Here is a 55673-nt window from a genome sequence, read left to right as displayed (position 1 = left end):
AATGTGCGCACGCTGTCGCTGCTGGCGACAAGCGGCTCGTAGAATTGCCGGACCGTCATCAGCCTTAGCCAGAGTTCCGGAAGCCATCGCATGACCCTCGACCTTACCGGCCGCGTCGCGGTCGTCACCGGCGCCTCGCGCGGCATCGGCTATTTCATCGCCAGGGAATTGGCTGCGGCCGGCGCGCATGTCATTGCGGTTGCCCGCACCGTCGGCGGGCTGGAAGAACTCGACGACCAGATCAAGGCGGCCGGCGGCCAGGCGACATTGGTGCCGCTCGATCTCGCCGACATGGCCGGTATCGACCGGCTGGGCGGCGCCATCCACGAGCGCTGGGGCAAGCTCGACATCCTCGTCGCCAATGCCGGCGTGCTTGGCGTCATCTCGCCGATCGGCCATGTCGAGGCCAAGACCTTCGAAAAGGTGATGACCATCAACGTCACCTCGACCTGGCGGCTGATCCGCTCGGTCGACCCGCTGCTGCGGCTTTCGGATGCCGGCCGGGCGATTATCCTGTCGTCCAACGCGGCGCATTCGGCGCGCGCCTTCTGGGCGCCTTACGCGGCATCGAAGGCGGCGGTGGAGACCATGATGCGCTCCTGGGCGCATGAGACGCAAAGTCTGCCGCTGCGCGTCAATGCAGCCGACCCCGGCGCCACCCGCACCGCGATGCGCGCACAAGCCGTGCCCGGTGAGGATCCCGAGACATTGCCGCACCCCTCCGAGATCGCCAAACGCATCGTGCCGCTGGCCAGCCCGGATCTCAAAGAGACCGGCCTGATCTTCCAGGCCAAGCACAACCGCTTCGTCGCCTACCGGCAACCGGAATAAAACGCGGGTTCGAAACGGATTAAAACAGCCTTCGGCTACGTTCTTCTGACGTAGGACATTCGAAACCGGAGGACCGACATGCCAAGACTCGCCACCGTTGCCGCCACCGCCCTTGCCGCCGCTCTTGGAGCTACGGTCGGCGTGGCCGTTTCCCAAGATACCAAGATGAGTTTCTTCGTCACCAGCGTCGGCTCCGGCAAGGGGGGCGATCTCGGCGGCCTGAAGGGCGCGGATGCCCATTGCGCGTCGCTGGCGGAAGCCGCCGGCGTCACCGGCAAGACCTGGCACGCATATCTCTCGACCAGCGCGGAGGATGCGCGCGATCGCATCGGCAAGGGGCCCTGGTTCAACGCCAAGGGCGCCAAGATCGCCGATGATGTCGCCTCGCTGCACAGCGACGCCAACGGCATCACCAAGCAGACCGCGCTGAACGAGAAGGGTGAGACGGTCAACGGCCGCGGCGATACGCCCAACCGACACGACATGCTGACCGGCTCCAAGCCCGACGGCACCAGGATCGCCGACCAGACCTGCGGCGACTGGACGATGAGCGGCTCCGAAGGGGCGGCGATGATGGGCCATCACGACCGCACCGGTCTCGACGATTCGGCGGCGGCGAAGTCGTGGAATTCTTCGCATGCCTCGCGTGGCGGCTGCAGCCAGGAGGCGCTGAAAGGCACAGGCGGCGACGGCCTGTTCTATTGCTTTGCGACCGACTGAACCACGGCGGAGGGCAATACCGCAGCTAGGAACCCGACGGATCATCACGCGGCTGTGATCTGAGGGGAGAAGCCGCTGGGCGGTCATGCTTTCGTCATTTCCGAGGAGTTGTTAGGATCGAGCGAATCCCGCAACGAGAGCCCGATCTGGGCAGAACAAGGAAAACTCCATGGCTACGACCGCAGCATTGGTCTGGTATCTGGTAATCGCCGGCCCGCAGGGCGGCATGGTCGTGCTGCCCAGCACCTTCGACAAGCGCGAACAGTGCACCGCCGCCATCACCGAGTATCAGAAGCAGCCGACACCCGCCGGCTGGTCCGTGCAGTGCGTGCCGAGCGCCTCGCCCTTCACCGACGAAGGCGACGCCGAAGAGCCGGCAGCTCAGTAAGCATCAGATATCAAGGCCCGCGACCGCTGCCGCGGGCCTTGTGATTCATCACCGCGCGCTCACCGTCAGTTCCGGCTTCTGGTTGATGGTCTGGAACACCACGCAATAGCGCTCGGTCAGCTTCAGCAGCGAATCAATGCGCTCCGGAGGCTCCGCCGTGTCGAGATTGAAATTGAGCCGAATGGCGCGAAAGCCGACCGGCGCATCCTTGGCGACACCAAGCGTGCCGCGAAAATCAAGGTCGCCTTCGGCTTCAACGGTAGCGGCGCCGAGCTTGAATTCGAGCGCCGTCGCGACCGCCTTCAGCGTCACCCCGGCGCACGCCACCAGCGCCTTGAGCAGCATGTCGCCGGAGCACAGTTCGAGCCCCGAGCCGCCTGTTGCCGGATGAAGGCCGGCGATTGCCAACGCCCTGCCCGTCTCCACCTTGCAGGCCACCGACTGTTCGTCGATCGAGCCCTTTGCCCTTAGAGTGATCAGTGCTTGCGTGGCGTCGTCGCGGTAGGCCTGCTTCAGCGGCGCCTGCATGGCCTTCAGCTCGGTTGCGTCCATTTTCGTTCCTCCGACAGGCTTTCTGCCTTGATAGCATGGTCCTGCGAGACTTGTGAGGCAATCCGAACATGACGACCCAAGCTGTCAGGAGCTGGTTTCGGCGGAAACAACAGCAGTGGGCGCGCCATAGTCTGTTCCCTTTGACTTCATCCGCCTCGGCCATAGCTATGCGGGAGTCGTTTCCGCGGAGGTCTCATGCGTTCCAAGCTGAAACTCGTCTCCCTTGTCCTCTTCATGCTTGCCGGCTTCGCGCAGCCTCTCCTGGCCGAAACGCCGAAGCGGCCGGCACCCGCGGGCGGCGTGCTTTCACTGCTGCCGCCACCTGAGATCACCGACCACTCCATCACCATTGGCGGACGCAGCCTGCGGTATCAGGCAAAGGCCGGCACGCTTCCGCTGCTCTCCGGCAAGGGCGAGATCACGGCGGAGATCTTCTATGTTGCCTATACGCTGAAGCCGCGGGAGAGCGTGGCGACGGAAGCACCGCGGCCAATCACCTTCGTGTTCAACGGCGGCCCGGGCGCCGCTTCAGCCTATCTGCATCTCGGCGCGCTCGGACCGCGCGTCGTGGCGACCGGAGCCGGCGGGGAATTCCTCCCCTCGCCGCAAAAGCTCATCGACAATCCCGACAGTTGGCTCGACATGACCGACCTCGTCTTCGTCGACCCGGTGGGAACCGGCTACAGCCGCGAGGCGCCCGGCCAGGATACGCACGACTTCTGGGGCGTCAGCCAGGATGCCAGTTCGATCGGCGCCTTCATCAGGCTCTATCTCGCCCAAAACAGCCGCATGGGATCTCCGCTGTTCCTCGCCGGTGAGAGCTATGGCGGGTTCCGCGCGGCACTGCTTGCCAGGACGCTGCAGGAAGATATCGGCATCAGCCCGAGCGGCATCGTGCTGATCTCGCCGGCGCTGGAATTCACCCTGGTGCAGCCCGACGAATTCGAGCCGCTGCATTGGGCTCTCGAACTACCCTCCCTCGCCGGGGTTCGCCTGCGCAGTGAAGGTGTCAGCGGCGACACTTTGCGGAAAAAGCTCGCCGAGGTCGAGCATTATGCACTTGGCGAGTACCTCAGTGCGCTCACCAGTGGGCTGGAGCAAGGCGGACGGCTGGCGGGTGATCGCGTGGCCGAGATCACCGGCCTGCCTCTCGACCTCGTTCACCGCAACTTCGCCCGCGTCCCGACCTCGCTCTTCGCAAGGGAGTTTGGCCGTGCCGCGGGCAAGGTGCTCAGCCCCTATGACGGCATGATCGCGACGGCGGATATCGCTCCCCAGAGTGCCCGTATCGCTGGCCCCGATCCGGTGCTGGACCGTAGCGCGCCGGCGCTGACCTCGGCCTTTGTCGCTTACGCGCGCGACGAACTGAACTTTCGCACCGATGTCAGCTACCGCTTGCTGAACGGCGATATCAGCCACAACTGGGACTACGGGACGAGCGCCTCGCGCCAGGGCTATGCCGGTGTGATGGATGACCTGCAACGGGCGCGGTCCTTGAATCCCGCGCTGGGCGTCGTCATCGTCAATGGCTACACCGATCTCGTCACTCCCTATCTGGCGTCGCGTTATCTGGTCAGCCAGATCCCGTCGCTCGCCGGCGCCAGGCCGATCCGCCTCGACGTCGTCGAAGGTGGGCACATGATGTATCTCAAACCGGACGGACGGCGCGCACTGAAGCAGGCCGCTTCAGTGCTTTACCAGGCAACCCAGTAAACAACAGGACATCGAGTCCCCCGGGCAACCCGGGGCGCCGATGCAGGCCCGGTGGTGGGCGCAGCGATCAAGCTGTCCCAAATGGGACATTGACGGACAAGGTCCCAAAACCGTCTGATCGGGCGAGGTTTCGTCATTCCATTTCCCGGTGGTCCCACAATGTCGCATACGCTCTCGACCACACCGAGGCAGGATGGGTTTCGCGCGCCTGGCGAATTCGAGCCCAAATCGGGCTGTTGGCTGATCTGGCCAGAACGGCCGGACACCTGGCGGCTGGGCGCCAAGCCCGCGCAGAGGCTGTTCGCCAATGTCGCTGCGGCGATCGCGCAAAGCGAGCCGATGACAGTGGCGGCGTCCAGCCGCCAGTGGCAGAACGCAAGAGCGCGATTGCCCAGCCATGTGCGCGTCGTGGAAATGTCGACCAATGATTCCTGGCTCCGCGACAGTGGCCCCAATTTCGTCGTCAATGATCGAGGCGAAGTGCGCGGCGTCGATTGGATCTTCAACGCTTATGGCGGTTTCGACGGCGGCCTCTACTCGCCTTGGGATCTCGACGACCTCGTGGCGCAAAAGGTCCTCGAGATCGAGAGGATGGACCGTTATCGCGCACCGCTGATCGCCGAGGGCGGCGGACTGCAATGCGACGGCCAAGGCACGCTCATCACGACCGAGCAGTGCCTGCTCAATCGCAACCGTAATGCCCATCTCGGAAAGGCGAAGGTGGAACAACAGCTTGGCGACTATCTCGGCGTCGACAAAATCATCTGGCTGCCGCGCGGTTTTGCTTTCGACGAGACGGATGGCCATGTCGACGACCTCTGCTGCTTCGTTCGTCCGGGCGTTGTGGCGCTGAGCTGGACCGACGAGCGGGACGATCCCCAATATGAGATCGTACGCGAAGCCGAAGAGGTGCTGCGCTCGGCCCGCGACGCGCGTGGCCGTCGCCTGGAGGTTCATCGGCTGCACCATCCCCTGCCGATCGAGATGACGATGGAAGAAAGCGAGAGCGTGGACCGGGTCGATTCGACTTGGGCACGGCCGACCGGCAACCGGATCGCGGCGAGTTACATCAACTATTATCCGGGTAACAGCGTCGTGGTCGTGCCGGAATTCGGCAGCGATCTCGACGGGAGGGCAAAGCAACAGCTGGCCACGCTGTTTCCCGACCACAAGATTGTCGGCATCGAGAACTCCCGCGAAATTCTGCTCGGAGGCGGCAATGTCGCCTGTATTACGTTACCCGTTTATGCGCCCCACCGGCATTGAGCGGCAAGCGTGCCGAAGTGAAATCAGAACGGTGCGCCGCATCGGCCCGCCAGGCAAAAGGAGATACCCATGCGCGCTCTGCTCTTCCCAATCCTGACCGCCGCGCTTGCCTGCGGCATCAGCTTCGGTGTCGCCCGGGCGGACGATGAGAAGGTGGTCAACGTCTACAACTGGTCCGACTACATCGCCCCGGACACGGCTGAGAAATTCGAGAAGGAGACGGGCATCAAGGTCCGCTACGATGTCTATGACGGCAACGAGGTCCTTGAGACGAAACTGCTCACCGGCGGCTCGGGATATGACGTGGTCTATCCCTCGGCCTTTCCGTTCCTGAAGAACCAGGTGAAGGCAGGCGCTTTCCTGCGGCTCGACAGATCGAAGCTTTCAAACCACTCGAAAATCGATCCGCAAGCCTTGTCGCTGATCGCGGGTGCGGATCCGCAGAACCTGTACGCCGTGCCTTATATGGCCGTCACAGACGGGATCGGCTACAATGTCGCTGCCGTCAAGCAACGGATGCCGGATGCGCCGACAGGTTCCTTCGCCATGGTCTTCGACGTCGACGTCGTCAAGAAATTCTCCGATTGCGGCGTCGCCATGATCGATGCTCCGGCGGAGATCATTCCTATGGCTATGAACTATCTCCACATCGATCCCAGGTCGACCAATCCGGACGACCTCGCCAAGGTCGAAGAGCTGATGGGCAAGGTGCGGCCCTATATCCGTTACTTCCACTCGTCGAAATACATCAACGACCTGGCGAATGGCGACATCTGTGTCGTGCTGGGCTGGTCGGGCGACATATTGCAGGCCAAGACCCGTGCGGCGGAATCCGCGAAGAAGCTGGAGATTGCATATTCCATTCCAAGGGAAGGCACGCTGATAAACTTCGATACGATGGCCGTGCCTAAGGATGCGCCGCATCCGGAGAATGCCCAGGCCTGGATCGATTTCAACTTGCGGCCCGATATCGCAGCGGCCAATTCCAGTTATGTTTCCTATGCCAATGCGATCCCGGAATCCCTGCCGCTGATGGATCAGGCCGTCGCAAAGGATCCCGGCGTTTTCCCGTCCGACGATGTAAAGGCCAAGCTGTTCGTGGTCGAGAACAACGACGCAAAGCTGCTACGACTGCAAAACCGCATGTGGACACGCGTCGTGACGGGACAGTGAAGCTGGCGAACCGTCAGTTGCGCGAGGCCTTCCAGCCTATGGCCAACAACTCGACCTGGGAGTGCACACCGAGCTTGCGGTAGACCTGCTTGATGTGGTTGCGCACGGTGCCGGGTGAAATCGACAGGCTTCGCGAAATCGTCTTGGCGCTGCCGCCCTCGATCAGGAGCCGCGCGATCTGCCTTTCCCGGGCGCTGAGTTGCGACCCCGCGGCTTCGATTGCGGAACCCTTGTCGCGAAGACGGCACAAATGAAGCAGCCTTTGCAGAATGAGCTTTGTCGCGCTGCTCGCCGCGCCGGCCACGGCCAGATCATGCTCGCCAAAACGCGGTGCGCCTTCCCGGCGAAGAAAGGTTACATAGCCGGCGGTCAGTCCGTCGAGGTTGAACACGCCGGTTATTTCATCGAAGCTGCCGGAGGGCCCGTAGAATTCGCGGTAATACGGCGTGCGCTGGAAATCGCCTTGGCTGAGAGCCGACAACGGCAGCAGGAAATCCTGCCTGGTGCTGGCGAACCTCTGGAAGAACGGATCCTGGCGATAGACGCGCGCATCATAGTCGCGGTTCCAGCGATCGGGTCCGGCATCGTCGATGGTCAGGGATGTTATGTCGCGACGATAGAAGCCAACATAGACACGATCCGAGCCAAGCAGCACCCTTGCCGCCGCGCTGAAGCGGGCCGACAAGTCTTCGGGCGTTGCCGCCAAGGCCGCGGCGGCCACGCCACCACTCCAGCGTTCAAGCCGGTCGAGAGAAAAATTCGACTGCATCCGCGCCCAGACTAAAGCAAGCCCCGCCAACTTCAAGCTGGCGGGGAACCGCGAGGTCGCCGGTGAGATCAGTCCGGCGGCCGCTTCCGCAGCTCATCGCCCCATCGACTGGTTGGACTCACGCCTTGGCCTGCGACCTCACATGGGCGATGTAGCCGCGAACGTCGCCGGCCGGACCAGCATAGGCCTTGCCGAGCTTCTTCTCCATCGCAGCCATGTATTCCTTCGCCCATTTGGGCAGGGCGTAGTCAATGACGGCGAGGAATTCGAGCGTCGCCGCAAGACGGATGTCGGCGATCGACGGGCTCTTGCCGCCGATGAACGGCTTGCCGTCGCGGAAGAAGGAGTGGAAGACCTCGAGCGGCTCGGCAATGGCGGCGACCGCGGCCTTCTGTGCCTCCGATTTCCTGTCTGGGTGGGCGTCGCTGTGACCGACCTCGCCGGCATATTGCGGGAAGCCGAGCGCCGGATAGGTGGCGCGCGCGACATAGGGATAGAGCGTGCCGATCAGATAGAACATAGCGCTGTCTATCATCGCCCGCTTGGCTGGCGCCTTCGGGTAGAATTTCTCCAGCCCATGCTTGTTGGAAAGATATTGCATGATGGCGCAGCTCTCCCACAGCACGCCGCGCGGCAGGCCCTTGTCCTCGATCATCGGCGTCAGGTGGGCCGGATTACGCGCCATGTATTCGGGCGAGCGCGTGTGCCCCCACGCATCGGTCTCCGCATGGTCGAGCCCGGCGGCGCGGGCAAAGACGCGAACGGTCATGTTGTTGACGCTCGGCTTCAGCATGCTGATGGTCAGCGCCGATTTCCTTGCCGGTTTCGCCTTAGCCTTGGCCGCGGTCTTGCCGGCGGCCTTTGGCGCCGTCTTGGTCGCAGCTTTTGCTGCCGGCTTCGCGGTCGCTTTTGCCGCTGGTTTGGCGGCCGGTTTCCCTGCGCTTTTCGTCACTGCTTTTGCCACGTGTTCCTCCTTGCCTGTTCAGCCTTCAGTATGGATTTTTGGGCGCCCGGTCCGCCGACAATGTCGCGCGCGCGCGTTCCACCAGCGCCTGGATCGCATCAGCCAGATGCACCTCGGCGATGTTGTAGTCGCCACGCGTGACGCGAAGCTTATGCGCCTCCATCAGCACATCGGCATGGGTGAAGCCTGCAGGCGGCTCGAAACGATAAGAGGCAAGCTCGATCAGAAGGCCGAGCGGATCCTCGAAATAGATTGAATCCATGAAGCCGCGATCCTTGACGCCACTGTGTTTGATGGCGCGCTCGTCGAGCCGGGCGACCGCCTGCAGGAAAGTGACGCGGGACACCGAAAAGGCGATGTGATGCACGCAGCCCGGGTCGGTCGGGGTGCGGCGCTGCACGGCCGTGCGGGTCTCGTCGGTGAAGATGGTGATCAGCCGGCCGTCGCCCGGATCGAAATAAAGATGGCTTTCGCTCGGCTTGTCGAGATTGGGCTGCTCGAAGATGAAAGGCATGCCCAGCACCCCTTCCCAGAAATCGATCGAGGTCTGGCGACCGGCACCGACCAGCGTGATGTGATGGACGCCTTGCGACTGCAGTTTCTGCATCGGCCTTCTCCCCGCAATATCCGCTCTGGCAGAAGCGGCCCGTCACGCCGCGCCCGCACAAGCTACATCTGGCATGAGCTGAGCGCCAATTCGATGTCCGTTCCCCCGGCGTTCTGCGCGCCTGCCTTCGTCTCCGGCTTTATAAGATGATGCTAAACCAATCGACCGTGCCGCGCCAGAAGCCGCATCCGGGACAAGCTGCATTTCGCACCACTGCCGCCTGCCCCAAAAGCAAGCGCGGTGCTGGAGCAGCGCCGTGCGGGATTTCGCCCGTATAGCTGGCAGGTGCGGAGCCGCCGGGGGCTGGGGCCGCCTTCACTCAAGCAGGCGCACGCCTTATGGCCGATATCGCCATTCTCGATACACGCGAAAGGGTCTTCGCCGGAATCCTGCTGACGGGCGCCGCCTATTTGCTGTTTTCGACGCAGGACGCCTCGATCAAACTGCTGGTCACCGGCATGACCGTCTGGCAGATCATGTTCTTCCGCAGCATCACCATTCTTGGCGCCTGCGCGGTGATCGGCGGGCGGCCGCTGTTCGCCGACACGGTGCGCTCGCCGATCGTGCGGCCGATGCTGGTGCGCAGCGCCTTCACGCTCGCCGCCTGGCTCTGTTACTACAATGCCGCCCGCAGCCTGCAACTCGCCGAACTGACCACCGTCTATTACGCGGCTCCGATCATCGTCACCGTGCTATCGGTGGTCCTGCTCGGCGAAAAGGTGCCCGTTCTGCGCTGGCTGGCGGTTCTGATCGGCTTTGCCGGCGTCTTTGTCGCCTGCGATCCCGCCCATCTTGGCCTGTCCGTGCCCGTGTTGCTGGTACTGACGGCGGCCTGCCTTTGGGGCATCGCCATCGTGCTTCTGCGCAAGACGGCGCTTGCCGAGCGCTCGACGATCCAGCTCCTCCTCAACAATTTCTATTTCCTGGTTTTTTCGGCGGTGCCGGCGCTGTCGTGGTGGCATACGCCGGACCCGGCACAATTGCTGCTTCTTGCCAGCGTCGGTGCGCTCGGCGGCTTGGCGCAATATCTTCTCTTCGAGGGCATGAAGCGTACGCCGGCATCGATCCTGGCGCCGCTCGAGTACACCTCGCTGTTGTGGGCGTTCGCGCTCGGCTTCGCGATCTGGGGCGACGTGCCGCGCCGCGAAGTGTTCCTGGGTGCCGCCCTTATCGTCGCCGCCGGCCTGCTGATCGTCGGCGGCGAACATTTCCGCAAGCGGCTTTGACTTGGATGGTCACTACTCCCGACGCGACGATGTCAGGACGAGGCAAGATAGGCTGCCGGCATGACTGAGATCACGGCCACCGCGGAAACCGCCGAACGCACGCTGGGTATCCTGCTGGTATCATCCTCGGCGGCTGTATTCGGGCTGACCGGCGTTCTGACCAAGTCGATCCATGCCGATCCGCTGACGATCACCTGCTGGCGCGGCTTTGTCGGCGCGATCCTGATCAGCCTCTACGTATTGTGGCGCCGCCGCCGTGCCGGCAACCGTGAACCGCTGCGGCTTGGCTGGCGCGGCTGGCTGCTGGCCATCGAAGGCGCACTGGCCAGCATCGCCTTCATTTCCGCTTTCAAGTTCACTTTCGTCGCCAATGTCGCGGTCATCTACGCGACGTCGCCCTTCATTGCCGCCGTACTGGCCTGGATGCTCGTGCGCGAGCCTTTCCGGCTGCAGACGATGGTGGCGGCGGCGGTGTCGCTGTGCGGGGTCGCCATCATGGTGTGGTCGGGTTTTGCCACCGGCAATTTGTTCGGCGACGGGCTGGCGCTGCTGATGACGGCCGGCAGCGCGCTGTACATGATCATGGTTCGCGCGTTCCGTGACACGCCCGTTGTGTGGGCCGGCGCGGTTTCGGCCTTCCTGCTGTTCATACTCGGATGGTTCGTCACCGATCCCCTGGCGGTCTCATCAAGGGACGCTATCCTGCTTGCCACCTTCGGCGCGTCCTTCGCACTGGCTTCCATTCTGTGGACGGAAGGCTCGCGGCTGATCCCGGCGCCTGAATCGGGCCTGCTCGGTTCGGCGGAAGTGCCGTTCGCCATCCTGTTTGCTTTTCTGTTCCTAGCCGAAATCCCGCCGCTGGCCAGCATGGTCGGCGGTGCCATCGTGCTCGGCGCCGTCTTCGCCCATGCCGGCCGCGACTGGCTGAAGGCACGCTCGCGACAGGCGTCTTCAAATATTTCTTAAAAAAATTTTCGGAAGTCACGGAACCATCACCGTGCCCGGACATTATTAGTGCGACGGGCCACCCCCCAAGTCCCCCCAAACCCCTCGGCCCGTCCTACTCCAAGCCGACCGCAAGGTCGGCTTTTTCTTTGCGACAGCTTTTGCTTTGCAACAGACGGGTCGACCGCAAGTCGGCTTTCCAGCCGATAGACCGGCGACGGAACTTCGCGCCTCGTCAATCAACCAAGCGATCCGGACAAAGCGAGGCTACCGCCGAGCAGCGTCGCCAGATCGCCTGCGGGCGCATCGGCACCGGCGCGCAGGCGGATCGCGAACTCAGCCATCGGAACCGGCGGCAAGCCAAGTTCGCGGGGCGCTTCGACAATGCCGGAATGGGCAAAGCGCGGGGTTCGCAAGGTCAGCGCAACACCGGCATTTACCGCAGTGCGCAGACCGGCCAGGCTGGCGCTGCCGGCAGCGATGCGATAGCGGCGGCCGGCGGCGTCGAGCGCGGCGAGCGCCGCCTCGCGAAACCCGCAATAGGGGTCGAGCAGCGCCAGCGGCAATTCTTCCTGCCGCGAGGCCAGTCCCTTCTGCGAACACAGCCATGTCATCGGCTCGCGCAACACGCCGACCTCGTCCGGCACGGCAGCCTGGCGCATGACGATCGCCAGATCGAGGCTGCCAGCTTGTAACGCCTGCGCCAGTTCGGCGGAGCGGCCGACACGCAATTCGATCCTGACGCGGGGATGGCTGGAGGCGAAGGCACGCAGCAGGTCCGGCAGGCCGCTATCGGCGAAATCCTGCGTCGTGCCGATGGCGACGCGCCCGGCAGCGCGCGCGCCCTTCAGCGCCAGCCAGGCCTGGCGATGCACGGCAAGAATACGCCTGGCGTGCCCGACAAGATCCTCGCCTGCCGGCGTCAGGCCGCGCCCCCTGCCCTGCGGCGCCAGAAGTGGCTCACCGACGATCTCTTCCAAGCGCTGCATCTGCGCCGTCACCGCCGAGGGTGAGCGGCCGACATTGGCCGCCGCCTGCGCCAGCGAACCGCTGTCGACGAAAGCAAGGAAGGTTCTGAGCAGGTCGGGATCAAGCGTTTCCATAATTCGATTTTATCAAATCATCAGTTGAAAACAATTCAGTTTTTTCGATCAAAAGATGATGGCATGGTCTTCAACGGCGCCCACGCCGCTAAAAACCAAGGAGAGAAAAATGCCCATCATCAATGTCAGCGTCACCGGCAAGCCCGACGCCACCCTGTCGGCCAGCATCGCCAGGGAAATAACCGAGATTACCGCCACGCATCTGCGCAAGGATCCGACGATCACCGCAGTTGCCGTGTCCTATCTCGATCCGCAGCACTGGTTCGCCGGCGGCAAGTCGCTCGCCGAGCACGGCACCAACACGTTCTGGCTCGACATCAAGGTGGTCGATGGCACCAACACAAAGCTCGAACTGGAGGCCTATCTCGAGGCGGTCTTCGATGCCTTTGGCCGCCTGCTAAGCGGCGTGCACCAGGAGAGCTATGCTTTCGTGCATGAGGTTCCGGCAGCGGCCTATGGCTACGGCGGCAAGACGCAGGAGTTCCGTTTCATCAGCGGGCGGCTGAACGCGGCGTGAGGGCGCCCCTTCCGCATTGACCTTGCCTCGACTTCCGCTAGGCTCTGTCCCCGAAGCGGCCGCACAAGAGCCGCAATGACAAAATCGTTGGGAGAGACGCGGCATGATCCTGACACTGGCGCTGCTTGCGGGTCTGGTTGTGGCCTGGTTGCTGATCGGCGTGGTGGAAAAATTCCGCCTCGGCCTGCGCTTCACCCAAGCGCTGCTCTACGCACCGTTCAAGCTCGCCTACCGGATCAGCGACAATCGCATCAAGATCGCTCGCAAGGCGCAGGTGCCGGTCATCTATGTCATCTCGCACCAGTCGCGCTTCGAGCCGGCGCTGATGCTGTCGCTGCTGCCCGACGACACGCTGCATATACTCGACGAGGTCTCGGCGCGTTCGCCTTGGCTCGAACCGTGGCGCGAACTCGGCCGCACCATTGCCTTCAACGCCGAACATGTCTTCGTCAGCCGCCGGCTGGTGCGCGTGCTGAAGGGCAAGGGCCGGCTGGCCGTCTATCTGCCGGACGCGGTCGAGCCCGACGTCAAGACGTTTCGGCTGTTCCGCGCCGTCACCCGCATAGCCATGCAGGCCGACGCCCGCATCGTGCCGATCTTCGTCGCCGGCGCCCGCAACCTGCCGGTGTCGCTGACGCCGGCGGACAAGGCACCGCGTCACTGGTTTCCACGGCTGTCGGTCAGTGTCCTGGAGCCGATGACGATCGCCGAACTGGTGGCGCGCAATCCGGACCAGGCTTCCAACACCAATGCGCTGTTCGACCGCGTCGCGGAGGCCCGGCTTTTTGGCACCGACCTCGACCGCGGCCTGTTCCTTGCCATGCGCGACGCCGCAACCAGGATCGGCGCTTCGCATCCGATCATCGAGGACGTCATTTCCGGGGCGCTGAGCTACCGCAAGATGTTCATCGGCGCGCGGGTGCTGGGCAGGCGCTTCGAGGCGGTGACGGCGCCGGGCGAAGCTGTGGGGGTAATGCTGCCCAACGCCAACGGCGTCGTGCTGTCGCTCGTCGGCCTGCTCTCGGCGGGCCGTGTGGCGGCGATGATCAACTACACGGCCGGGCCGGCAAGCGTCACCGCGGCTGTCCGTACCGCCGTCATCCGTACCGTTGTCTCTTCGCGTGCCTTCGTCGAGAAGGCCGATCTCGCCGATATCGTCGCCGCGGTTGAAAAGGGCGGCGCCAGGCTGCTGTGGCTGGAAGATGTACGCGAAAGCGTCACCACGCTGGACAAGCTTGCAGCCGCCTTGCTGTGGCGCCTGCCGCTGCAGCGACAGGACGCGGCAAAGCCCGGCGTGATCCTGTTCACCTCGGGCTCCGAAGGCACGCCGAAGGCCGTTGTTCTGTCGCAAAAGAATCTCCTCGCCAATGCCATGCAGGCCGAGGCGCGGATCACCATTTCGCCGGCGGACATCCTGCTCAACGTGTTGCCGGTGTTCCATTCGTTCGGCCTGACGGGCGGCACCATCCTGCCACTGGTCACCGGGGTAAAGCTGTTCCTCTATCCCTCGCCTCTCCACTACAAGCTCATCCCCGAGATCGCGCGCAAGGTGAAACCGACCATCATGTTCGGCACCGACACGTTCCTCGCCAACTATGCGCGCACCGCCAAGGACGGGGATTTCTCCAGTCTGCGCTTCGTCGTCGCCGGCGCCGAGGCGGTGAAGCCGGATACCCGCCGCGTTTATCGCGAACGCTTCCAGGCCGAGATCATCGAGGGCTTCGGACTGACCGAGGCGGCGCCCGTGGTTGCCGTCAACACCGCGATCCACGGCCGCGACGGCACGGTCGGCCGGCTTCTGCCGGCCATTCGCATGAAACTGGAGCCAGTCGAAGGCATCAACGATGCCGGCCAGTTGTGGCTCGACGGGCCGAACATGATGATGGGCTACATGACCGCGGACCGCCCCGGCGAGCTCCAGCCGCTGACCGGCTGGCACGACACGGGCGATATCGTCGCCGTCGACCGCGAAGGCTTCATCAGCATTCGCGGCCGCGCCAAGCGCTTCGCCAAGATCGCTGGCGAGATGGTGTCGCTGGGTGCGGTCGAGATGCTGGTGCAGTCGCTTTGGCCGGAAGAACGCCATGCGGCGGTGGCGGTGCCGGACAAAAGGCGGGGCGAGCGCATCGTGCTGGTCACCACCGCCGACGATGCCAGTGCCGAGGAGTTGCGTCAGTTCGGCAAAAAGGCCGGAGCGGCCGAACTGATGGTGCCTAACGACATCGTCAAGGTCGAGGAAATCCCGGTACTCGGCTCCGGCAAGACCGATTATGTGTCGACGAGAAAGCTGGCGATCGACCGGCTCGGACTTGGCGTGGCGGCCTGAGTCGGACCAAGGACTTCGGCCGACTTTCTAACCTATGTCCGAAGGCGGCACCTTCTCGCCTTCCAGCTTGGCTCGCTTGGAATAGGCGCGCACGCTGAATGGAAGAAAGATCAGGTAGCCCGCGACCGATGCCGTCAGCGTGTACCAGGGATAGGTCATCAGCAAGAGAATGTAGAGGACGACGGCGAGGATGACCGGCAGCACCCTGTCGCCAGGGATCTTGATGCTCTTGCCTGAATAGACTGGCAAGCGGCTGACCAGCAGGAAGGCGACCAGGATGGTGAAGCCGGTGGCGACGAAGGCGGCCGGCCGGCTGGGCTCCACCCCAAGCCGCAGGAAATAGAGATAGAGCGGCAGCATCACCAGAACGGCGCCCGCCGGCGCCGGCACACCGACGAAATATTCGGTCTGCCATATCGGGCGGTCGGCCTTCTCGTCGTCGAGCACGTTGAAACGCGCCAGCCGCAGCCCGCAAGCGATCGCAAACAGCAGTGCCGCGATCCAGCCCGGCGAGCCGGCGCGGTCGAGCAGGAAGGCATAGAGCACCAGAGCCGGCGCAACGCCGAAATTGACGATGTCGGCCAGGGAATCCATCTGCGCGCCGAATTTGGAGGTCGCCTTCAGCATCCGCGCCAGGCGGCCGTCAATGCCGTCGAGAAAAGCGGCCAGCAGCACCATCACCACCGCCGGCTCGAAACGCCCCTCGAAACCGAAGCGGATGCCGGACAGGCCGGCGCAGATGGCAAGCACGGTGACCAGATTGGGCAGCACCATGCGCATGGGGATCTCGCGGATGCGCGGACCGCCGCTGGCATGGGCCTCGAATTTTTTATACTGCGTGCCCACCGTCAGGAAATCCGCACGAGAGGCGTGCCGGCGACACCGCCGAATTCGGCGAGCACGGTTTCGCCGCCGACCGCCGTCTGGCCAACGGCGACGCGCGGCGTGGCGGTCAAGGGCAGGAACACGTCGACGCGCGAGCCGAAGCGGATCAGGCCGAAACGCTCGCCGGTGCCGATCGAAGCGCCGGCCTCGGTCCAGCAGACAATGCGGCGCGCCACCAGGCCGGCGATCTGGACTGCCGCCACCGTGCCGTTGGGGCTCTCGATGACGAGGCCGTTGCGCTCGTTTTCCGTGCTCGCCTTGTCCAGCTCGGCATTGAGGAATTTTCCCGGCCGATGTTCGATTCTGGCGATGCGGCCGCGCACCGGAGAGCGGTTCACGTGACAGGAAAAGACGTTCATGAACACGGAGATACGGGTCATCTCGACATTGCCGAGGCCAAGCTCGCGCGGTGGCACGGCCGGCCCGACCGCCGAGACGATGCCATCAGCGGGGCTTACCACCAGGCGATCGTCAACAGGCGTGACGCGCTCGGGGTCACGGAAGAAATAGACGCACCAGGCGGTCAGGATCAGGCCGATCCAGAACAGGATCGAGGAGAAATAGCCGACGAACAGCGTCGCCGCGCCAAACGCCGCGATGAAGGGATAGCCTTCGCGATGGATCGGTACGAACGCGTTCTTGACCGTGTCGACAAGGCTCATGGGCTGGGGGCGGTCCCTGTTTCAGGTCCGGCCTCAATAGCCGAAACACCCCCTGCCCGCAACGCGACAATCGCCGGCGCGGATGAACGGGCAAGTGCGGGCCTGTGACCGCGGATAGCCTGGCGCTCCGTGTGTCGTGAAATTGGATACCGGGTCGCATGCCTGTGTCATGCCCTCAAAAGCCATCCCTTGACAGCGCCGGGACAGCCAGAGTGGCCGAGAAACCTATCTGCGCCGACGCCGCCCTTGCGCAGACCGGCACCTGTGGCGTCAACGTCACACCGATGCAGCGTTCTTCCTGCGCGAAAATACAGCGGTCCGCTGTCGGGAGACTCTCATCTCGCCCGTCCTTGGTGGGAAGCGCTTCATCGCAAGGGCGGATGACGCGCGCAACGGAGGCTCCTGATCATGCGAATATCGTCCGGCGACAAACCGCATATCGTCATGGAAGGTCTCGCCTTCGGGGAATCGCCACGCTGGCATGATGGGCGCCTGTGGGTCTGCAATTGGGGCACCGGCGAGATCATCGCCGTCGATGCCGACGGCAGCCGCAAGATCATGCTCACGATTCCGGCTGTCCTGCCCTACTCAATCGACTGGCTGCCGGATGGTCGCCTGCTGGTTGTCTCAGGCCGCGAGGGCCTGCTGTTGCGGCAGGAAGCCGATGGCTCGCTCGTCACCCACGCCGACCTGCGCGGCCTGTCGAAAAGCCCGTGGAATGAGATCGTCGTCGACGGGCGCGGCAACATCTACGTCAATGGTGGCGGGCCGGCGCCGGCGACCGGCCAGCATTTCGGTCCCGGCACCATCGTGCTGGTCACACCGGATGGCGCGGTCAGGCAAGTGGCGGACACTATCGCCTTTGCGAACGGCATGGCGGTGACCCCGGACAACAAGACGCTGATCATTGCCGAATCCCATGCCAACCGGCTGACCGCGTTTGACATTGCCGCCGACGGTTCCTTGTCCAACAGACGCACCTGGGCCGATCTCGACGGATATCCCGACGGCATCTGCCTCGATGCCGAAGGGGCGGTCTGGTATGCCGACGTTCCCAACAAGCATTGCGTGCGGGTGCGCGAAGGCGGTGACGTCTTGCAGACCGTCACCGCCGATCGCGGCTGCTTTGCCTGCATGCTGGGCGCTGCGGACAGGAAAACGCTGTTCATCACCGCCGCCGAGTGGCGCGGCTTCGAACATATGACAAGCGACGCCCGCACCGGCAAGGTGCTCGGCATTGAAGCGCCGGCACCGGGTGTGGGGTGGCCTGGCTAGAGTCCCGGCACGCGCTGATAATTGGCGATATCAGCTCGCACTCCGAGCCGGGCGATCGTCTCCTGCGGGTTGAAGGCGATGCGCTCGTGAGCAGCCTTGACGATCGGTACCACATTGTCGACGGCAGCCTGGCTTTCCCATTCGACGATGGTGACCAGGTTGAATTCGCCCGGTCCGGAGAATTGCTCGAGCAGAAAGTCCTGGACGAAGCCTTGCTGCAGACGCAGCAACTCATGCGTCATCTTCACCTTTGCGAGGATTTCATCGCGGGCATTGGCGGGCACCACGAACTTGTCGACCCTGAACACGCTGCCGCCGTTAACATCCTGATCCGTAAAGCTCATATCCATTTGATTCCGTCCTCGACGATGCTGTTTTGCGGCTCTCGGGCGACGGTCTACAATCTCAACCTAAGTTGAGGTCAAGAGCTTTTTTGAGCTACGACATCTCCGATGTGCGCCGGCGTACGACGACACCCAGTTCGTCGCTTTCGCGGGCAATGCGCAGCCGCTCCTCGGCTTCGGTCGCCTCGCGCTGGCGGTCCCACATCGAGGCATAGAGGCCGTGCTTTCGCATCAGCTCGACATGAGTGCCGCGCTCGGCGATCTGGCCGTCCTTCAGCACGATGATCTCGTCGGCGGCAATCACCGTCGACAGGCGGTGGGCGATGACGATGGTGGTGCGGCCCTTGCTGACGAGGTCGAGCGCGGCCTGGATCTCCTGTTCTGTATGACTGTCCAGTGCGGAGGTCGCTTCGTCGAGCATCAGGATCGGCGGTGCCTTCAGGATGGTGCGGGCGATCGCCACGCGCTGCTTCTCGCCGCCGGAAAGTTTCAGCCCGCGCTCGCCGACCATCGACTTGTAGCCGTCGGGCAGCTTCTCGATGAACGGCCCGATCTGGGCGAGTTCGGCGGCCTTGCGCACCTCCTCCTCGCCGGCGCCGACACGGCCGTAGCGGATGTTGTAGGCGATGGTGTCGTTGAACAGCACCGTGTCCTGCGGCACCATGCCGAGCACCGCGCGCAGGCTGTCCTGCGTCACGTCCCTCACGTCCTGGCCGTCGATCAGAACCTGGCCACCCTGCACGTCGTAGAACCGGAACAGCAACCGCGAGATGGTCGACTTGCCCGCACCCGACGGCCCGACAATGGCAACGGTCTTGCCGGCCGGCACCTCGAAGGAGACGCCCTTCAGGATCTTGCGGTTCGGATCATAGGAAAAGTGGACGTCACGGAACTCGACCTTGCCGGCGCTGACGGCCAACGGCTTGGCGTTGGGCTTGTCGACGATCTCCTGCGGCACGTCGAGGAGGTCGAACATGTGCTCAATGTCGGTGAGGCCCTGGCGGATTTCGCGATAGATGAAGCCGATGAAGTTGAGCGGCACGGAGAGCTGTACCAGCATGGCATTGATGAAAACGAAATCGCCGACGCTCTGGGTGCCGGCCTGCACCTCCAGCGCCGACATGCACATGACGACGACCGTACCGACGCCGAAGATGAAGCCCTGGCCGAAGTTCAGCCAGCCGAGCGAGGTCCAGGTCTTGGTTGCGGCGATCTCGTAACGCGCCATCGAGCGGTCGAAGCGCTCGGCCTCCATGCGCTCATTGGTGAAATACTTGACCGTCTCGAAGTTAAGCAGCGAGTCGATCGCCTTGGTGTTGGCGTCGGTGTCGCTGTCGTTCATGTCGCGGCGGATCGAGATGCGCCAGTCGCTGGCCTTTACCGTGAACCAGACGTAGAGGCAGACGGTGACCGCCACCACGGCCACATATTTCCAGCCATAGGTGAAACCGAATATGCCGGCGGTCAGCGCGAATTCGAGGATCGTCGGCGCGGTGTTGAGCATGATGAAGCGGACGATCGTCTCGATGCCCTTGGTGCCGCGCTCGATGATGCGCGACAGGCCGCCGGTGCGGCGCTCCAGGTGGAAGCGCAGCGACAGCTGGTGCATGTGCACGAAGGTGCGGAAGGCAAGCTGGCGAACCGCATGCTGGCCGACCCGGGCAAACAGCGCATCGCGCAGCTGGTTGAAGCCGAGCTGGACGAGCCTCAGTACATTATAGGCAATGACCAGCATCACCGGGGCAAGCATGAACGATGGCAGCGGCGGTGGCGTTTTGAAGCCGCCCGCCAGCGCATCGGTCGCCCATTTGAAGAAATAGGGACCGGCGACCAGCGTCACCTTGGCGACGACCAGCAGCAGCGTCGCCCAGGTCACCCGCGCCCTGAGATCGGCGCGGTCGGCCGGCCACATATAGGGCCAGAGATTGCGCAGTGTCGTGAGTGTCGAGGTGTCGGCGGAGACGGTTTTTTCGGCCACTTTTCTTGCCTTTTGGGTGAGAGGGTCAGCGGCCGGAGCAGCAGGAATTGATGAGCGCGCCCAGCGATGCCGACACGTCGGCAAGTGCCGCGCGATCGACCGCATAGCGCGATCGCTGACGGTCGGGCTCAAACCGGACGAGGCCCGCCTCGACCAATATTTTCAGATGCTGGGAGATCGTCGACTGGGCCAGAGCGAAACGGTCGACGACCTCACGGCAGCAGCAGGAATTGCTGGCCGACAGATGCCTCAGTATCTCGATCCGCGCCGGATGCGAAAGTGCTGCGAACCGCGCCGCGACAGCGCGGCTGTCCGGCATGCAGCCAGGCAGTGCCGAGGCGGCATGGTCTGGTAAGGGAACGCATTCTGTCATCGTTCATCGGCGATAGACGATGAACGATGACAGGGCAAGCTAGGCCGATGGGTAGATTGCCAGAATTGCCGGTCTATCCCTATTCCGTCTTCATCGGTGCGGTCGTCGCCTGCTCGCCCATTGCCTTGAGGTCGGCGGCTTCGCCTTCCTTCGACTTTTCCGGAACCTTGAACACCTGCCCCGGCCAGATGCGGTTCGGATTCCTGATCTGGTCCTGGTTGGCGAGGTATATGGTGGAGTAGCGCACGCCGTGACCATAGACGCGCCGTGAGATCCGCCACAGTGTGTCGTTGCGCCGAATGATGACCGCGCTGTCGGCATGTTCGAGCTTGGGCGACACGATTTCGGGCACGTCGCTTGGCGGCGTGGCTGCTGCGACGTTAGCCGGAGCCTCGGTGGCTGGCGCGGCGGGAGCCGGCGCGGTCTCGCCCGGAGCAGCGGCGGCAACAGCGGGCGCCGCGGGCTTGGCCTCGGCGGGCTTGGTCTCGGTGGGCTTGGTCTCGGCGGGGGCAACGGCGGCGACCGCCTCGCCCGGTTCGCGCTCGAAGGGCACCGCGGCGCGGGCCACCACCTTCACGCCATCGGCATCGAGGCCGTCGACATGGATGGTATAGCTGCCGACCGGAATATCGCGCGTCGCCTCGACCAGGAAATGGCCGTCCGACGAGGTCTGCGCGTCGCCGAGCAGGATGTCGTTGGCGTAGGCGCGCACCTTGCGGCCCGGATCGGCGAGGCCGGCGACAAAGATCTTGTTGCCGTCGATCTCGACTGCCTCGACCACGATCTTTGGTTCGGCCACGGCTGCCGCGGGCGCGGCCGGTGCCGCCGGAGTGGGTTTTGCTTCAACCACGGCTGGCGTGGCCGTCGCCGGCGCGGCGGGCGCTTCAGCAGCAGGAGCGGCAGCCTGGTCGCCGGTTGCCGGCGCCGGCTTTGGCTCAGATGCCGGAACCGTCAGCAGTTCGGCCGGCTTGCCCGGCTCCTCGACCATGGCCAGCACCTGGCCAGCCGCATTCGTGGGCACCGAGACGACTGCGGTCTGCGCCGAGGCGGTCACGACCGCGCCAACCGTCGAACGCAGGGCGATCGTATAGTCGCCGGGCTTCAGCGGGTCTTCGAGCACGATGACAAAGGCGCCATCGGGACCAGCAACCGTGGAGCCGATCACCGTCGCGCCGTTGAGAATTTCGACCTTCGAGTTGGGCGCCGCGTTGCCGGCAACGACGATCGAGCCGTTGCTCTCGACCCGTACGACATCGAAAGTCGGCGCGATCGGATCCGCCGTCGCGGGCGCCGCAGGCGCCGCAGCGTCGGTTGCAGGTGCTGCCGGGGCCGTCGCCTGAGGTGCCGCGCCCGGCGCGGCCGGCATCGCCGGAGCCGGCAGGCGCCCTTCCGTGCCAGGATCGGCCGGCTTCGGCGCCGCGGGCGGCGTCAACGCCGCGACTTCCGCCGGCGGTGTGCGATGAAGATACGGGTCGAGTGCGCCCGACACATAGGCGGTTCCCGCGGCCGCGACGGTCCCACCCGCCGCGAACAAGAACGCCTTAAATGGATTGATTGCCATGTATTTCCCTGCCCCTTAGCCACCTAACGCCGGTCTAGCGTGTTTTGCCATGACCGACAAGAAAAAGCCCGGCCTTCTCAACCCTAGGGCTTGACCGCGCTTTCAGACCCAATCACCAATCATCGGCATGAACACGATTCGATCCGTTTGCGTCTATTGCGGCTCATCTCCGGGCCGCGATGAAATCTATGTCAAGGCCGGCCACCTGCTTGGACGCTCAATTGCAAAGGCAGGCCTGCGGCTGGTCTATGGCGGCGGCACCAAAGGCATTATGGGCGCCGTCGCCGAAGGCGCGCTCAAGGCCGGCGGCAAGGTGACGGGCATCATTCCGCGCTTCCTGATCAACAAGGAAGCAACCGAAACCGCGCTTGACCGGCTCGACGAGTTGTCGATCACCGACAACATGCACGAGCGCAAACACAAGATGTTTGAGAAATCCGACGCCTTTGTGGCGCTGCCTGGTGGCATCGGCACAGTCGAGGAGATCGTCGAGATCATGACCTGGGCGCAACTTGGCCATCACCGCAAACCGATCGTCTTCGGCAATGTCAACGGATTCTGGGATCCGATGACGGCGTTGCTTGATCACATGGCGGCGGAAGGCTTCATTCATACCGCGCAGCGTGTGAAGCCGCTGGTCGTCAACGATCCCGAGGCGATCGTCGCCGCCATCATGGTCGCCGGCTCCTCGGTCGACGCGCCGACCGAGGGCGTCCAGTCGGTGATCGACAAGATGTAAGGTTACGGGAGTAGAGCAGTAGGTTTGCAGTGTCGGAGCGTACACTTCCCCCTACTGCCTGCTCCCTACTCCCTCCGAGCAGCTTGCCCCAGATCGGCGACATTCCCGGCAGCGGCATGATGTTCGCAGTCGGCAGCGATGCCGATGTGCGCGGCCATCTCGCCACCTTGCCACTGGTCAAGGCTGGCATGATGGACATTGCCGCGACCGTGCCACTCAACCCCTATCCGGGGTTTGGGCCGAAGCGCTGAGGCCGACGGCCGCGACAATCGAGGTCGTCAGCAGGACCGCCAGGCCGACAAGCGCCTTGCATCTCATCAAGCCAAGCGGCACGCTGGCGCTGCCGCTTGCCAAGGGCCGAACGAGCCTTCGACTGACGGGCGACAAATCGCAATCGATGAAGGTGCAAATTGCATTCGACCGACTATCTCGGCCAACTGTTCGGCCTCGAAGGCAAGCATGCCTTCATAACCGGCGCCAGCCGTGGCCTGGGCCTCGCCTTCGCGGAGGCGCTTGCGAGCGCCGGCGCGCGCGTCACGATCGGCGGCCGCAAGGCCGACGATCTCAAAGCGGCCGCGGACAAGTTGCGCGCCGCGGGCCATTCGATCACGGAAGCGGTGATCGACGTAACCGACACCCAGTCGGTCGACCAGGCAATCGCGGCGGCGGAAACCGGCACCGCACCGATAGACATCCTGGTCAACAATGCCGGCATCCAGCGACGGGCGCCGTTGGAGACCTTCAGCGACGCCGACTGGGACGCGTTGATGGCCACCAACCTGGACGGCGTGTTCAAGGTGAGCCGGGCCGTCGTAAAGGGCATGATCGCGCGCCAAAGGGGGTCGATCATCAATGTCTCCTCGGTGCAGAGCGTGCTCGCACGCCCGTCGATCGCGCCCTATGCGGCGAGCAAGGGCGCCATCACCATGCTGACCAAGTCGATGGCCGGCGAATGGGGCCAGCACGGCGTGCGCGTCAACGCCATCGCGCCGGGCTATTTCAAGACCGAGCTCAACGCCGCGCTGGTCGCCGACGAGACATTCTCCGCCTGGCTGACCGGCCGCACGCCGATGCGGCGCTGGGGCGAAGTGAGGGAACTCGCGGGCGCTGCCGTGTTCCTGGCGTCCGACGCCGCCAGTTTCGTGAACGGACAGATGCTGCTGGTGGATGGCGGGATCACCAGCGTCCTGTAAGGGGGCACGCCGTCACGGAACAGTCACACTAAATCGGGGATGCCGTGCTAGAAATCGCGCTTGGCCGCCCCCGCGACCCCGACCGCATCAGAGACCGGCGAAGCCGCCATGAACATCGCCATCCCCTCCGAAGGCACTGACCTGTCGCCTTACCTGCCCGATGAGCACGGGCTGTTCTTCATCTACCACTTTACCGCTGAGGGCGCGCGCACCAGGGATGCCGCCGCCGCGCATTGGACATGGCGCAGCTACCAGCTTTCCGACATGCGCGCCCGCCACGAGATCGGCGCCGATCAGGCATTGCCGGCGCCGGTGCGCGAAGCCTTCCTGACCGCCAGTCATGGCTGCCACATCGACCTCGAGGATGACTGGCTCTATGGAGATCTGCCGGACCTGCGCCATGATTATTCGGCGGAAGCCGGCGGGCTTGGTCATTTCCGCTTCGCCCTCAACGACACGATGCTGGTCGGCGCCCGCAAACAGCCGCTGCAATCGGTCGACAACATCCGCAAGGCGATCGAGAACGGATCGCGCAAGTTTCGCTCGCCGGCCGAGCTGATCGAGGCTGTCGTCGGCCAGTCGTTCGACGGAATGGCGACGGAACTCGCGGCACTCAGCGACAATCTCGATGGCATCGAGGACCGTATCGTGTGTGACGCATGGCACAATGAGCGGCAGGCGCTGGTCGATGCACGCCGGCATCTGGTGGTCATCCATCGGCAGATGGCGACGCTGACCAACCTGTTTCGCCATCTCGACCATTCGCACCGCAACGACCTGCCGGATTCGATCAACGACATGGCGGCGCGGCTTTCGCACCGCGCACAGACACTGCACTATGACGGCGAGCAGTTGCAGGCGCGCACGCGGCTGCTGCAGGACGAGCTGATGGCCAAGCTGACGACGCAGTCGAACCGGCTGCTTTACGTGCTCTCGGTGATGACGGCGGTGCTGTTGCCGATGACCATCATCTCAGGCCTGTTCGGCATGAATGTCGGCGGTTTGCCGCTGGTCAACACCCCGTTGGGTTTTTGGGTGATCACGGGCGCGTCGCTGCTGATCGCGGGCGTGACCTATCTTTTTGTCAGGCGGCTCGGGCAGATGTAGCCCGGCGCGCCGTCGCCAGCATGGACCAGGAATAGACCGCAAGAGCCGCCCAGATCAGGGCAAAGGCGATGGCCTGCGTGGTGCCGAACGGCTCGTCGAAGATCAGCACGGCAATCAGAAACACCATGGTCGGCGCTATGTACTGCATGATGCCAATGGTCGAGAGGCGCAGCAGCTTGGCGCCAAAGGCGAACAGCAGCAGCGGCACGGCCGTCACCGGCCCGCAGCCGATGAGCAGCGCGGTGTCGGTGCCATTGCTGGAGACGAAATGGTCCTGTCCGGTGGTGATAAGGAAGACGATGTAGCCCAGCGCCGGCACCGACAGCAAAAGCACTTCGAGCAGGAAGCCCTGGCTGGGACCGATCGGCAGCGTCTTGCGGAAGAAGCCGTAGGCGGCGAAGGAAAACGCCAATGCCAGCGACACCCAGGGCAGTTTGCCGCCGTCGATTGTCAGCACGGCGACGGCGACCGCCGCAAGCACCACCGCCGCGATCTGCAACCGGTCGAGCCGCTCGCCGAGCAGCAGTGCGCCGACCACGACGTTCACCAGTGGGTTGATGTAATAGCCCAATGCCGTCTCGACGGTGCGGTCGACCGCGATCGCCCAGACATAGATGCCCCAGTTGACCGAGATCAGCGCCGCCGTCAGCCCCGCCATAGCGATGGTGCGAGGCGAGCGGATCGCCACCTTGAAGTCGGCCGTGCGGCCGGCCCAGACCAGGACCGCCGCGGCAATCGGCACCGACCAGACGATGCGGTGTGCAATCACCTCGGCAAGCGGCAGATGCGCCACCGCCTTCATGTAGAAGGGCAGCAACCCCCACAAGAGATAGGCACCCAGCGCCAGCAAGAAGCCGCGGCGGGCTTTCGATTCTGCATCGGGGGTAATTGCTTCAGCGGCCATGGCTCAACGCTATGGCCCAGTAATCTTGGCAAGACCATCGCAAAGTTCTGATGGATCAATGGACTTTCGCTGATGGTTCAAACTTACTCCGCCGCCACCAGCCCCGCCATCTCGCGATTCTTCATCAGCTTGTAGACGATCGAATCCATTAGCGCCTGAAACGACGCGTCGATGATGTTTTCCGAGACCCCGACCGTCCACCAGCGCGCGCCGGTACCGTCATGCGATTCGATGAGCACGCGGGTGATGGCCTCGGTGCCGCCATTGAGGATCCGCACCTTGAAGTCGGCAAGCTCGAGATCCGCGATCTCGTTCTGGTATCTGCCGAGATCCTTGCGCAGCGCAATGTCGAGCGCGTTGACGGGGCCATGGCCCTCGGCCACCGACATCTTCTCCTCGCCCTCGACCAGCACCTTGACCACTGCTTCCGACACCGTCTTCAACTGGCCATTGGCATCGAAGCGGCGTTCAATCATGCAGCGGAACGAGGTGACGTGGAAGAATTCGGGCAGGCCATGCAGCATCTTGCGCGCCAGGAGTTCGAAGGAGGCGTCGGCGCCCTCATAGGCGTAGCCCGAGGCCTCACGCTCCTTGACCACCGATATCAGGGCGTCGAGCCGATGGTCGTCCTTCGGCACATCGATGCCGCGCCGCTTCAACTCGGCGAGGAAATTGGCCTTGCCGCCCTGGTCGGAGACCATGACGCGGCGGCGGTTGCCCACGGCCTGCGGCTCCACATGCTCATAGGTCGCCGGCTCCTTGGCCAGCGCCGAAGCGTGGATACCCGCCTTGGTGGCAAAGGCGGAGGAGCCGACATAGGGCGCCTGCGCTTCCGGAGCGCGGTTCAACAATTCGTCGAAAGCGCGCGACAGGCGCGAAATGCCGGTCAGCGCTTCGGCTGAGATTCCCGTCTCGAAGCGGTCGGCGAAAGCCGGCTTCAGCGCCAGTGTCGGCACGATCGAGATCAGATTGGCGTTGCCGCAACGTTCGCCGATGCCATTCAGCGTGCCTTGGATCTGGCGCACGCCGGCCTCGACGGCGGCAAGGGAATTGGCCACCGCCTGGCCGGTGTCGTCATGGGCATGGATGCCGAGCTGCTCGCCCGGAATGCCGGCGGCAATGACCTTCTCGACGATTGCCCGCACTTCCGAGGGCTGCGTGCCGCCATTCGTGTCGCATAGCACCACCCAGCGCGCACCGGCGTCGTAGGCCGTTTTCGCACAAGCGAGCGCATAGTCCGGATTGGCCTTGAAGCCGTCGAAGAAATGCTCGCAATCGACCATTGCTTCCTTGTCCGAAGCAACCGATGCCTCGACGGACACTTTTATGGAGTCGAGGTTCTCCTCGTTGGTGCAACCGAGCGCCACGCGAACATGGTAGTCCCAGCTCTTGGCGACGAAGCAGATGGCGTCCGATTTCGATTGGACAAGCGCCGCCAGCCCTGGATCGTTAGAGGCTGAGACCCCGGCCCGCTTGGTCATTCCGAACGCAACGAATTTTGCGCGTGCCGTGCGCTTCTGCTGGAAGAATGCAGTGTCGGTCGGATTGGCGCCGGGATAACCACCTTCGACATAGTCGAAGCCGAACTCGTCGAGCAGTTTGGCAATCGCGATCTTGTCCTCGACCGAAAAGTCGATGCCCGGCGTCTGCTGGCCGTCGCGGAGCGTGGTGTCGAAGAGATAGAGGCGCGCGCGGCTCATCGTCATTTGCCCGCAAACTTGTCCGTCGCGCGGATCAGCCGGTCGAGGATGCCGGGCTCCGAATAGGCATGACCGGCGCCTTCGATCAGATGAAAGTCCGCCTTCGGCCAGGCCTTGTGCAGCGCCCAGGCGTAGCGCGCCGGGCACGGCATGTCGTAGCGGCCGTGGACGATGGTTCCGGGGATGTCCTTGAGCTTCCCGGCATCACGGAGCAACTGCCCCTCCTCGAGCCAGCCGGCATGGACGAAATAGTGGTTTTCGATGCGGGCGAAGGCGACGGCATAGTCGTCCTCGCCAAACGGACCGCTGGTTTCGGGTTCAGGAAGCAGCGTGATCGTCTCGCCCTCCCACAGGCTCCAGGCGCGGGCGGCCTCGATCTGCGCCTTCCGGTCGGACCCGACCAGCCGCTTGCGGTAGGCGGCCATCATGTCGCCGCGCTCGGCCTGCGGGATCGGCGCCAGGAAACGCTCCCATTTGTCGGGGAACATCTCCGAAACGCCGAATTGATAGTACCATTCGAGCTCGGCGCGGGTCAGCGTGTAGATGCCGCGCACCACCAGTTCGCTGACGCGATCAGGGTGTGTCTCGGCATAGGCGAGCGCCAGCGTCGAGCCCCAGGAACCGCCGAACACCAGCCAATTGTCGAAGCCGGCCATTTCGCGCAGTCGCTCGATGTCGGCAACGAGATGCCATGTCGTGTTGGCCTCCAGCGAGGCGTTCGGCGTCGACTTTCCGCAGCCGCGCTGATCGAACAGGATGACGTCGTAGAGCTTGGGGTCGAACAGCCGCCGGTGTTTTGGCGAAATGGTGCCGCCCGGCCCACCATGCAGGAACACGGCCGGCTTGGCGCCCTCAGTGCCCGACCGCTCCCAATAGACCATATGGCCGTCGCCGACATCGAGCATCCCCGAGTCGAACGGTTCGATTTCCGGGTAGAGGGTGCGCAAGCTCATATTTTCAGGCCCTGTTGCGGCCAGTTGGCCGTTTCGTAATCGGGGTGTTGGAAGGAGATGATCTGCTCCTGCCGCGCGTAATAATCGGGATCCTGGTGGACAGGCTGGTCGAAGATCGTCTCGACCCAAGGCAGCCGTGCCGCATAGTTGACCTGGATCCGCGGCGCCAGATCCGAGCGGTCGTCGAAGGCGCCGATGGCGATCTCGAGCCCGCCGGGCTGCCGGTAAGTCAGCGGCGTGCCGCAACGGGCGCAGAAGCCGCGATCGATGTTGACCGAAGACTGGAAATAACTTGGTTCTTCATGGGTCCATTCGACGCCATCCTTGGGTACCGTCACCAGCGCGCCGAAGAAGGAGCCGAACTGTTTCTGGCACATGCGGCAATGGCAGATGGACGCACGTCCCAGCGCCCCCTTGATGCGGAAGCGCACGGCGCCGCATTGGCAGCCGCCGGTTCGGACAGTTTCGGTCATGGTCTTTCCTCCGGCGGCCATTGGTCGGTGTCGTGGTCGGGATGCTGATAGGAGACGAGCTCGGCGAGATAAGGAGCCGAGCCGATATCCGCCATCGTGTCCTCGCCCGGCAATCGCGGAATGGAATCCACATAGGGCAGTTTTGCTTCCGTGCCCCACTGGATGGTCGGCGCGATACCAGCCGGATCGTCGAAGGCGGCGATCGCCAGAGCCATGCCGTCGGGCGCCTCGAAGGTCAGCGGCGTGCCGCATTCGGCGCAGAAACCGCGCCATACGACATTGGAGGAACTGAACCGCTTGGGTTCGCCGCGCGTCCAGTCGACCTTGGCGCCGCGCACCGAGACCAGCGGCAGATAGAAATTGCCGCTGGCCTTCTGGCACATGCGGCAGTGGCAGACCGAGGCGTCGCCGAGCGCGCCTTCGACGCGGAAGCGCACCGCACCGCACTGGCAGCCGCCTGTGTAGACAGGCCGGTTGTCGAGGCTCATTGGTTTTCACTCCGGATCATGGCAGACCGCCTCGACATTGTTGCCGTCGGGATCGAGGACGAAGGCGCCGTAATAGTTGGGGTGATAGTGCGGACGCAGGCCCGGTCCGCCATTGTCCTTGCCGCCGGCTGCAAGGGCGGCGGCGTGAAAGGCGTCGACCTCGGCGCGGCTGCGCGCGGTGAAGGCGACGTGCTGATGATCTCGGGGCTTTTCCCTGGCCGCGCTCAACCAGAACACCGGCCGGTCGCGGCCATAGCCGCCGACCTTGGCGCCACCAGTGTATTCCTGCGGCACCATATAAAGCAGCGAGCCACCCAGCGGCGCCATCGCCTTGTCGTAGAAGGCCTTGGAGGCATCGAAATCGGAAACGGTGATGCCGAGATGGTCGATCATGAAACGAGCTCCTCCGTTGCTGGCTCCGGCACTTCGGCGCCGGCCAGACCGGCCGCGATAACGATGTGCTGGCAGACATTGTCGATATCGCGGATCACGTCGTCATCCCAGAAGCGCAGGATAGTCCAGCCGCTGGCGCTCAGATAAGCGCTTCTTGCCTGATCACGTCTTGAATGTTCCGCGCCGGCATGCTGGCTGCCGTCAACTTCAACTATCAAACGATGGGCCGAGCAAGCAAAGTCAACGATATAAGGCCCAATCAGCACCTGCCGCCGAAAGCTCATTCCCATCAGCCGGTGAGCACGCAACTCATTCCAAAGCTTCAGCTCGGCATCGGTCATCACGCGCCGCATGGATTTTGCGTTTTTGCGCTGACGGGACGGAACGAGATCGTGCCCCATCAAACACCCCTTCGCCGGCAGTTAGCGAAATCGGCGACGAGAGCTGATCTCCCCCCTTGCGGGGGAGATGCCCGGCAGGGCAGAGGGGGGTGCTGTCCCGCCGATCTATCAGCTTGCGACCACTGCCTTCTCAATAAATGTTTGCGGCGAGGGTGAACAAACGGAAACGCCGGTGTTCCGTCACACCCCCCTCTGTCCTGCCGGACATCTCCCCCGCAAGGGGGGAGATCGGCTGTCACCGGCGCCCCCGCCAAAACCGCAAAGGCGCCTGGCGCCATCCTCACCGCTTCACCTCCCACGTCGTCACGCGCTCGCCGGTGACCGGGTCCTTGCCATCCTTCAACTGCACGCCCTTGGCCAGAAGTTCATCGCGGATGCGGTCGGCCTCGGCCCAGTTCTTGGCAGCGATGAACTGCAGGCGCCTGGCGATGGTTTCCGCAATCGCGGCCTCGTCGACCTTGGCCGCGCCGACGTCGAAACCGAGGAACGCGAGCGAGGTTTTCAAGGAAGCCGCGGCGCCATTCTCGCCAGCGCCGCTGAAGTCGGTTGCCTCACCGGCAAGCTGGGTCAGTTGCTGGAAGGCCGCGTAGGTCGCAAGATCATCCGACAGCGCCTCCACGACTTCCGCCGGCACCTGGCTTCCCGCAGCCGGCGCCAGGTCCGACGCGCGTTTCCATTTGCGGAGCGTGTTCTCCGCCTCCTCAAGCTTGCGCACGGAAAAGTCGATCGGCTCGCGGTAGTGCGTCATCAGCATCGCCAGCCGCAGCACCTCGCCAGGCCATTTGCGGCCGCCGAAGGTCTCGGTCTCGAGCAATTCTTGGATCGAATAGAAATTGCCGAGGCTCTTCGACATTTTCTGGCCCTCGACCTGCAGGAAACCATTGTGCATCCACACATTGGCCATGACATCGGTGCCGTGGGCGCAGCGCGACTGGGCGATCTCGTTCTCATGATGCGGGAAGATCAGATCGAGGCCGCCGCCATGGATGTCGAAGACCTCGCCGAGATAGGCGGCCGACATGGCCGAGCATTCGATATGCCAGCCGGGCCGGCCCCTGCCCCATGGACTTTGCCAGCCGGGCTCTTCCGGCGATGACAGTTTCCACAGCACGAAATCGCCGGGGTTCTTCTTGTGGGCGTCGACGGCGATGCGGGCACCGGCCTGCTGCTCGTCGAGATTGCGCTTCGACAATTGACCATAGTCGGGCATCGAGGCTGTATCGAACAGAACTTCGCCTGCCGCGACATAGGCATGGCCGCGGTCGATCAGGCTTTTAATCAAAGTGATCATATCAGCCTTGCCGTCGGCGCGGGGTTCGACGAATTCGGTGGCGCGCGGTTCGACCGTCGGCTCCAGGCAGCCAAGCGTGGCGACATCCCTGTGGAACTGGTCGGCCGTTTTTTCGGTCACCCGTCGGATCGCTTCGTTGAGCGAAAGGGTTCCCGAAGCGATCTCGCCGCCGAAATCGCGCAGCGCCCGCGCGTTGATCTTGTCGTCGACGTCGGTGATGTTGCGCACATAGGTGACGTGCGTCTCGCCGTAGAGGTGGCGCAATAAGCGGAACAGCACGTCGAACACGATCACCGGCCTGGCGTTGCCGATATGGGCGAAATCGTAAACGGTCGGGCCGCAGACATACATGCGCACGTCAAGCGGATCGATCGGCACGAAGCCCTCTTTCGTGCGCGTCAGCGTGTTGTAGAGGCGCAGGCCCTTTGATGCGTCAGACATTCCATGCTTCCCGTTCAGAACTTCTTGTCTGGATGGAGCCAGCCCAGCGCCAAGGCGCAAATCAGGTTCCAGCCTGCTGGCCGGGGCGTTTGTCCACTCTGGGGAAGATGAGGCGAAAACGTCCGGACCAGCGCGAGGCTAGCCAATAATGCAAATGCCACAAATGGCGAAAGACGTTTTCATCGGCGGCTTTATCGCCCTGACCAGTGTTGCCGTCAAGTCGCGGATTCTGGGAAAAAGGTAGCGAGGGCTGGCAAACGCATCGCCCGGTCACGCGGAATCAGTCAGTGAAACATTTTATTAAACATGTCGGCACAGTCATGAAACATTCGCCGGCTAGATCACCACGCGTCACGATTTGGTCGGAATCAACCAGCAAACGCAGACACGGAAATGTTACCAGGGAAGAGAAACATGCCTCGAAGCAAGCAGGAAGCCAACCGCGCCAAGCAACCGGCGCTGGCCAACCACTATCGCGCAATCGGCCCGGCCGCCATCGTTGCCGCCCTTCTTCACACCGCCAAGAAGAAGAAGCCGGCGCAGAAGATCGTGTCGCCTCGCGCTGCCTGAGATGACGCGGCTGGCGCAATCGCCGGCGATGAGGGCGAGAACAGGCGTCCTGAACATAGACTTCGACCGGCTTCGCTAGAACAGCGTCATCTGACTGTCGTCCGCGCCAGCTTTCTGGCGCCTGACCTTCTCGGGTTCCGGCCCGATTTCGCCCCTCTCTTGAATCTCCGGTCCAGTGTTGGCAACCTTGTTGACGAGGTCGGAGACAGGGATCGCCTCGAAGAAATCGGGCTGCGCCGGCCGCAGCAAATCGACGACATCGCGCGGTTCGAGCGTGCGGCAATCCAGCCAACGGGCAAAGTCAGAAATATCGACCACCACCGGCATGCGGTCATGGATATGGGCGATATCGGCGTTGGCGTTGACGGTCAGGATAGCGCCGGTGTCCATCTCCGAGCCACCGGGCTCGGCATAGGTTTCGATCAGACCTGCAAAGGCGATCAACCCGCCATGCCTGGGCCGGATCCAATAGGGTTGCCCCTTCTTGCCTCCGGTCTGCCGCCATTCGTAGAAACCGGATGCCGGCACCAGCGCGCGGCGATGGCGCATGGCGGCCTTGAACGAGGCCTTCTCGATCGCACCTTCGGAGCGCGCGTTGAACAGCAGCGGAAACTCCCTGGTGTCCTTCACCCAAGCTGGGATCAGGCCCCAGCGCACCAGCATCGGCTGCCGGTCCGGCAGATTGGAGCCTGGGGCTCGCGGCACGCCAGCGGTCACCATCAGGACCGGCTGTGTCGGTGCGATGTTGTAGCGGGCCGGGAAATCCTCCAGCTCCGCAAGGCCCAGCAAGGCAGCGGTCTGGTCCGGCGTGGCGGTCAAGGCAAAACGTCCGCACATGATCGATTGTGTCTTTCGAATAGTTCGGTGTTGAAAGTGGCGATCGAACCGGCGTTGCGCAACCGCTAAAGCTTGCCCATGCTGCCGGTCCACAAAAGACCTGTCTCAAATGAGTTGATCAAGGATCGATGGACACAGCACGCAAGGTACTTCCGGCCGTTTCCGTAGCCGTCGTGCGCGGCGACACCGTACTCTTGGTCAAGCGGGCGCGTTCGCCCTCGCAAGGGCTCTACGCCTTTCCCGGCGGTAAGGTCGAAGCCGGCGAGACGCTGGAGGACGCGGCACGGCGTGAACTGATGGAAGAGACCGGCTTGCGCGCCGCCGGCTTTCGCCCGCTTCGGGAAATCCACATCGACGGCAGGTTAGACAGCCATCCGATCGATTATCTCCTCACGGTCTTCGGCGCCACCTATGCCGGTGGCGAGGCCGAGGCCAGCGACGACGCCGAGACAGCCGCCTTCTATACACTCAAGGAGATGACCCTGCTGCCGCTCGCCGGCTCGGTGTTCGCGGTCGCCGAGGAACTCCTCGGTCCCGTTCAAGCCCGCTGACGCAGCACTGAAAAACCGCCTTGCAGGCGACAAATTGTTTCGTCACAAGGCTTATGTTGTCTCGCCAGCCACGACGTCTCAGGCCATCAGGCAGACCACAAGGCCTAAGCCGTCAGGCAGAGAAGGTTTATGAACCGTCCGTCAGTGCTCCTTGCCATTTGCCTTGCCGTCAGCGCGGTCGTCCCGGCGCGGCCTGCCTTCAGTGCCGAGTCGCCGTTCGAGCCGGGGCTGATGCGATTGGCAGAAGTTCTTGGGTCGCTGCATTTCCTGCGCAATCTGTGCGGGGAGAAGGGCGACCAGTGGCGTGGCGAGATGGAAAAACTGCTCGATTCGGAAAACCCGGACCCAGAGCGCCGCGCCCGCTTCATCGCCAGCTTCAATCGCGGCTACCGTTCCTTCGGCACTTACACCCAGTGCACCGCTTCGGCCACTGAAGCCATCAGCCGTTACATGAAAGAAGGCGAGACGCTTTCGCGCGATATCGCCTCGCGGTATGGCAACTGAGCATTCATCAACAGATATCAGGCCCGCCGCCAGGGATCTCGATATATCGGCTTGCCGCCGCCCACATCTTGGTGCAATTCTGATGTTGCACTTCTGCAACAGCGTTAATCAAACGTTATCACGCGAAGGCGCAATTAACTCAAACTGAAGGTTTTCGCCCCGCAGGCCAGCCTAATCGGCTAAGTTTGATCCGGGTTGGAACGCAGCTTCGCCAAACACAGTTGGCCCCTGTAAATGACGATCAAAAAAATGTCGTATTTACAGATACTTACTTGAAGCTGCCTATGAATGGAACAGATCAAGCCTGATCCACACTGATGGGTTGCCGCTTGGAAGGGTGGACATCGCTTATGGAACATGCTGCCAACGACATCGACGCGCTGGTCAGGGAAGAGAAGCGCCTGACGGCGGTTGAGAGCCACAGCGAAGCCTGGGCGGAAGGCCTCTCGGCCGGCATTGAGCCAGAAATCATCGCCGAGGCGGCCCTTGAGACGGCATTCGGTGAAATGTTGCGCGCCAACGGCGAAACCTCGGCCCTTGCCCTGCTCGACCGCATGCGCGAGAAGGTGATCGCAGGCGCCTTCGAACCTGAGCGGCTGCGGCACTGAACCGATATCAGGTTCTCTGACGATCGAATGCCGTTCGGGTGTCATGCCCGGAAGTAGGGAGATACGGGCAGTGAATTTTCCGATGTCAGGCAAGCCGAAGGGCTTGGGCCTCTACATCCGCCTCGCTGCTTGCTGTGCCGCGGTTGCCTTCACGACTTGCCTGGCCAGCAGTCCGGCTCAAGGGCTAAGCGAGATCAAACGCGAAGAGCTCCCCGCGCCAGCCACACCGTCGGAGGACGATGTTTCGCCGCCCGGAAGCGCGATTCCCATGCCTGACCCGGTGGGAACGCCGCCTTCGACAAGCCAGCCGGCCGCTCCCGACGCCGCTGAGCCGGACAGCCCATCGGATGGCGGCAGCAACAGGCCGCGTGTCGATCCCGAGGCACCTCTGCCGGAAGTCGTCTATGATCTCGGCAAGCTGCCCGAGCCCGTGCGGCGCATGCATGACTTGATCATCGAGGCCTGCAAGAGCGGCGACATCGAGAAGCTCAGGCCTTTGATCGGCAAGGGCGACAGCATGACCCAGCTGTCGCTGGCCGACATCGACGGCGACGCCATCACCTTCCTCAAGGGGCTGTCCGGCGACCCTGATGGCCAGGAGATCCTGGCCATTCTGGAGGAAGTGCTTTCCGCAGGCTACGTCCATGTCGATGCAGGCACGCCACAGGACCTCTATGTCTGGCCGTATTTCTTCGCGCTGCCGCTGGACAAGCTCGACGCCAAGCAACGGGTCGAGCTGTTCAAGATCGTCACCGCCGGCGATTTCGACGACATGAAGCAGTTCGGAGCCTACATCTTCTATCGCGTCGGCATTACGCCAGCCGGGCAATGGACCTTCTTCGTCGCCGGCGACTGAAGGCCCCCTGGTTGCGCCAGGATGCGAACAGCATCGTGGACGATGTTGCTATTTGAGCGGGCCGGCAGGTTTTGCACTGACGTCGGCATCCGGCCAAATGCGAATGCTTTCGTTTCGAAGAACCGAAATAGCACCGCTAGCGCACGCGACGTGTCCGGTTTGATGTTGCAGATACGAGGCGAAAAACACCACGGGAGGACAATTCAGCCGGCAGTCAGAAGGATACCGTGACCGAATTCCCTGGCGAGTTCTGGATAAGCAATTTCTCGCGCGTCGTAAGCCGTGTCTGATCGACAAAGCGCCAATTGCGCTCGTACAACGCAAATGCTTCGTTGGCCGGGATCAGTCGCGCGACATCGCGATTCCACAGGAGCGCTTGCAGCTCTGGAAACTCGGCGGGGTCAATCATAGGCGCGACATGTGTCCGAATGATGCCTTGAACATAATGCGGAACGCTTAAAAATCAAAGACGTGACGCACAGCCACAGGTGGCTAACCCGGCAGCGCCTCGGAAAACTCCACCGCCGTGCCCTGGCCTGGCGTCACGATTTCGCCGTCCCACATAATGCGCTGACCGCGAATGACCGTGCCGACCGGCCATCCCGTGACCTGCTTGCCGTCATAGGGGGTCCAGCCGGCTTTCGTGCCGGCCTGCGCGTTGGTGATGGTCTCGCGCCGCTTCATGTCGACAATGGTGAAGTCGGCGTCATAGCCGGCGGCGATGCGGCCTTTTCTGGCCATGCCGAAGATGCGCTGCGGGCCATGGCTGGAGAGATCGACGAAGCGCTGCAGGCTCAGCCGGCCGGCGTTGACATGGTCGAGCATGATCGGCACCAGCGTCTGCACGCCGGTCATGCCCGACGGCGAGGCCGGATAGGGTTTTGCCTTCTCGGCCAGCGTGTGCGGCGCGTGGTCGGAGCCGAGCACGTCGACGATGCCTTGCGCTATGCCAAGCCAGACGCCGTCGCGATGGCGTTTGTCCCGCACCGGCGGGTTCATCTGGATCAGCGTGCCAAGCCGCGCATAGTCGTCGGCGCTCAGCGTCAGATGGTGCGGCGTGGCTTCACAGGTCGCAACATCCTTGTGCTGTTCGAGGAACAGGATCTCCTCGGCGGTCGAGATGTGCAGGACATGGATGCGGGCACGAACGGCGCGCGCGATGCGCACCAGCCGCTCGGTGCAGCGCAAGGCGGCGATCTCATCACGCCAGACCGGATGCGATGACGGATCGCCCTCGACGCGCTCGTCCAGGCGCTCGCGCAGCCGGAACTCGTCTTCCGAATGAAAAGCGGCGCGACGGCGGGTATTCCTCAGGATCGAGGCGACGCCTTCATCGTCCTCGACCAGCAGGTCACCGGTGGACGATCCCATGAAGACCTTTATTCCCGCAGCCCCCGGCAAACGTTCGAGCTCGCCGACGTCCCTGGCATTGTCGCGAGTACCGCCAACCCAGAAAGCAAAATCGCAATGCATGCGGCCGCTGCCGCGCCGGACCTTGTCGGCAAACGTTGCCTCGCTGGTGGTCAGCGGATTGGTGTTGGGCATTTCGAACACGGCGGTGACACCGCCCAGCACCGCGGCCCGCGAACCCGTTTCCAGGTCTTCCTTGTGTTCCAGTCCCGGCTCACGGAAATGCACCTGGCTGTCGACGACACCGGGCAGGATATGCAGGCCCCGGCAGTCGATCGTCTCGCCAGCCGATGCCTGGCGCAGATCGCCGATCGCGGCGATGCGCCCGCCCTTCACGCCGATGTCGCGTGGCCCCTCGCCGTCATGATTGACCACTATGCCGCCTGTCAGGATGAGGTCGTAGGTCATGGTGATGCTCTCTTGCGGGGGGAGTGTCAGCGGCTTACGTAATGGCCAACCGTTTTGCAAGATCAGGCTTTTAATCCGCCCCATGCCCTTTGCCCTGCTGAAAGACCGCGCGCTCATCACCGTCTCCGGCCCGGATGCCGAGCATTTTCTGCAGAACATCCTGACCACCGATCTCGATACGCTTGGCAATGGCGAGGCAAAGCCGGGCGCGCTTTTGACGCCGCAAGGCAAGATCCTGTTCGACTTCCTGATCTCACGGGCAGGCGAAAACGCCTTCCGCATCGAATGCCGTGCCGATATTTCAGACGATTTCATTCGCCGGCTGATGCTCTACAAGCTTCGCGCCAAGGTCGAGATTGCGAAGTCGGGACAGGCACTTGTCACTGTCGCCTGGGGAAAAGAGTCAATCGCCTCAGAAAGTGATTCAACCGCGCTTGCCGACAGGCGCTTTGGCGACGAAGGCGTCACGCGCTTCCATGCCGGCACCGCGGACGGTGGCGACATTGGCGCGTGGCAGGCCTTTCGCATTGCCCACGGCGTCGCCGAGAGCGGGGCCGACTATGCACTTGGCGATGCGTTCCCGCATGACGTGCTGCTCGACGAAATGGGCGGCGTCGGCTTCAAGAAGGGCTGCTATGTCGGCCAGGAGGTCGTCTCGCGCATGCAGCATCGAGGCACCGCCCGGCGGCGCGTGCTGATTGTCCAGGCTGGGCTTCCCCTGCCCTCTGCGGGTGCCGAGCTAACCGTCGGTGGGCGGCCGGTCGGCACGCTCGGCTCGAGTGCTACCGTGACAGGGCTCGCCATCGCCCGCATCGACAGGGTGAAGGCGGCGCTCGATGCCGGCCAGCCGATCCTGGCGGGTGACGTACCGGTGACGCTCATCATCCCCAGTTGGGCCAAATTCAGCTTTCCGCAGGAAATCGCCGGCGCGGAGGAAGCCTGATGGCGGCAGACCGCGCCGGTGCGCCGCCACGGGCATGGCAGCGTATGCTGTCCGGCCGCCGGCTCGACCTTCTCGACCCTTCGCCGCTCGACATCGAGATCTCGGACATCGCCCATGGGCTTGCCCGCGTCGCCCGCTGGAACGGCCAGACCAGCGGCGAGCACGCCTTTTCGGTTGCCCAGCATTCACTGCTGGTCGAGGCACTGTTCAACGAGCTGGTGCCCAAGGCTTCGGCCGACGACCAATTGGCGGCGCTGCTGCACGATGCGCCCGAATATGTCATCGGCGACATGATCTCGCCATTCAAGTCGGTGATGGGCGGCAGCTACAAGGACTGCGAAGTGCGCCTGCAGCGCGCCATCCATCTGCGCTTCTCGCTGCCGCCGGAACCGGGTGCGATCCTGCGCAAGGAGATCAAGCGCGCCGACCAGATCGCCGCCTATTTCGAGGCGACGCTGCTTGCCGGGTTTTCGACCGCCGAGGCGACCGAGTTCTTCGGCCGGCCGCGCGGTTTTTCCGCCGAGCGCTTCGACTTCGCGCCACGCTCGGTGACCTCAGCGCAGAATGCGTTCCTGAAGCGGTTTTCGGCGATCGAGAAGTCGCGGCATCACGTTCCGACGTCCGCGCTAGGATAGAAAACGCTAAATTAACCGGAAGCGTCAACAGTGTGGTGTTCGATCAAGCATCGCAGGGGCGCCTCATGCCCGTCGTGGATGTCAAGGGTGGTTCGGTCGTCCCGGAACGGGCGGCCGGAGGCATGGAACACCCGCGCCGCATGCAAGATGAGCTGCGCGAGCAGAACGAACGCTTTTCAGCTGCTGTCGAAAACATGTCGCATGGCCTGTGCATGTTCGACGCCGACGAGCGCATGATCATCTGCAACGGCAATTATATCAACATTTTCCGCCTCGACGCCAAAGTGGTACGGCCAGGTATCCGCTTCGTCGACATTCTGCGGCACAGCGTCGATATCGGGGTTGCCTCGCAAAGCGCCGAAGAACTCTACGCCATCCGCAAGCCCTATATCGACCAGGCAAACCCCTCAACTTACGAGGAGACGCTGTCTGACGGCCGCATCATCAACATCTCGCACCGTCCGCTTGCCCTGGGTGGATGGGTTTCGATCTACGAGGACATCACCGAAAAGCGGCGCGCCGAGCAGGATCTCAAGGAGCAGCATCGCCGTTTCGACGCGGCACTCGCCAACATGTCGCAAGGCCTGCTGATGTACGACGCCGACGGCAAGATGATTGTGCGCAACAGGCGTTTTCTGGAGCTCTATAACGTCACTGCGGAGGACTTCCCGCTTGGAACGACGCACCGCAACGCACTCGAACGATTGCTGGAACTCGGCATCTACATGAAGATCGACGTCGACAGCGAAGTCGCCAAAACCGAAGCCTGTCTGGCGGCGGCAAAGACGCATTCGGCCTACCGGCATCTGACCGACGGCAGGACGGTTCTGGTCACACGCCGGCCGATGAGCGGCGGCGGTTGGGTGGTGACTTTCGACGACGTGACCGAGCGCCGCCGGACCGAAGAGCGCATGACCCATCTTGCGCATCACGACACGCTGACCGGACTGCCCAACCGCTCGAAGTTTCGCGAACGGCTCGATCTTGCGCTGGAGGACGCGGCAGCCAAGCCGTTGGCGATCTTCTCGCTCGATCTCGACCGCTTCAAGGCGGTCAACGACACCTGGGGACACCCCGCAGGCGACTGGCTGCTGAGAAGCGTAGCCGAGAGGTTGCGGCATTGCGTCCGCAACGAAACAGACATCGTCGCCCGCTTCGGCGGCGACGAGTTCGTCGTCATGCAGTTCCATTTCAAGGGCATTGGCGATGCCGAAAAACTGGCAAAGCGCATGGTCGAAGCAATCGCAAAACCATTTAGAGACAAGAGCCGGGACATGCATGTCGGCATAAGCATGGGCATTGCCGTTTTTCCCGACGACGGCAGGGACGCCGACACGCTGCTGAAAAACGCGGATACGGCGCTCTACCGGGCGAAGAGCGAAGGACGAAACCTGTATCGCTTCTTCGAGCCCGGAATGGATGCTGTCGTGCAGGCCCGCAGGGCGCTTGAAGTGGACCTCGAGGCAGCACTGCCGCGCCAGGAGTTCGATCTCCATTTCCAGCCCATCATGAACATCACGTCCGGCGAGATCACCGGCGCGGAAGCCTTGATGCGCTGGCATTCACCAGGGCGTGGCATTGTCGCGCCGGACGACTTCATTCCGGTCGCCGAAGAGACCGGGCTGATCGTGCCGCTCGGCGAGTGGGCGCTGAGGAAAGCCTGCGCAGAGGCCGCAAGCTGGCCACCCGGCTTGCGTATTGCGGTCAATGTCTCGGCCGTGCAGCTCAAAAGCAACGGGTTTGCCCGCGGGGTGATCTCGGCGCTGGCTTTTTCCGGCGTTCCGGCTGGACGGCTGGAGCTGGAGATCACCGAAACCGTGCTGATGGACGAAAGCAAGGCCGTGCTGAAAACGCTGCGCCAGTTGCGTGAGCTCGGCATCCGCATCGCCCTGGACGATTTCGGCACCGGCTATTCCTCGCTCGGCTACCTCAGGCGTTTTCCGGTCGACAAGATCAAGATCGACCGATCATTCATTCGCGACATGGGCAACCGCGACACGGCGGCCATCGTTCGGACCATCATCGGGCTGGGTGCCGAGCTTGGCATCGTCGTCACGGCCGAAGGCGTCGAGACGGAGGCGCAACTCGACATGCTGCGCGACAATGGCTGTGTCGAGGCGCAAGGCTATCTGATCGGCGTGCCGTCGAAGCCGGCCGACATCCAGCGCCTGCTGAAGTCGCGTGCGACACGCAGCCAGACCGGCTGATGGCGTCAGCACAAGTCAGCGCAGCGTTTCCAGGTATTTCTCATGGAAGCTGACATAGCCGGGCTCGACCACCTTCAGATGCCGCTCGATCAGCGCATGAAACCGCGGTAATTGGTGAAACGGAACGCCGGGATAGGCATGATGCTCGGCATGGAACGGCATGTTCCAGGCGAGCTTGCGCACGGCCCAATTTGTCAGCGTCGTCCTGGTGTTTTCCAGCATGTTGGCGACGAAGGGACAGCGGCCGTGCTCGGCCAGCAGATAGAGGCGCAGGAATGGCTGTCCGAGCAGAGCGGGAATGATCCAGACATAGAAAAGCACGGTGAGCCGGAAATAGACGGCGAGCAGAATGAGGACAGCGTAGAAGGCAATCATGGCGCGCGCCTCGGCCCGCACCTTGCGTCGGCCTTTCAGCGGTACATAGCTCTCCTGACTACCGCCAATCGCATTGGCGTAGAGTGTCTTGAGATGGCCCCACCACACCGGAAGCCCAGAGACGTGGACAATGTATTGCCGCAGGGTCTCGGGTTTCGGGAAGGCGAGTTCGGGATCGTTTTCCGGATCCTGCGTGTATCGGTGATGAGCGAAATGGAAGTAGCGGAACCAGTCGGCAGGCAGCGCAATCGCCAGGCTGCACAGCCGCGCTACGCCGTCGTTCAGCCACTGTGTTTCGAAAGCCGTGCGGTGAACCGTCTCGTGCAGCAGCGTGAACAGGAACACGATCAGGATGCCTTGCGGCAGCATCAGCAATGGCCAGAACGGCACCTTGGCCGCGATCAGCGATCCAACGATGACAATCGCACCCGAATGAGCGCCGAACTGGAACAGGCCCGCGACATCCGATTTGGCCGTCAGGCGATTGCGCTCTTCTGGTGTCAGTGACGCGATGATGTCGCGATGGTCCATCGGCTTCGATCCAGGCTGAAGATTGATGAAGCCATTCTAGTCGACGAAAAAGCTTTCCAGAAACGACGATTTCTGCGATTTAGATAAGCTTACCTTACCAATCTAGCGATCATGGCCACATCCCCATCCCTGAAAGGACTTCAGGCTTTCGAGGCCGCGGCGCGCACGGGCAGCTTTGCCGCGGCGGCGGAAGAGCTTTCGGTTTCGGCCGCCGCCGTCAGCCAGCTTATCCGCACCGTGGAGGCCCAGATGGAACGCAAGCTGTTTCATCGGATCAACCGCCGCGTTGTTCTCACCGAGGCCGGCGTGGAAATGCTGCCTCGGCTGACCGTGGCCTTCCAGGAGATCGGCAGCGTCTCGCGCGAACTGGGCGCCGATGCATTCCGCCCGCGCCTGGTGGTGTCGGTGCCGCCATCCATGGCCATGGGCTGGCTCTCGCAGCGCCTCGCCGGCTTTGTCGCAAGCCACGGCGCCGCCGACATATCGCTCCGGGGCGATGACGACCCGGTGTCGTTCGACCGCGAGTTGATCGACATCAGGCTTTCCTATGGTCCGCATTATCGCGAGCACCCGACCGAGGAGATCGCCAGGGACGCCGTCTATCCCGTCTGCGCGCCAGGGCTTGCCGGCATCACCAAGGCGGGCGGCGAGCCGCTCGCCGGGCTGCCGCTCATCCACACCGACTGGGGGCCGACAGGCGCATCGTTTCCGTCCTGGCCCAACTGGTTCGAGGCCGAGGGTGCTCACCCTGGCCGAGCGGCACGGCGCGGCCTTTCGGCCAATTCATCGCGCGCGGCCCTCGACCTCGCCATTTCGGGGTTGGGGGTGGCGCTGGCGCAAGGGGTCTATTGTGCCGAAGCGGTGGAGGACGGCAGGCTGGTCCGGCCGGCCGGCGGCGCGATTGCATTGCGCCAGCCCTATTGCCTGACGGTTCCAGAGCGAAGCGCAAGCCGCGATGTCGTGGCCGCGTTCCGCGATTGGCTGGTCAACCAATGCCAGCGCGCGGTTGGCTCGCCGGCGCTGCGCTGACCTGGAGGGGATGGTCAGAGGTGCCCGCTCAAGACCGCCACCATGTCCTTGCTGGTCGCCACGGGCACGATCTCGAACTCGACCAGATCAGCCCATTCGACGACCCAGCGCTGCAGCGACGTGACGTCATCGGTCTCCACCAGCGGGAAACAGCGGCTCATGTCAGCCGCGATCCAGCTGTGATGCACGACAGCTCCTCCGGCTTCAGGCGGCCGCGGTCGCGCGGAACCGGCGGTAGATTTCCTTGCGGTCGCAGCCGGTGAAATCCTCAATGACGATGAACTGCATATTTCCCCTCGGATGATTACCGCCCCGGCCGGTCGAGCCGCTCCAGGAACCACTGCGTCAGCCGCACCCAGACCTCGTCCTTCTCGCCGGAATCTTCCCAGCCGTGATCGAGGTTTGGATTGTCGTTGACCTCGATGACGAAGACGCCGTCCTTGGTCTCCTTGAGGTCGACGCCGTAGAGGCCGTCGCCGATGCAGCGCGCCGCCTTGACGGCGGTCTCGACGACATGGGCCGGCGTCTCCTTCAGCGTGAAGGTCTTGATGCCGCCCTGGTCGGGCTTGCCATTGGCCTTGTGGTTGACGATCTGCCAATGTTTCTTGGCCATCAGATAGTGCACGGCAAACAGCGGCTGGCCACCGAGCACGCCGACACGCCAGTCATATTCGGTCGGGATGAATTTCTGCGCGATGAGAAGGTCGGAATCCTCCAGCCATTCGGTCGCGAGCCGCGTCAGTTCCTCCAGGGTCTCGCATTTCTTGACGCCGCGCGAGAAGGACGAATCGGGGATCTTCAACACTAGGGGAAAACCCAGCGTCTGTGCGGCCAGTTCGAGGTCAGAGGTGCCGGCGATCATCACCGTCGGCGGCACCGGCACCTTGTTGTAGGCCATCAGTTCGTTGAGATAGACCTTGTTGGTGCAGCGGATCATGGACAGCGGGTCGTCGATGACCGGCATGCCTTCCTGCTGGGCGCGGCGAGCGAAGCGGTAAGTATGGTTGGAGATCGAGGTGGTCTCGCGGATGAACAGTGCATCGTAATTCGCCAGCTTGGCCAAATCTTTTCTGGTGATCGGCTCGATTTCGACCCCCATCTTTTCGGCGATCTTGGCCCAGTAGCGCAGCGAAGAGATTTCCGAAGGCGGCAATTCCTCATGCGGATCGACCAGCGTGGCGAAGGTGTAGCGCGCCGGCGTGCGGCCCTTGGTGTCGCGCCACTCGCGGTTGGTGTAGGTCTCCAGGCACTGGATGAAGCTTTTTTCCTCGTCCTCCGTCATCCGAGCCAGCGGGTGGAAGCCGACTTTGCGGATCGAAGCCCATTCGGCGCTGTCCTTGATATGGACTTCGAGCGCCGGCGCCCGGAACCAGTCGAACAACAGCTTGGCGAAACGGTCCCAGACCTTGGACGGGCCGATGCCGAAGAAGATGCAGACCTTCGCCGGAAATACACCGCCGAGATCCTTGCGGCATTTGTTGAGCGCCAGTTCCAGTTCCGGCAAGGCGTGCTCGTAGAGCTTGCGCTCCGACAAGTCGATCATCGTCTCCACGGTCGGGATGACCTTGTGGCCGCGCGAACTCGCCAGCAGCGAGGCATAGTAGCCGCGGCTCTGATAGCCGTAGTTGTTCGACAGGTTGATAACCTTAGGCCGCTGACCGCGAAACAGCGAGGGATGCGCGAGATAGTCGCGATTGGTGATGATCTTGTGCGGCGTCGCCACCTGGTCGAGATCGCTCTGCCTGCCGGTAAGAATGACCCAGGTCATTATCTCTTTCCCAAAGTGATGGCGGCACGCAGTCCGTCGCGGCCGAACTGCGCCATGTTCATGAAGATGCCGTAAGGCACGGGAATGTTGGCGGCATCAAGGATGGTTTCCTGCCTTTCATCCTCGACCCACGGATCGTGGATCAGAATATGATCGCCATCATCGCCGATGGCCAGCACCCAGTGCGGCACCTTCTTGCCGAACATCAGGAAGCCGCTGATCAGCACCAGCACCAGTTTGCCCCCGGCGAGAGCCGCCCTGATATCGTCGATGGTGAATGGACGGTAATTCACCGGGATGCCGTAAAGTTCCGCGCGGCGGCGAAAGTCGACCTGTGCCAGTTCCATGACCCGGCGCTTGTCCTCGCTACGCACCGACTGCAGGAACAATGCGCCGTAGAAGGAAACGTAAATCTCCGCCGCAAGCCCGCTTTCGTAGCCCGAGACAGCCAGGCCGAATGGTTCGCAGCCGCCCGGTCCTGACATCATGAAGACGGTCGTCGCCTCGCGCCAGAGTCGGATTTCCATCACAGGGTCGGGCACGAAGCCACGATCGAAATTGGCCATGGCCATCATCAGGCAGCATGGACCGCAGGTGAACTCGCAGGTCTGCTGATAGAATGGCACCCTGGTGGCGACCGGAAGGTCGCCGCGCAGGGTTTTTTCATAGCGCAGTGCCGTCGCGCCGTCCTCGTAGTAACCGGGCTCGCGGCCAATCTTGCGGTAGCCGGCCTGTTCATAGATGCTGATGGCACGGCCATTGTCCTCGCGCACTTCGAGACGCAGCATCATGCGGTCGTGTTCGAAGGCTGCCTCTTCGGCCGCGGCCAGCAATTGCCGGCCTATGCCGAGCCCGCCGAAAAACGGTCCGACGGCGATCGAATAGAGCCGTGCTACCCCACTGCCCTTCCGAAACAGCACGATCGCATAACCGCCGACGCGGCCATCGATTTCGGCGACCAGCGTCTCGGCGGTCTCGCGCTCGATGAACAGGCGGAAGGAGCGGCGGGAAATGCGGTCGCTCGAGAATACAGCTTTCTCGATGGCGGCGAGGTCATCGACGTCAGACGCGCGGGCCGTGCGGATCTCGGCAGGCATGCGGCTTGAGAAAACCTCGATTGCGTTGCGGCAACGTCCCCGGTCGAAAAGCGTCGCAAACACCGGCCGAAGCGCCGGTATTCATCAAGCGCTATCGCTCCTTGATTAGGGCCGAATTGTGACACTTTCCGCGACGGCAGGGAAGCTGACAAGCTTTGAACGGAATCGCTGTTTTCATGCCAGCCGACCGCGCAAGATCGCAGCCGGCTCAGCTGGAGAGACCGGCCAGAAGCTGGCCATACGCGCTCTTGGCCACGGCCGCCAACTGCTCGCGCGGCAGCGAACCAACGACGGCACAGCCATAGCCTTTATCCAGCCAGTAGACGGCCTGCGGACCGTCCTGCGCCGAAGCATAGGTGCCCTTGGCATTCTCGGTCGATTCCGCCGTCACGAAGAGGGATATGCGCTCGCCCTTGTCGTCTTCGTAGAGCAGCATCGCGGCCTTGCTTTCCCCCGCCGGCAGCAACCGGCCGCCAACCAGTTGGAAGCCGTTCGCGCTCAGGTCCGGTGCCACCAGTTTCAGGCCGACCCGACTGGACAGCCAGGTCTGCAGATGATCCTTGTCGCTGGCCGGCACTTCCACCGCGTGCCGCTTCTCGGCGGCATAAATGACATGGGCGGCGATCGCTTGTTCGGCGAGCTGATCCTCCGCCGGATCCTCCTGCCCGATCCCTCCGATACCCGCAAAGTAGCCGCCAAATCCGCCCGTGGCGAGAAGCACGGCCGCGGCGGCGGCAAGCCACCAGCGTGAGCGTCGCACTGCTGCCTTAACAGGCGCTTCACCGAGCACCACCTTGCGCAAGCGCACTGGCACCACCTCGTCCAGCACGCCGGCGAAGGCCGAGCGCAATGCCTCTCGGTCGGCGGTGAAGCGGGCGCTCCTGGCCTTCATCTCGGGATTGGCGTCGAGCCAGGCATCGTAGGCGGCGCGCTCATCGGCCGGCAGTTCGCCGTCGAGCGCCATATGGATGTCCCGTTCGGAAAAATCGCGGCGGATCATTTCTCGACGATCCTTATGGCGCGGCGGCGCGCTGTGTCGTCCAGCAGCCCGCGCAATTCCTCACGCCCCCGCGCGATGCGCGACATCAGCGTGCCGGCGGGAACACCCAGAATGTTGGCAGCCTCGGCATAGGAAAAGCCTTCTATGGCAACCATGACGATGGCCGCGCGGCGATCGGGGCTGAGCGCCTGCAACGCGTCGATGATCTCGCGCGAAGCGATGCCCTCCAACTGTTCGGGCGGCTGGGCAACCGCCTCGCCCGCCTCCAGCGGCAGCATCGCCGCTTCGCCGCGGCGGTTCACCTTGCGCATCTGGTCGATGAACAAATGATGCATGATCGTAAACAGCCACCTCCTGGGGCTTTCTCCCGTCTGCCAGTTGTCGAGCCGCAACAGCGCACGCTCGAGGCAGTCCTGAACGAGGTCGTCGGCAGCATCACGGCCGCGCAGAAGCGAGCGTGCGTAGCGGCGCAGGCGCGGTATTTCACCAAGGATTGCTGCCTTTTTTTCGTCCATGACCGCTGGTTCTGAGGTCGCCCTTGTTGATCCGATAGAACGCGCCTTCCCGGCACGGCGCAAGCAGCCAGCGCGAAGCGGTCCACCGCTCCGGTCACCCAAGCAACTAGATAACGCCGGCGGATGCCGGTTTATTCCCGCACAGCGTTGAATTCCGGCTATTATTGTTCGCCGGCCGACAATTTCTCCTTTGCCGCCCGCGTCAGCAGCCGCTGGTAGAACAGGCCGATGCCGATCAGAACGGCGCCGAGCCCGATAAAGGACAGCGCCCTGAGCACCCCTTCCAGTTCCGACATGTCGAACAGGAAGACCTTCAGGACGGCCACCGCGATCAGCGCGGCGGAGGCGATGCGCAGTACCTGCGATTTCAGCCAGACGCCAGCCGTGAGCAGCGCCACGCCGATAACCAGCCAGAGCGCCGAATAGGTATAGGTCTCCAACTGCCCAAGGCCGCTCCACATGCCGATGAACTCGCCCTTGAACAGGCGCCTGACCGAGAGCGTGGCATAGGCGAAGGCAAGCAGCGCCGCCATCAGCGCCAGCATGGCCGAATACCATTTCGGCCGCTTGCCCCTGCTATAGAGCGCCAGAGCACCGGCGGCGACGGCCGGCAGGAGATAGGCGAGGAACAAGAGGTTGAAGACCGGTATCCGGCCGGTCGATTCGTCCGTGAACAACGGATTGAGCACCAGGAAATGCTGGATGACGATGAAGGCGGCCGAAAGCACGCCCACCGCCATCGAACCATAGCGCAGCACCGAGCTTGGCGATCGCCTGTCGATGGCGATCAGGATGGCGCCGGCACCGATAGCGATCAGCGTGTAGATCGCCTGTTCGGCGAGCGTCGGCGCATCGTTGTTGATGACGCCGCCATGCATGGCGTGACGCACCAGCATGGCGAGCGTCAGCAGCGCAAACAGTGCCGCCGCCGCTTCCATGGCCAGGCGTGGACGGCCATCGGTGGTGCGGGCGAGTTGCCAGGCCGCGAAGCCGAAGGCGAGCGCCGGCACGCCGTAGCCCGGCAGCAACCAGTTGAAGACCGGCGTCGTCGCCAGGAATTCGGATCCGACGATCGTCGGATCGAAGGCGGCGCGGCCAAGCACCGCGATGACAGCGGCGACCGAAATCCAGCCGAGCACAGGATAGGAGCGCCAGCGCGTGGCGAGCGCCGGCACGATCGCGGCGGCACCAAGCAGGATGGTGGTCCAACCGGAATCAAAAGCCATATGCAGCATCAGGAGGCCGGCGACTGCCGCGCCGCCCAAAACAAACGACACTGCGGCTCCCCCCTTGAGCGGCGGTTCCTCAGCCCGCGCGATCCACTCGCCGCCGGCGGCGAAGACCAGGACCAGCAGGGCCGCGACGGCGGCATAGACAAAGTCGCGGTCGAGATTGCCGAAGGTGAACCAGAGCGCCAGCAGGACGACCAGCGGCACGATGACACCCCATGCAGCCCAAGAGGCTGCTCGGATCTGCGCCGTGGCGGCGAAGCGGCGCGCGGCCCACAAACCAGCGGCGACGAAAACAAGACCGAGACCAATACCGATACGCAAGCTCAGCGCGTCAGCGGTGGCCAAGGGCACCCCATCAACACCCAAAGCGCCGCCCGAAAAGTCGGAAGCGATAGACGTTGGCGGGATGATGCCGAGATAGATCAGCACCGTCACCAGTCCCGCGCCATAAAGCAGTGGCAGCGCCAGTGGGCGGTAGAGCGCGACCGCTATCATCACGGCAAGCAGCACCGCGCCCGGCAAAGCATCACCGGCAGCGGCGAAGACCGGGTCAACCGAGAGGCCAAGCGCCGAGAAGGCGACGAACAGTCCAGGCACGATGGATGGCCAGTCGAAAGTCCCTGCTAGCCCGGTGTCGCCGCCACGGCTGCTCAGCCAGACAAGGGCAAGCACAGCCAGCGTTACAGCGTCGATGAGCAGTATGGCGGAGAGGTTCGCGCCCGGTGCGTCGGTCATGTAGAGGATGGTCCAGACGCCGGTACCGAAAAAAGCGGCCGCCATCAGCGTCTTCCAGTCGCGCATGCGGGCGATCACGCCAGTGGCGGCGAGCACGATGGCGAGATAGCCGAACAACGCCCACGGATTGGGCGCCTGCGAAGCGATCAGCACCGGCGTCACCATGGCGCCGACGAGACCGATGCCGGCCAGCGCCTGGCCATGGACGAGAGCGGCGGCAATGGTCGCAACGCCGATCGCACCGAGCAGCGTGAAGGCAAGCGCCGGGCCGATAAAGCCGTAAATGCCATGGGCGGCATAGACGGTGCCGAAGAGGATGAAGGCGCCGGCCGCGGTCAAGATCGCCGGAATATAAGCGCCGGCAATACCTTGCACCGGTACCTTGAAGCCGGTGCGGCGAATGAACTCGCCGCCGGCGACCAGCACCAACCCGAGCACCGCCGCCATGGTGAGCCGCACGCCGGGTCCGAAAATGCCGGCCTCGATGGTGTAGCGGATCAGGAACAAGCCGCCCAGAGCCAGCGCAATGCCGCCGACCCAGACCGCCCAACGCGTGCCGAGCGCGGTTTCAACGTCGGACTGGCGAGCGGCTTTGGCGACCGCGGCCGGCGCGACCTCTGGCGTTTTCGGTGTGATCTCGGGGGCGCTCCAAGGGCCGGGCCCTCCGGCCGGGATTTCCGCCTCCGTGGCCTGTGGCGCGGGGGCCGGCTCGCCGATTGGTGCCGGGGCGATGTCGGCAGGCCTGGCCACCGGAGCCGTGTCGGCCCTGCCCTGCGCCGCCTCCAGTTCCGACGGCTTGACCGTGGGCGATACCGCGCCCGAAAGCACGAGGCTGCGCAGTGCGCCAAGTTCGCGCTCGATCAGACCGATGCGGCCCTGCTGACGCGAAATGATGACGAACAAGGCAATGATGGCGACGAGGCCGATCAGGCTCTCAAACATGGCGGTTCCCCCAAACCAGGCCAGTTTTCACTGACGCTTCATCTCACTGACATTGAAATACGGCGGCTAAACGGCTGAAAATTCAACGTGCCGCCAGATTGGCGGCTGGAAATATCGAACATGTCTCGGTACCGAAAGCCAGCAGCTTGCCGCCGGCATCCTTCAGCGTCGCTTCCGAAACGGCAAGCGTGCGGCCCTTGTGAACCACCTTGCCTTCGCAGACAACCTCACCGGTCCTGGGCGTGATCGGCCGCGTCAGATTCACCTTGAACTCCGCAGTGGTGTAAGCCTCGCCCTTGTCGAGCAGGGTCTGCACCGCGCACGCCAACGCTGAATCGAGCAGCGTCGCCGCCCAGCCGCCGTGAACGCCGCCCAGCGGGTTGAGGTGGCGTTCGTTCGGCACGCCCCGGAACACGGCGCGACCTTCCGATACTTCGGTCAACGCGAAGCTGAGCTGGAAGGAGATCGGTGGTGCCGGGTATTTGCCGTCGACGATTCGCTGCAGCAATTCCAAGCCGGTGTATTTCAGGATGTCGGCATGAGGAATGGTGCCGAGGCCGAGCGGCGAGACCCGGCCCGGATAGAGTTCGACTTCGCTCATCGGATGATTTCTCCGGCCGCGCTCTCTCCGGCGATGGGCTTCTGCGCTGCGTGGTGCTTGCGCAGTGCGGCCAGAAAGCCGGCGCGCGCATCGGGCTGATCGATGCCGCGCGGCTCGTAGACGTGGCGGGTGAAGAAGTAGCCGGTCAGGCGGAATGCGTCCGCCATCGCCGCATGATTGGCGCGCTGGCCGGAGCCGCGCTGCAGGAAGGCGGGCAGCACCAGCATCTTGTCGTGCCACGGAGCGCCGGCCCCGCGCGACACCGCGCGTCCGGATTTAGGCGAGACATAGGCCAGATCCTGCCTCGTGCCGGTGGCGGCGCATTGGCTGAGATCGAGGCCAAAGCCGAGTTCATCGAGAATCAGGAGCTCGAAGCGCGCCACCAGTTCGCCGGCGGCATCTGCGTCGTCGAGATGAACGATCATCACCGAAAGCGCCTCGTAGAGGCCGCCATGGGCATCGCGCTCGGGCAGCAGGCGCAGATGCGCCGCCATCGTCTGAAGGCCGTAGACGGCAACGGCACTGTCCATCAGCCGGGCGGCGTTCATCTCGATGGCTTCGGCCTGGAATGTGCCCAGATGCTCGTCGAGGCGCGCACGCCACAAAAGATCGACGCGATTGCCTGGCTGGAGAACAGGCTGCTGCTTGCGCGAGCGGCCACCGCGCACGAGGCCGAGATGGCGGCCATGGGCGCGCGTCATCACCTCGAGAATGGCGCTGGTTTCGCCATGCCTGCGGGTGCCGAGAATGATTCCCTCGTCGCGCCATTCCATATCAGGAGCTTTTCACCGATCGGGTGGCGAAATCAAGGTATGGGTCTGGCGCCTGTGCCGGCTCTCGCAACGAGGCATAAAAAAGCCGCCCGCAGCAATGTGCTGCGGGCGGTTGGTGAGGTCAGTCGATCCGTTAGAAGTTGCGCTGGAAGCGGACGATGCCGCCGACGCTGTCCTTCTTGTCGGCCTTGGACCAGTTGCCGTAGATGGATGGATTGCCGAAATTGCCGTAGTGATCCCAGTCGACTTCGGTCGTGACCGTGAAGCCCGGGACGATGGTGTATGCGACGTTCGCGGCGAGAGCATAGTTCTTGTCGTCGTCAGCCGAAGCCTGGACGTTGAACGAGGTCTTCTCGTTGAACTTGTAGGTACCGCCGCCCCAGACGGCCCAGTTGCCGCCCCACGGCTTGTACTGGCTGCGGCCATGTACGTCGATGGCATTGTGTGCGTCGTCTGTGAGGTTGTCGTCGGTGCCGTAGCCGCCCATGATGAACAGCGACAGTTCCTTGCTGACGTTGACATCCAGGCGAACCTTGCCGGCCACTTCCTCGTAGTTGCTGTCATAGGCGACAACACCGGTGATCGCGCCCCAGTCGCCCTTGTACTTCAAGCCGCCGACGACATGCGGAACATAGCTGTCGATGGTGTTGACGCCCGTGCCTTCTTCGAGCGAGACCACGCCCGTGAAGCCGCTGCCAGCGTCGAAATAGTACTGGACGACATTGGTGTCCTTGACGCCGTACGGGATGATCGTGTCCTGGATGACGTTGCCCGCGTAACCGATGAACTGGTCGTATGCAGTTTCATCCTTACCGACGCGCAGGCCACCGAGCTGTATCCAGGCGAAGTTGAGGCTGGTGGTTTTGTTGCCGGCCTGCCAGGAGGTCGAGGAGCTTCCATCATAGTCGCCCGAGGAGTTGCCGAACTGGAAGCGGGTCTCGGTGAAGGTCTTCAACGTGCCGAGTTCGGTTTCCTGGCCGGTATACGTCCTCAGCGTGAAGCGCATGTTCTTGTAGTAGGTGTCGTGGTTTCCACCGTCCATGTGATCGCCAACGTTGTTGACGCCATCCAGCGTGCCGGAATCGCCGACGCCGATGTCATAGCGGAGATAGCCGCCGATGCGCAGGCAGGTCTCGGTGCCCGGGATGTAGAAATAGCCGGCGCCGTAGACGTCGCAGATCTTGACGTATTCGGCCGGTTCCGGTTCGGCGACGACAACCGCGTCCGCGGCGCGCGCGCCGGACACCGCGATCAAAGCCGCGGCTGAGCCGAGAAGGAGGCTCTTGATGTTCATTTTCTGACCTCTCCAGTCAAGTTTGAAAAAATGGCTTCTGAATTGTGGCTGGCGGATATGTTTTCCCGCCTCACCCCCACAATGAAAAAGGCCCGCACCGCGTCCCCTTTTCGCGGCGAACATACCCACCAATCGTCCACCTTCAATGACAATTCCATAAATGCGCTGGATTCTCGCCACAGATTAAATACGTGTTGCACAAATAACACTAATGAGAGCTTGCTTGAATTTAAAATGGCACAAATGGAACATCGTCATATTTTTGTAATAATTAAGTGTATCCTTCTGCATATACCAGTTTACTCTATGAATTTCGGTCTTTTAAGCTCTAAATCTAAAATAAATTGAGAAATTTGTGATTTCTGTCCTCGTATCGCTGTCGGCGCGAAAACAACACCATCAGCAGATCCAGATCACGGCGCGGAAAGCCGGCCTCAGCACGCGTCGCCGCTTCGTTGGCGGCTTGCAAGAATCTGAGTTGGTCTCGCGCCAATCGCGGGCCGCATGGTGGAGCCGGCGTTTCGCTTTGGCCTGCTTTCCGCCACCCGGGAGCCGTTCGCGGTTCGCGTAAAACCGCGACGTGCTCTACAGCACGTCGCGGCGAATCGGATTCGCCGACCTGCTGTAAGCTTCTGATTTTATGCATGTCGTTGTCCCGGAACCGAGGACTCTTCCGGGCGACATGCATTAGCCTCACGCCCAATGCTTGTGGTCGGCCACCGTGCGATGACGCGCCAGGATTTTTTCGGCCTTAGCGGGGGAACTCCAGCCCCATCTCGCGGTAGCGCTCGGGATCATCGCCCCAGTTCTCTCGCACTTTCACGAACAGGAACAGGTGCACCTTCTGTTCCAGTATGCCTGATATTTCCATCCGCGCGGCCTGCCCGATGGCGCGGATGGTCTCGCCCTTGTGGCCGAGCACGATCTTCTTCTGGCTGTCGCGCTCGACAAAGATGGTCTGGTCGATGCGCACCGAGCCGTCCTTTTTCTCTTCCCATTTCTCCGTTTCGATGTGCGAGGAATAGGGCAGTTCCTGATGCAGCCTGAGATAGAGTTTTTCGCGGGTGATCTCGGCAGCCAGCTGGCGCATCGGCAGGTCCGAAATCTGGTCTTCCGGATAGTACCAGGGGCCGGCCGGCAGCGCCTGCGCCAGATAGTCGAGGAGGTCCTTGCAGCCGGAACCGGTCAGCGCGGAGACCATGAAGGTGCGCTGGAACGGCACTTTCTCGTTCGCTGCCGCAGACAGGGCCAGCAGCGCCTCGTGCTTGACCCGATCGACCTTGTTGAGAATCAGCACCATCGGTTGGCGCACGTCCTTCAGCCGTTCGAGGATGGCATCAGCATCGCCCCTGATGCCGCGCTCGGCATCGATCAGCAGCAGCACGATGTCGGCGTCCTTGGCGCCTCCCCAGGCGGTGGTCACCATCGCGGTGTCAAGCCGCCGCTTGGGCTTGAAGATGCCCGGTGTGTCGACAAAGACGATCTGCGCGTTGTCGTGCGTGGCGATGCCGCGCACGATGGCGCGTGTCGTCTGCACCTTATGGGTGACGATCGAGACCTTGGCGCCGACCAGTTGGTTGACCAGCGTTGACTTGCCCGCGTTAGGCGCGCCGATCAGCGCAACGAAGCCGGAGTGCGTGACGGGAGCGGCTGCAGTGTCTTCGGCGGTCATGCCGCGCTCCCTTTATTGGCCCACACGCCTTCGCGCACGAGAAATGCCGAAGCCGCCGCTTCTTCGGCCGCCCTGCGGGAGCCGCCGGTACCGACGGAAGGTGCAAAGCCGCTAACCTGCAAAGAAATAGTGAAGACCGGCTGATGGTCGGGCCCTTCGCGTTTTTCGATCACATATTCGGGGCGCGCGTCACTCGTCTTGGCAATCCATTCCTGCAAATCGGATTTCGGATTACGTGGCTTCGTCACAACCGTGCTCGAACGTGGCTCCCAATAACGCAGAACGAACCGCCGCGCGGCGTCGATACCACCATCGAGAT

General features: G+C 63.2%; 58 protein-coding genes and 1 pseudogene (2 of these 59 only partly in view). 25 read left to right on the top strand and 34 right to left on the bottom strand.

What is annotated here, in order from left to right; translation table 11 throughout:
* From purF to LB554_RS11520, 4 genes are all read left to right on the top strand, one after another.
* Positions 1-42 carry the 3' end of an amidophosphoribosyltransferase gene (gene purF, locus LB554_RS11535; protein WP_015318516.1) on the top strand. 1428 nt of this gene lie to the left of the window's left edge, so the window shows 42 of its 1470 coding nt (coding positions 1429-1470); its start codon lies off the left edge, out of view; its stop codon occupies positions 40-42.
* A gap of 48 nt (positions 43-90) precedes the next feature.
* Entirely contained in the window at positions 91-831 is a 741-nt protein-coding gene (locus tag LB554_RS11530) for an SDR family NAD(P)-dependent oxidoreductase (RefSeq protein ID WP_015318517.1), read from the top strand.
* 78 nt (positions 832-909) lie between these two features.
* Entirely contained in the window at positions 910-1551 is a 642-nt protein-coding gene (locus tag LB554_RS11525; RefSeq protein WP_181173075.1) for a hypothetical protein, read from the top strand.
* A 169-nt stretch (positions 1552-1720) separates the two neighbouring features.
* Positions 1721-1939, top strand: coding sequence for a hypothetical protein (locus LB554_RS11520; RefSeq protein ID WP_015318519.1), 219 nt, complete (start codon positions 1721-1723; stop codon positions 1937-1939).
* A 48-nt stretch (positions 1940-1987) separates the two neighbouring features.
* Here LB554_RS11520 and LB554_RS11515 read toward each other — a convergent pair whose 3' ends face one another.
* The gene (locus LB554_RS11515) at positions 1988-2491 is read right to left on the bottom strand and encodes an OsmC family protein (RefSeq protein ID WP_224584629.1); all 504 of its coding nucleotides are present in this window, start codon (positions 2489-2491) and stop codon (positions 1988-1990) included.
* 195 nt (positions 2492-2686) lie between these two features.
* On the opposite strand from LB554_RS11515, the gene LB554_RS11510 reads away from it, so the two are divergent.
* The 3 genes from LB554_RS11510 (at position 2687) to LB554_RS11500 (ending at position 6643) form a co-directional block, all read left to right on the top strand.
* Positions 2687-4204, top strand: coding sequence for a S10 family peptidase (locus LB554_RS11510; protein ID WP_224584627.1), 1518 nt, complete (start codon positions 2687-2689; stop codon positions 4202-4204).
* 159 nt (positions 4205-4363) lie between these two features.
* On the top strand, positions 4364-5470 hold the full coding sequence (gene aguA / locus LB554_RS11505; protein WP_224584615.1) for an agmatine deiminase: 1107 nt from the start codon (positions 4364-4366) through the stop codon (positions 5468-5470).
* A 69-nt stretch (positions 5471-5539) separates the two neighbouring features.
* A complete protein-coding gene (locus tag LB554_RS11500; RefSeq protein ID WP_224584613.1) occupies positions 5540-6643 on the top strand; it encodes a polyamine ABC transporter substrate-binding protein in 1104 nt (367 codons plus the stop codon).
* Between the two features lie 13 nt (positions 6644-6656).
* On the opposite strand, the gene LB554_RS11495 is transcribed toward LB554_RS11500, so the two are convergent.
* The 3 genes from LB554_RS11495 to LB554_RS11485 form a co-directional block, all read right to left on the bottom strand.
* The gene (locus LB554_RS11495) at positions 6657-7364 is read right to left on the bottom strand and encodes a response regulator transcription factor (RefSeq protein WP_224584611.1); all 708 of its coding nucleotides are present in this window, start codon (positions 7362-7364) and stop codon (positions 6657-6659) included.
* Positions 7365-7530: 166 nt separating this feature from the next.
* Positions 7531-8376 (bottom strand): glutathione S-transferase family protein, encoded by an 846-nt coding sequence (locus tag LB554_RS11490; RefSeq protein ID WP_224584609.1) that lies wholly within the window; start codon positions 8374-8376, stop codon positions 7531-7533.
* A gap of 25 nt (positions 8377-8401) precedes the next feature.
* Positions 8402-8983 carry a VOC family protein gene (locus LB554_RS11485; RefSeq protein WP_015318526.1) on the bottom strand — a complete coding sequence of 194 codons (582 nt, stop codon included), beginning with the start codon at positions 8981-8983 and terminating at the stop codon, positions 8402-8404.
* Positions 8984-9321: 338 nt separating this feature from the next.
* Between LB554_RS11485 and LB554_RS11480 the strand changes: the two genes are divergently transcribed.
* Complete coding sequence (locus LB554_RS11480) at positions 9322-10209, top strand: DMT family transporter (protein ID WP_140617238.1); 888 nt, start codon at positions 9322-9324, stop codon at positions 10207-10209.
* 60 nt (positions 10210-10269) lie between these two features.
* A complete protein-coding gene (locus LB554_RS11475; protein WP_140823745.1) occupies positions 10270-11175 on the top strand; it encodes a DMT family transporter in 906 nt (301 codons plus the stop codon).
* A gap of 218 nt (positions 11176-11393) precedes the next feature.
* On the opposite strand, the gene LB554_RS11470 is transcribed toward LB554_RS11475, so the two are convergent.
* Positions 11394-12257, bottom strand: coding sequence for a LysR substrate-binding domain-containing protein (locus LB554_RS11470; protein ID WP_140663034.1), 864 nt, complete (start codon positions 12255-12257; stop codon positions 11394-11396).
* A gap of 109 nt (positions 12258-12366) precedes the next feature.
* On the opposite strand from LB554_RS11470, the gene LB554_RS11465 reads away from it, so the two are divergent.
* Together LB554_RS11465 and LB554_RS11460 are read left to right on the top strand one after the other, a co-directional pair.
* A complete protein-coding gene (locus tag LB554_RS11465) occupies positions 12367-12774 on the top strand; it encodes a tautomerase family protein (protein WP_140663036.1) in 408 nt (135 codons plus the stop codon).
* 103 nt (positions 12775-12877) lie between these two features.
* Positions 12878-15100 carry an AMP-binding protein gene (locus tag LB554_RS11460; RefSeq protein ID WP_224584607.1) on the top strand — a complete coding sequence of 741 codons (2223 nt, stop codon included), beginning with the start codon at positions 12878-12880 and terminating at the stop codon, positions 15098-15100.
* A gap of 27 nt (positions 15101-15127) precedes the next feature.
* Here LB554_RS11460 and LB554_RS11455 read toward each other — a convergent pair whose 3' ends face one another.
* Together LB554_RS11455 and LB554_RS11450 are read right to left on the bottom strand one after the other, a co-directional pair.
* The gene (locus tag LB554_RS11455; protein WP_015318532.1) at positions 15128-15946 is read right to left on the bottom strand and encodes a CDP-alcohol phosphatidyltransferase family protein; all 819 of its coding nucleotides are present in this window, start codon (positions 15944-15946) and stop codon (positions 15128-15130) included.
* Positions 15947-15948: 2 nt separating this feature from the next.
* Entirely contained in the window at positions 15949-16647 is a 699-nt protein-coding gene (locus LB554_RS11450) for a phosphatidylserine decarboxylase (protein ID WP_140618445.1), read from the bottom strand.
* A gap of 408 nt (positions 16648-17055) precedes the next feature.
* Here LB554_RS11450 and LB554_RS11445 point away from each other — a divergent pair, with 408 nt between their 5' ends.
* Entirely contained in the window at positions 17056-17922 is an 867-nt protein-coding gene (locus LB554_RS11445) for an SMP-30/gluconolactonase/LRE family protein (RefSeq protein WP_140791821.1), read from the top strand.
* Here LB554_RS11445 and LB554_RS11440 read toward each other — a convergent pair.
* From LB554_RS11440 to LB554_RS11425, 4 genes are all read right to left on the bottom strand, one after another.
* Positions 17919-18272 (bottom strand): antibiotic biosynthesis monooxygenase, encoded by a 354-nt coding sequence (locus LB554_RS11440; protein ID WP_411961393.1) that lies wholly within the window; start codon positions 18270-18272, stop codon positions 17919-17921. The two genes, LB554_RS11445 and LB554_RS11440, sit on opposite strands and share 4 nt — an antisense overlap.
* Before the next feature lie 88 nt (positions 18273-18360).
* Entirely contained in the window at positions 18361-20244 is a 1884-nt protein-coding gene (locus LB554_RS11435) for an ABCB family ABC transporter ATP-binding protein/permease (protein WP_140718280.1), read from the bottom strand.
* Positions 20245-20269: 25 nt separating this feature from the next.
* Entirely contained in the window at positions 20270-20617 is a 348-nt protein-coding gene (locus tag LB554_RS11430) for an ArsR/SmtB family transcription factor (protein ID WP_015318537.1), read from the bottom strand.
* A 79-nt stretch (positions 20618-20696) separates the two neighbouring features.
* Positions 20697-22178, bottom strand: coding sequence for a LysM peptidoglycan-binding domain-containing protein (locus LB554_RS11425; RefSeq protein WP_224584605.1), 1482 nt, complete (start codon positions 22176-22178; stop codon positions 20697-20699).
* A gap of 127 nt (positions 22179-22305) precedes the next feature.
* Here LB554_RS11425 and LB554_RS11420 point away from each other — a divergent pair, with 127 nt between their 5' ends.
* The 4 genes from LB554_RS11420 to LB554_RS11405 all read left to right on the top strand — a co-directional run bounded on the left by LB554_RS11420 (position 22306) and on the right by LB554_RS11405 (position 25217).
* Complete coding sequence (locus LB554_RS11420; RefSeq protein WP_015318539.1) at positions 22306-22917, top strand: TIGR00730 family Rossman fold protein; 612 nt, start codon at positions 22306-22308, stop codon at positions 22915-22917.
* Between the two features lie 83 nt (positions 22918-23000).
* On the top strand, positions 23001-23168 hold the full coding sequence (locus LB554_RS11415) for a hypothetical protein (protein ID WP_224584596.1): 168 nt from the start codon (positions 23001-23003) through the stop codon (positions 23166-23168).
* 159 nt (positions 23169-23327) lie between these two features.
* Positions 23328-24110 carry a glucose 1-dehydrogenase gene (locus LB554_RS11410; RefSeq protein WP_224584594.1) on the top strand — a complete coding sequence of 261 codons (783 nt, stop codon included), beginning with the start codon at positions 23328-23330 and terminating at the stop codon, positions 24108-24110.
* Between the two features lie 108 nt (positions 24111-24218).
* Positions 24219-25217 carry a transporter gene (locus LB554_RS11405; RefSeq protein ID WP_140823860.1) on the top strand — a complete coding sequence of 333 codons (999 nt, stop codon included), beginning with the start codon at positions 24219-24221 and terminating at the stop codon, positions 25215-25217.
* Here the strand turns inward: LB554_RS11405 and rarD are convergent.
* From rarD to cysS, 8 genes are all read right to left on the bottom strand, one after another.
* Positions 25195-26121: an EamA family transporter RarD gene (gene rarD / locus LB554_RS11400; protein WP_140791810.1), complete on the bottom strand. Its 927-nt coding sequence runs from the start codon at positions 26119-26121 to the stop codon at positions 25195-25197. The two genes, LB554_RS11405 and rarD, sit on opposite strands and share 23 nt — an antisense overlap.
* A gap of 83 nt (positions 26122-26204) precedes the next feature.
* Positions 26205-27827, bottom strand: a complete 1623-nt coding sequence (cimA, locus tag LB554_RS11395; RefSeq protein WP_181166390.1) for a citramalate synthase — start codon at positions 27825-27827, stop codon at positions 26205-26207.
* Positions 27824-28774, bottom strand: coding sequence for a prolyl aminopeptidase (gene pip / locus LB554_RS11390; protein WP_140791807.1), 951 nt, complete (start codon positions 28772-28774; stop codon positions 27824-27826). The genes cimA and pip overlap by 4 nt, the downstream gene beginning before the upstream one ends.
* Entirely contained in the window at positions 28771-29247 is a 477-nt protein-coding gene (locus tag LB554_RS11385; RefSeq protein ID WP_015318546.1) for a GFA family protein, read from the bottom strand. The genes pip and LB554_RS11385 overlap by 4 nt, the downstream gene beginning before the upstream one ends.
* Positions 29244-29735 (bottom strand): GFA family protein, encoded by a 492-nt coding sequence (locus LB554_RS11380; protein WP_224525687.1) that lies wholly within the window; start codon positions 29733-29735, stop codon positions 29244-29246. Before LB554_RS11380 ends, LB554_RS11385 begins: the two co-directional genes overlap by 4 nt.
* Positions 29736-29741: 6 nt before the next feature.
* The gene (locus LB554_RS11375; RefSeq protein WP_015318548.1) at positions 29742-30128 is read right to left on the bottom strand and encodes a VOC family protein; all 387 of its coding nucleotides are present in this window, start codon (positions 30126-30128) and stop codon (positions 29742-29744) included.
* Positions 30125-30529 carry an endonuclease domain-containing protein gene (locus LB554_RS11370; RefSeq protein ID WP_224584592.1) on the bottom strand — a complete coding sequence of 135 codons (405 nt, stop codon included), beginning with the start codon at positions 30527-30529 and terminating at the stop codon, positions 30125-30127. Before LB554_RS11370 ends, LB554_RS11375 begins: the two co-directional genes overlap by 4 nt.
* Before the next feature lie 280 nt (positions 30530-30809).
* Positions 30810-32261 carry a cysteine--tRNA ligase gene (gene cysS / locus LB554_RS11365; RefSeq protein WP_140791801.1) on the bottom strand — a complete coding sequence of 484 codons (1452 nt, stop codon included), beginning with the start codon at positions 32259-32261 and terminating at the stop codon, positions 30810-30812.
* Positions 32262-32675: 414 nt separating this feature from the next.
* Between cysS and LB554_RS11360 the strand changes: the two genes are divergently transcribed.
* Entirely contained in the window at positions 32676-32831 is a 156-nt protein-coding gene (locus tag LB554_RS11360; protein WP_015318552.1) for a hypothetical protein, read from the top strand.
* 75 nt (positions 32832-32906) lie between these two features.
* Here the strand turns inward: LB554_RS11360 and LB554_RS11355 are convergent, their stop codons facing one another.
* Positions 32907-33668, bottom strand: a complete 762-nt coding sequence (locus LB554_RS11355; protein ID WP_140726427.1) for an SOS response-associated peptidase — start codon at positions 33666-33668, stop codon at positions 32907-32909.
* A 128-nt stretch (positions 33669-33796) separates the two neighbouring features.
* Between LB554_RS11355 and LB554_RS11350 the strand changes: the two genes are divergently transcribed.
* The 4 genes from LB554_RS11350 to LB554_RS11335 all read left to right on the top strand — a co-directional run bounded on the left by LB554_RS11350 (position 33797) and on the right by LB554_RS11335 (position 36187).
* The gene (locus LB554_RS11350; RefSeq protein WP_140726430.1) at positions 33797-34219 is read left to right on the top strand and encodes an NUDIX hydrolase; all 423 of its coding nucleotides are present in this window, start codon (positions 33797-33799) and stop codon (positions 34217-34219) included.
* Positions 34220-34348: 129 nt separating this feature from the next.
* Complete coding sequence (locus LB554_RS11345; protein WP_015318555.1) at positions 34349-34723, top strand: TIGR02301 family protein; 375 nt, start codon at positions 34349-34351, stop codon at positions 34721-34723.
* Positions 34724-35073: 350 nt separating this feature from the next.
* Positions 35074-35331: a hypothetical protein gene (locus LB554_RS11340; RefSeq protein ID WP_015318556.1), complete on the top strand. Its 258-nt coding sequence runs from the start codon at positions 35074-35076 to the stop codon at positions 35329-35331.
* 70 nt (positions 35332-35401) lie between these two features.
* Positions 35402-36187: an alanine and proline-rich secreted protein Apa gene (locus LB554_RS11335; RefSeq protein ID WP_224584590.1), complete on the top strand. Its 786-nt coding sequence runs from the start codon at positions 35402-35404 to the stop codon at positions 36185-36187.
* Positions 36188-36390: 203 nt separating this feature from the next.
* On the opposite strand, the pseudogene LB554_RS11330 reads toward LB554_RS11335, so the two are convergent.
* Positions 36391-36596 (bottom strand): annotated as a pseudogene (locus LB554_RS11330) (hypothetical protein).
* 83 nt (positions 36597-36679) lie between these two features.
* Positions 36680-38005 carry a dihydroorotase gene (locus LB554_RS11325; RefSeq protein WP_140663069.1) on the bottom strand — a complete coding sequence of 442 codons (1326 nt, stop codon included), beginning with the start codon at positions 38003-38005 and terminating at the stop codon, positions 36680-36682.
* An 82-nt stretch (positions 38006-38087) separates the two neighbouring features.
* Between LB554_RS11325 and LB554_RS11320 the strand changes: the two genes are divergently transcribed.
* The 3 genes from LB554_RS11320 to LB554_RS11310 all read left to right on the top strand — a co-directional run bounded on the left by LB554_RS11320 (position 38088) and on the right by LB554_RS11310 (position 41790).
* Complete coding sequence (locus LB554_RS11320) at positions 38088-38948, top strand: YgfZ/GcvT domain-containing protein (protein ID WP_015318560.1); 861 nt, start codon at positions 38088-38090, stop codon at positions 38946-38948.
* A complete protein-coding gene (locus LB554_RS11315; protein ID WP_015318561.1) occupies positions 38948-39583 on the top strand; it encodes an HD family hydrolase in 636 nt (211 codons plus the stop codon). The genes LB554_RS11320 and LB554_RS11315 overlap by 1 nt, the downstream gene beginning before the upstream one ends.
* A 65-nt stretch (positions 39584-39648) precedes the next feature.
* Positions 39649-41790, top strand: a complete 2142-nt coding sequence (locus LB554_RS11310) for a putative bifunctional diguanylate cyclase/phosphodiesterase (protein WP_224584587.1) — start codon at positions 39649-39651, stop codon at positions 41788-41790.
* Positions 41791-41805: 15 nt separating this feature from the next.
* Here LB554_RS11310 and LB554_RS11305 read toward each other — a convergent pair whose 3' ends face one another.
* A complete protein-coding gene (locus LB554_RS11305) occupies positions 41806-42696 on the bottom strand; it encodes a fatty acid desaturase family protein (RefSeq protein ID WP_224584586.1) in 891 nt (296 codons plus the stop codon).
* Between the two features lie 111 nt (positions 42697-42807).
* On the opposite strand from LB554_RS11305, the gene LB554_RS11300 reads away from it, so the two are divergent.
* Positions 42808-43725: a LysR substrate-binding domain-containing protein gene (locus tag LB554_RS11300; RefSeq protein WP_224584584.1), complete on the top strand. Its 918-nt coding sequence runs from the start codon at positions 42808-42810 to the stop codon at positions 43723-43725.
* A 14-nt stretch (positions 43726-43739) separates the two neighbouring features.
* Here the strand turns inward: LB554_RS11300 and LB554_RS29525 are convergent, their stop codons facing one another.
* The 11 genes from LB554_RS29525 to rnc form a co-directional block, all read right to left on the bottom strand.
* Complete coding sequence (locus tag LB554_RS29525) at positions 43740-44066, bottom strand: DUF3303 domain-containing protein (RefSeq protein ID WP_224622142.1); 327 nt, start codon at positions 44064-44066, stop codon at positions 43740-43742.
* A complete protein-coding gene (locus LB554_RS11290) occupies positions 44030-45493 on the bottom strand; it encodes a RimK family protein (RefSeq protein WP_140663078.1) in 1464 nt (487 codons plus the stop codon). The genes LB554_RS29525 and LB554_RS11290 overlap by 37 nt, the downstream gene beginning before the upstream one ends.
* Positions 45493-46590 carry a peptidase C39 family protein gene (locus LB554_RS11285; RefSeq protein WP_140663080.1) on the bottom strand — a complete coding sequence of 366 codons (1098 nt, stop codon included), beginning with the start codon at positions 46588-46590 and terminating at the stop codon, positions 45493-45495. The genes LB554_RS11290 and LB554_RS11285 overlap by 1 nt, the downstream gene beginning before the upstream one ends.
* Before the next feature lie 208 nt (positions 46591-46798).
* Positions 46799-47590, bottom strand: coding sequence for an anti-sigma factor family protein (locus LB554_RS11280; protein ID WP_140618479.1), 792 nt, complete (start codon positions 47588-47590; stop codon positions 46799-46801).
* Positions 47587-48105, bottom strand: a complete 519-nt coding sequence (locus tag LB554_RS11275) for an RNA polymerase sigma factor (protein WP_140618480.1) — start codon at positions 48103-48105, stop codon at positions 47587-47589. Before LB554_RS11275 ends, LB554_RS11280 begins: the two co-directional genes overlap by 4 nt.
* Positions 48106-48266: 161 nt before the next feature.
* On the bottom strand, positions 48267-51014 hold the full coding sequence (locus tag LB554_RS11270) for a DUF2339 domain-containing protein (protein WP_224584582.1): 2748 nt from the start codon (positions 51012-51014) through the stop codon (positions 48267-48269).
* A gap of 82 nt (positions 51015-51096) precedes the next feature.
* Entirely contained in the window at positions 51097-51615 is a 519-nt protein-coding gene (locus LB554_RS11265; RefSeq protein WP_015318570.1) for a PaaI family thioesterase, read from the bottom strand.
* Positions 51612-52388, bottom strand: coding sequence for a DNA repair protein RecO (recO, locus tag LB554_RS11260; protein WP_140823768.1), 777 nt, complete (start codon positions 52386-52388; stop codon positions 51612-51614). The genes LB554_RS11265 and recO overlap by 4 nt, the downstream gene beginning before the upstream one ends.
* A gap of 133 nt (positions 52389-52521) precedes the next feature.
* A complete protein-coding gene (locus tag LB554_RS11255; RefSeq protein ID WP_140618485.1) occupies positions 52522-53682 on the bottom strand; it encodes a porin in 1161 nt (386 codons plus the stop codon).
* A gap of 751 nt (positions 53683-54433) precedes the next feature.
* Positions 54434-55354: a GTPase Era gene (gene era, locus LB554_RS11250; protein WP_015318573.1), complete on the bottom strand. Its 921-nt coding sequence runs from the start codon at positions 55352-55354 to the stop codon at positions 54434-54436.
* Positions 55351-55673, bottom strand: partial view of a ribonuclease III gene (gene rnc, locus LB554_RS11245; protein ID WP_140663269.1) — the 3' portion only. 394 nt of this gene lie beyond the right edge of the window; 323 of the gene's 717 nt are visible here — the last part of the coding sequence; its start codon lies beyond the right edge, outside the window — the gene reads right to left on this strand; the stop codon is at positions 55351-55353. The genes era and rnc overlap by 4 nt, the downstream gene beginning before the upstream one ends.

The sequence above is a fragment of the Mesorhizobium sp. CO1-1-11 genome (genome assembly GCF_020164995.1).
In the GTDB taxonomy this organism is placed as follows: Bacteria; Pseudomonadota; Alphaproteobacteria; order Rhizobiales; family Rhizobiaceae; genus Mesorhizobium; species Mesorhizobium australicum.
Note: the sequence above shows the minus strand (reverse complement) of the source record. Positions and strands in the feature narration are given on the sequence as shown.

Coding starts and splice junctions, on each gene's coding strand:
- LB554_RS11255 (WP_140618485.1), bottom strand. CDS start 53,682: ATGAACATCAAGAGCCTCCTTCTCGGCTCAGCCGCGGCTTTGATCGCG.
- LB554_RS11275 (WP_140618480.1), bottom strand. CDS start 48,105: ATGGACGAAAAAAAGGCAGCAATCCTTGGTGAAATACCGCGCCTGCGC.
- LB554_RS11340 (WP_015318556.1), top strand. CDS start 35,074: ATGGAACATGCTGCCAACGACATCGACGCGCTGGTCAGGGAAGAGAAG.
- LB554_RS11305 (WP_224584586.1), bottom strand. CDS start 42,696: ATGGACCATCGCGACATCATCGCGTCACTGACACCAGAAGAGCGCAAT.
- LB554_RS11520 (WP_015318519.1), top strand. CDS start 1,721: ATGGCTACGACCGCAGCATTGGTCTGGTATCTGGTAATCGCCGGCCCG.
- LB554_RS11345 (WP_015318555.1), top strand. CDS start 34,349: ATGAACCGTCCGTCAGTGCTCCTTGCCATTTGCCTTGCCGTCAGCGCG.
- LB554_RS11280 (WP_140618479.1), bottom strand. CDS start 47,590: ATGATCCGCCGCGATTTTTCCGAACGGGACATCCATATGGCGCTCGAC.
- LB554_RS11325 (WP_140663069.1), bottom strand. CDS start 38,005: ATGACCTACGACCTCATCCTGACAGGCGGCATAGTGGTCAATCATGAC.
- LB554_RS11320 (WP_015318560.1), top strand. CDS start 38,088: ATGCCCTTTGCCCTGCTGAAAGACCGCGCGCTCATCACCGTCTCCGGC.
- LB554_RS11405 (WP_140823860.1), top strand. CDS start 24,219: ATGAACATCGCCATCCCCTCCGAAGGCACTGACCTGTCGCCTTACCTG.
- LB554_RS11350 (WP_140726430.1), top strand. CDS start 33,797: ATGGACACAGCACGCAAGGTACTTCCGGCCGTTTCCGTAGCCGTCGTG.
- LB554_RS11525 (WP_181173075.1), top strand. CDS start 910: ATGCCAAGACTCGCCACCGTTGCCGCCACCGCCCTTGCCGCCGCTCTT.
- pip (WP_140791807.1), bottom strand. CDS start 28,774: ATGAGCTTGCGCACCCTCTACCCGGAAATCGAACCGTTCGACTCGGGG.
- LB554_RS11310 (WP_224584587.1), top strand. CDS start 39,649: ATGCCCGTCGTGGATGTCAAGGGTGGTTCGGTCGTCCCGGAACGGGCG.
- LB554_RS11515 (WP_224584629.1), bottom strand. CDS start 2,491: ATGGACGCAACCGAGCTGAAGGCCATGCAGGCGCCGCTGAAGCAGGCC.
- LB554_RS11315 (WP_015318561.1), top strand. CDS start 38,948: ATGGCGGCAGACCGCGCCGGTGCGCCGCCACGGGCATGGCAGCGTATG.
- recO (WP_140823768.1), bottom strand. CDS start 52,388: ATGGAATGGCGCGACGAGGGAATCATTCTCGGCACCCGCAGGCATGGC.
- LB554_RS11510 (WP_224584627.1), top strand. CDS start 2,687: ATGCGTTCCAAGCTGAAACTCGTCTCCCTTGTCCTCTTCATGCTTGCC.
- LB554_RS11265 (WP_015318570.1), bottom strand. CDS start 51,615: ATGAGCGAAGTCGAACTCTATCCGGGCCGGGTCTCGCCGCTCGGCCTC.
- LB554_RS11360 (WP_015318552.1), top strand. CDS start 32,676: ATGCCTCGAAGCAAGCAGGAAGCCAACCGCGCCAAGCAACCGGCGCTG.
- LB554_RS11475 (WP_140823745.1), top strand. CDS start 10,270: ATGACTGAGATCACGGCCACCGCGGAAACCGCCGAACGCACGCTGGGT.
- LB554_RS11450 (WP_140618445.1), bottom strand. CDS start 16,647: ATGAGCCTTGTCGACACGGTCAAGAACGCGTTCGTACCGATCCATCGC.
- LB554_RS11430 (WP_015318537.1), bottom strand. CDS start 20,617: ATGACAGAATGCGTTCCCTTACCAGACCATGCCGCCTCGGCACTGCCT.
- era (WP_015318573.1), bottom strand. CDS start 55,354: ATGACCGCCGAAGACACTGCAGCCGCTCCCGTCACGCACTCCGGCTTC.
- LB554_RS11300 (WP_224584584.1), top strand. CDS start 42,808: ATGGCCACATCCCCATCCCTGAAAGGACTTCAGGCTTTCGAGGCCGCG.
- LB554_RS11485 (WP_015318526.1), bottom strand. CDS start 8,983: ATGCAGAAACTGCAGTCGCAAGGCGTCCATCACATCACGCTGGTCGGT.
- LB554_RS11440 (WP_411961393.1), bottom strand. CDS start 18,272: ATGGATATGAGCTTTACGGATCAGGATGTTAACGGCGGCAGCGTGTTC.
- LB554_RS11270 (WP_224584582.1), bottom strand. CDS start 51,014: ATGTTTGAGAGCCTGATCGGCCTCGTCGCCATCATTGCCTTGTTCGTC.
- LB554_RS11355 (WP_140726427.1), bottom strand. CDS start 33,668: ATGTGCGGACGTTTTGCCTTGACCGCCACGCCGGACCAGACCGCTGCC.
- LB554_RS11500 (WP_224584613.1), top strand. CDS start 5,540: ATGCGCGCTCTGCTCTTCCCAATCCTGACCGCCGCGCTTGCCTGCGGC.
- LB554_RS11480 (WP_140617238.1), top strand. CDS start 9,322: ATGGCCGATATCGCCATTCTCGATACACGCGAAAGGGTCTTCGCCGGA.
- LB554_RS11530 (WP_015318517.1), top strand. CDS start 91: ATGACCCTCGACCTTACCGGCCGCGTCGCGGTCGTCACCGGCGCCTCG.
- cimA (WP_181166390.1), bottom strand. CDS start 27,827: ATGACGATGAGCCGCGCGCGCCTCTATCTCTTCGACACCACGCTCCGC.
- LB554_RS11285 (WP_140663080.1), bottom strand. CDS start 46,590: ATGCCTGCCGAGATCCGCACGGCCCGCGCGTCTGACGTCGATGACCTC.
- LB554_RS11385 (WP_015318546.1), bottom strand. CDS start 29,247: ATGACCGAAACTGTCCGAACCGGCGGCTGCCAATGCGGCGCCGTGCGC.
- LB554_RS11460 (WP_224584607.1), top strand. CDS start 12,878: ATGATCCTGACACTGGCGCTGCTTGCGGGTCTGGTTGTGGCCTGGTTG.
- LB554_RS11445 (WP_140791821.1), top strand. CDS start 17,056: ATGCGAATATCGTCCGGCGACAAACCGCATATCGTCATGGAAGGTCTC.
- LB554_RS11425 (WP_224584605.1), bottom strand. CDS start 22,178: ATGGCAATCAATCCATTTAAGGCGTTCTTGTTCGCGGCGGGTGGGACC.
- LB554_RS11290 (WP_140663078.1), bottom strand. CDS start 45,493: ATGACCTGGGTCATTCTTACCGGCAGGCAGAGCGATCTCGACCAGGTG.
- LB554_RS11470 (WP_140663034.1), bottom strand. CDS start 12,257: ATGGAAACGCTTGATCCCGACCTGCTCAGAACCTTCCTTGCTTTCGTC.
- LB554_RS11370 (WP_224584592.1), bottom strand. CDS start 30,529: ATGGGGCACGATCTCGTTCCGTCCCGTCAGCGCAAAAACGCAAAATCC.
- LB554_RS11465 (WP_140663036.1), top strand. CDS start 12,367: ATGCCCATCATCAATGTCAGCGTCACCGGCAAGCCCGACGCCACCCTG.
- aguA (WP_224584615.1), top strand. CDS start 4,364: ATGTCGCATACGCTCTCGACCACACCGAGGCAGGATGGGTTTCGCGCG.
- LB554_RS11375 (WP_015318548.1), bottom strand. CDS start 30,128: ATGATCGACCATCTCGGCATCACCGTTTCCGATTTCGATGCCTCCAAG.
- cysS (WP_140791801.1), bottom strand. CDS start 32,261: ATGTCTGACGCATCAAAGGGCCTGCGCCTCTACAACACGCTGACGCGC.
- LB554_RS11420 (WP_015318539.1), top strand. CDS start 22,306: ATGAACACGATTCGATCCGTTTGCGTCTATTGCGGCTCATCTCCGGGC.
- rarD (WP_140791810.1), bottom strand. CDS start 26,121: ATGGCCGCTGAAGCAATTACCCCCGATGCAGAATCGAAAGCCCGCCGC.
- LB554_RS11380 (WP_224525687.1), bottom strand. CDS start 29,735: ATGAGCCTCGACAACCGGCCTGTCTACACAGGCGGCTGCCAGTGCGGT.